General features: G+C 40.8%; 51 protein-coding genes, 7 tRNA genes and 1 riboswitch (1 of these 59 running past the window's edge). Of the genes, 49 read left to right on the top strand and 9 right to left on the bottom strand.

All coding sequences use genetic code 11. The features are described from left to right. From NCY30_RS15180 to NCY30_RS03285, 15 genes are all read left to right on the top strand, one after another. On the top strand, positions 1-610 hold the 3' portion of the coding sequence (locus tag NCY30_RS15180; protein WP_331476448.1) for a glucose PTS transporter subunit IIA. 527 nt of this gene lie to the left of the window's left edge; the window shows 610 of its 1137 coding nt (coding positions 528-1137); the start codon falls outside the window, past its left edge; its stop codon occupies positions 608-610. 66 nt (positions 611-676) lie between these two features. Then, complete coding sequence (locus NCY30_RS03350; protein ID WP_250818457.1) at positions 677-2110, top strand: 6-phospho-beta-glucosidase; 1434 nt, start codon at positions 677-679, stop codon at positions 2108-2110. 402 nt (positions 2111-2512) lie between these two features. Next, a complete protein-coding gene (locus NCY30_RS03345) occupies positions 2513-3676 on the top strand; it encodes a sugar ABC transporter substrate-binding protein (protein WP_055282250.1) in 1164 nt (387 codons plus the stop codon). A 101-nt stretch (positions 3677-3777) separates the two neighbouring features. After that, positions 3778-4728 carry an ABC transporter permease gene (locus tag NCY30_RS03340; RefSeq protein WP_022415810.1) on the top strand — a complete coding sequence of 317 codons (951 nt, stop codon included), beginning with the start codon at positions 3778-3780 and terminating at the stop codon, positions 4726-4728. A 19-nt stretch (positions 4729-4747) separates the two neighbouring features. Beyond that, positions 4748-6247 (top strand): sugar ABC transporter ATP-binding protein, encoded by a 1500-nt coding sequence (locus NCY30_RS03335; protein WP_006427865.1) that lies wholly within the window; start codon positions 4748-4750, stop codon positions 6245-6247. A gap of 10 nt (positions 6248-6257) precedes the next feature. Next, entirely contained in the window at positions 6258-7229 is a 972-nt protein-coding gene (locus NCY30_RS03330) for an ABC transporter permease (protein WP_081021001.1), read from the top strand. 72 nt (positions 7230-7301) lie between these two features. Beyond that, the gene (locus tag NCY30_RS03325; RefSeq protein WP_130097028.1) at positions 7302-8402 is read left to right on the top strand and encodes a GntR family transcriptional regulator; all 1101 of its coding nucleotides are present in this window, start codon (positions 7302-7304) and stop codon (positions 8400-8402) included. A gap of 229 nt (positions 8403-8631) precedes the next feature. After that, positions 8632-10824 (top strand): PTS transporter subunit IIABC, encoded by a 2193-nt coding sequence (locus NCY30_RS03320; protein WP_250818456.1) that lies wholly within the window; start codon positions 8632-8634, stop codon positions 10822-10824. Between the two features lie 34 nt (positions 10825-10858). Continuing rightward, entirely contained in the window at positions 10859-11701 is an 843-nt protein-coding gene (locus NCY30_RS03315; RefSeq protein ID WP_250818464.1) for a PRD domain-containing protein, read from the top strand. Between the two features lie 156 nt (positions 11702-11857). After that, positions 11858-11929 (top strand) — tRNA-Glu (locus NCY30_RS03310). Positions 11930-11951: 22 nt separating this feature from the next. Then, positions 11952-12024: transfer RNA gene (locus tag NCY30_RS03305), tRNA-Thr, on the top strand. 26 nt (positions 12025-12050) lie between these two features. Then, a tRNA-Ile gene (locus tag NCY30_RS03300) sits at positions 12051-12124 on the top strand. Between the two features lie 5 nt (positions 12125-12129). Continuing rightward, positions 12130-12203: transfer RNA gene (locus tag NCY30_RS03295), tRNA-Asp, on the top strand. Positions 12204-12247: 44 nt separating this feature from the next. Beyond that, a tRNA-Val gene (locus tag NCY30_RS03290) sits at positions 12248-12320 on the top strand. A 36-nt stretch (positions 12321-12356) separates the two neighbouring features. Next, a tRNA-Leu gene (locus tag NCY30_RS03285) sits at positions 12357-12442 on the top strand. Between the two features lie 83 nt (positions 12443-12525). On the opposite strand, the gene NCY30_RS03280 is transcribed toward NCY30_RS03285, so the two are convergent. From NCY30_RS03280 to NCY30_RS03270, 3 genes are all read right to left on the bottom strand, one after another. Continuing rightward, positions 12526-13782 (bottom strand): tyrosine-type recombinase/integrase, encoded by a 1257-nt coding sequence (locus tag NCY30_RS03280; protein WP_004845968.1) that lies wholly within the window; start codon positions 13780-13782, stop codon positions 12526-12528. After that, positions 13775-14608 (bottom strand): rolling circle replication-associated protein, encoded by an 834-nt coding sequence (locus NCY30_RS03275; RefSeq protein ID WP_173794097.1) that lies wholly within the window; start codon positions 14606-14608, stop codon positions 13775-13777. The genes NCY30_RS03280 and NCY30_RS03275 overlap by 8 nt, the downstream gene beginning before the upstream one ends. A 142-nt stretch (positions 14609-14750) precedes the next feature. Beyond that, positions 14751-15071, bottom strand: a complete 321-nt coding sequence (locus NCY30_RS03270; protein ID WP_118660733.1) for a hypothetical protein — start codon at positions 15069-15071, stop codon at positions 14751-14753. A gap of 159 nt (positions 15072-15230) precedes the next feature. On the opposite strand from NCY30_RS03270, the gene NCY30_RS03265 reads away from it, so the two are divergent. Continuing rightward, positions 15231-15647, top strand: coding sequence for a helix-turn-helix domain-containing protein (locus NCY30_RS03265; protein WP_118660731.1), 417 nt, complete (start codon positions 15231-15233; stop codon positions 15645-15647). 158 nt (positions 15648-15805) lie between these two features. Here the strand turns inward: NCY30_RS03265 and NCY30_RS03260 are convergent, their stop codons facing one another. Further along, the gene (locus NCY30_RS03260) at positions 15806-16123 is read right to left on the bottom strand and encodes a hypothetical protein (protein WP_118660729.1); all 318 of its coding nucleotides are present in this window, start codon (positions 16121-16123) and stop codon (positions 15806-15808) included. A 111-nt stretch (positions 16124-16234) separates the two neighbouring features. Between NCY30_RS03260 and NCY30_RS03255 the strand changes: the two genes are divergently transcribed. The 3 genes from NCY30_RS03255 to NCY30_RS03245 all read left to right on the top strand — a co-directional run bounded on the left by NCY30_RS03255 (position 16235) and on the right by NCY30_RS03245 (position 17879). Next, positions 16235-16450, top strand: a complete 216-nt coding sequence (locus tag NCY30_RS03255; protein WP_025656187.1) for a helix-turn-helix domain-containing protein — start codon at positions 16235-16237, stop codon at positions 16448-16450. Between the two features lie 124 nt (positions 16451-16574). Further along, positions 16575-16892: a hypothetical protein gene (locus NCY30_RS03250; RefSeq protein WP_081733101.1), complete on the top strand. Its 318-nt coding sequence runs from the start codon at positions 16575-16577 to the stop codon at positions 16890-16892. A gap of 369 nt (positions 16893-17261) precedes the next feature. Further along, positions 17262-17879, top strand: coding sequence for a hypothetical protein (locus NCY30_RS03245; RefSeq protein ID WP_006427855.1), 618 nt, complete (start codon positions 17262-17264; stop codon positions 17877-17879). Positions 17880-18000: 121 nt separating this feature from the next. Here NCY30_RS03245 and NCY30_RS03240 read toward each other — a convergent pair whose 3' ends face one another. Further along, positions 18001-19110 carry a methionine synthase gene (locus tag NCY30_RS03240; RefSeq protein WP_250818455.1) on the bottom strand — a complete coding sequence of 370 codons (1110 nt, stop codon included), beginning with the start codon at positions 19108-19110 and terminating at the stop codon, positions 18001-18003. Positions 19111-19363: 253 nt separating this feature from the next. Here NCY30_RS03240 and NCY30_RS03235 point away from each other — a divergent pair, with 253 nt between their 5' ends. The 3 genes from NCY30_RS03235 (at position 19364) to NCY30_RS03225 (ending at position 21915) form a co-directional block, all read left to right on the top strand. Next, positions 19364-19930: a chromate transporter gene (locus tag NCY30_RS03235; RefSeq protein ID WP_250818454.1), complete on the top strand. Its 567-nt coding sequence runs from the start codon at positions 19364-19366 to the stop codon at positions 19928-19930. Next, positions 19927-20484 (top strand): chromate transporter, encoded by a 558-nt coding sequence (locus NCY30_RS03230; protein WP_237998293.1) that lies wholly within the window; start codon positions 19927-19929, stop codon positions 20482-20484. The genes NCY30_RS03235 and NCY30_RS03230 overlap by 4 nt, the downstream gene beginning before the upstream one ends. A gap of 69 nt (positions 20485-20553) precedes the next feature. Continuing rightward, positions 20554-21915, top strand: coding sequence for an MATE family efflux transporter (locus NCY30_RS03225; RefSeq protein WP_250818453.1), 1362 nt, complete (start codon positions 20554-20556; stop codon positions 21913-21915). A gap of 132 nt (positions 21916-22047) precedes the next feature. Here the strand turns inward: NCY30_RS03225 and NCY30_RS03220 are convergent, their stop codons facing one another. Beyond that, on the bottom strand, positions 22048-22905 hold the full coding sequence (locus tag NCY30_RS03220) for a MurR/RpiR family transcriptional regulator (RefSeq protein ID WP_022415208.1): 858 nt from the start codon (positions 22903-22905) through the stop codon (positions 22048-22050). A 350-nt stretch (positions 22906-23255) separates the two neighbouring features. Between NCY30_RS03220 and NCY30_RS03215 the strand changes: the two genes are divergently transcribed. The 5 genes from NCY30_RS03215 (at position 23256) to NCY30_RS03195 (ending at position 29085) form a co-directional block, all read left to right on the top strand. Continuing rightward, positions 23256-24653, top strand: a complete 1398-nt coding sequence (locus NCY30_RS03215) for an alanine/glycine:cation symporter family protein (RefSeq protein WP_022415209.1) — start codon at positions 23256-23258, stop codon at positions 24651-24653. 175 nt (positions 24654-24828) lie between these two features. After that, positions 24829-25944 carry an alanine dehydrogenase gene (gene ald, locus NCY30_RS03210; RefSeq protein WP_022415210.1) on the top strand — a complete coding sequence of 372 codons (1116 nt, stop codon included), beginning with the start codon at positions 24829-24831 and terminating at the stop codon, positions 25942-25944. A 79-nt stretch (positions 25945-26023) separates the two neighbouring features. After that, positions 26024-26446, top strand: a complete 423-nt coding sequence (locus NCY30_RS03205; RefSeq protein WP_243121263.1) for a 4Fe-4S binding protein — start codon at positions 26024-26026, stop codon at positions 26444-26446. A 126-nt stretch (positions 26447-26572) separates the two neighbouring features. Next, entirely contained in the window at positions 26573-28012 is a 1440-nt protein-coding gene (locus NCY30_RS03200; protein ID WP_055194948.1) for a carbon starvation CstA family protein, read from the top strand. Between the two features lie 68 nt (positions 28013-28080). Then, positions 28081-29085 carry an ATPase P gene (locus NCY30_RS03195; RefSeq protein ID WP_139009850.1) on the top strand — a complete coding sequence of 335 codons (1005 nt, stop codon included), beginning with the start codon at positions 28081-28083 and terminating at the stop codon, positions 29083-29085. A 159-nt stretch (positions 29086-29244) separates the two neighbouring features. Here NCY30_RS03195 and NCY30_RS03190 read toward each other — a convergent pair whose 3' ends face one another. Then, complete coding sequence (locus tag NCY30_RS03190; RefSeq protein WP_006427836.1) at positions 29245-29571, bottom strand: hypothetical protein; 327 nt, start codon at positions 29569-29571, stop codon at positions 29245-29247. A 247-nt stretch (positions 29572-29818) separates the two neighbouring features. Between NCY30_RS03190 and NCY30_RS03185 the strand changes: the two genes are divergently transcribed. The 10 genes from NCY30_RS03185 to NCY30_RS03140 all read left to right on the top strand — a co-directional run bounded on the left by NCY30_RS03185 (position 29819) and on the right by NCY30_RS03140 (position 37605). Continuing rightward, positions 29819-31345: a Y-family DNA polymerase gene (locus NCY30_RS03185; RefSeq protein ID WP_139009849.1), complete on the top strand. Its 1527-nt coding sequence runs from the start codon at positions 29819-29821 to the stop codon at positions 31343-31345. Next, on the top strand, positions 31342-31596 hold the full coding sequence (locus NCY30_RS03180) for a hypothetical protein (protein WP_055303453.1): 255 nt from the start codon (positions 31342-31344) through the stop codon (positions 31594-31596). The genes NCY30_RS03185 and NCY30_RS03180 overlap by 4 nt, the downstream gene beginning before the upstream one ends. Positions 31597-31717: 121 nt before the next feature. After that, positions 31718-32086: a hypothetical protein gene (locus tag NCY30_RS03175; RefSeq protein WP_055181641.1), complete on the top strand. Its 369-nt coding sequence runs from the start codon at positions 31718-31720 to the stop codon at positions 32084-32086. Then, on the top strand, positions 32076-33161 hold the full coding sequence (locus NCY30_RS15050; RefSeq protein ID WP_284709552.1) for a MerR family transcriptional regulator: 1086 nt from the start codon (positions 32076-32078) through the stop codon (positions 33159-33161). Before NCY30_RS03175 ends, NCY30_RS15050 begins: the two co-directional genes overlap by 11 nt. A 5-nt stretch (positions 33162-33166) precedes the next feature. After that, the gene (locus tag NCY30_RS03165) at positions 33167-33409 is read left to right on the top strand and encodes an RDAC family protein (RefSeq protein WP_006427831.1); all 243 of its coding nucleotides are present in this window, start codon (positions 33167-33169) and stop codon (positions 33407-33409) included. A gap of 214 nt (positions 33410-33623) precedes the next feature. Beyond that, positions 33624-34562: a hypothetical protein gene (locus tag NCY30_RS03160; RefSeq protein WP_006427830.1), complete on the top strand. Its 939-nt coding sequence runs from the start codon at positions 33624-33626 to the stop codon at positions 34560-34562. 143 nt (positions 34563-34705) lie between these two features. Then, entirely contained in the window at positions 34706-36109 is a 1404-nt protein-coding gene (locus NCY30_RS03155; RefSeq protein WP_022415221.1) for a uracil-xanthine permease family protein, read from the top strand. A gap of 282 nt (positions 36110-36391) precedes the next feature. Next, positions 36392-36619: a helix-turn-helix domain-containing protein gene (locus NCY30_RS03150; RefSeq protein WP_006427828.1), complete on the top strand. Its 228-nt coding sequence runs from the start codon at positions 36392-36394 to the stop codon at positions 36617-36619. A gap of 1 nt (position 36620) precedes the next feature. Further along, positions 36621-37208, top strand: a complete 588-nt coding sequence (locus NCY30_RS03145; RefSeq protein ID WP_022415222.1) for a DUF2975 domain-containing protein — start codon at positions 36621-36623, stop codon at positions 37206-37208. Further along, the gene (locus NCY30_RS03140; RefSeq protein WP_006427826.1) at positions 37195-37605 is read left to right on the top strand and encodes a hypothetical protein; all 411 of its coding nucleotides are present in this window, start codon (positions 37195-37197) and stop codon (positions 37603-37605) included. The genes NCY30_RS03145 and NCY30_RS03140 overlap by 14 nt, the downstream gene beginning before the upstream one ends. A gap of 4 nt (positions 37606-37609) precedes the next feature. On the opposite strand, the gene NCY30_RS03135 is transcribed toward NCY30_RS03140, so the two are convergent. Next, positions 37610-38512, bottom strand: a complete 903-nt coding sequence (locus NCY30_RS03135; RefSeq protein WP_006427825.1) for a LysR family transcriptional regulator — start codon at positions 38510-38512, stop codon at positions 37610-37612. A 160-nt stretch (positions 38513-38672) separates the two neighbouring features. On the opposite strand from NCY30_RS03135, the gene NCY30_RS03130 reads away from it, so the two are divergent. The 5 genes from NCY30_RS03130 to NCY30_RS03110 all read left to right on the top strand — a co-directional run bounded on the left by NCY30_RS03130 (position 38673) and on the right by NCY30_RS03110 (position 47054). Further along, positions 38673-40544, top strand: a complete 1872-nt coding sequence (locus NCY30_RS03130) for an ABC transporter ATP-binding protein (RefSeq protein WP_250818452.1) — start codon at positions 38673-38675, stop codon at positions 40542-40544. After that, positions 40544-42250, top strand: coding sequence for an ABC transporter ATP-binding protein (locus NCY30_RS03125; RefSeq protein ID WP_250818451.1), 1707 nt, complete (start codon positions 40544-40546; stop codon positions 42248-42250). The genes NCY30_RS03130 and NCY30_RS03125 overlap by 1 nt, the downstream gene beginning before the upstream one ends. Before the next feature lie 144 nt (positions 42251-42394). After that, positions 42395-43444 carry a LacI family DNA-binding transcriptional regulator gene (locus NCY30_RS03120; RefSeq protein ID WP_055214990.1) on the top strand — a complete coding sequence of 350 codons (1050 nt, stop codon included), beginning with the start codon at positions 42395-42397 and terminating at the stop codon, positions 43442-43444. Positions 43445-43646: 202 nt separating this feature from the next. Beyond that, a complete protein-coding gene (locus tag NCY30_RS03115; protein WP_250818450.1) occupies positions 43647-45578 on the top strand; it encodes a PTS beta-glucoside transporter subunit IIBCA in 1932 nt (643 codons plus the stop codon). Positions 45579-45623: 45 nt separating this feature from the next. Next, on the top strand, positions 45624-47054 hold the full coding sequence (locus tag NCY30_RS03110) for a glycoside hydrolase family 32 protein (RefSeq protein WP_022415227.1): 1431 nt from the start codon (positions 45624-45626) through the stop codon (positions 47052-47054). Positions 47055-47196: 142 nt separating this feature from the next. Here NCY30_RS03110 and NCY30_RS03105 read toward each other — a convergent pair whose 3' ends face one another. Continuing rightward, positions 47197-48051 (bottom strand): pyridoxamine kinase, encoded by an 855-nt coding sequence (locus NCY30_RS03105; protein ID WP_237998305.1) that lies wholly within the window; start codon positions 48049-48051, stop codon positions 47197-47199. 221 nt (positions 48052-48272) lie between these two features. On the opposite strand from NCY30_RS03105, the gene NCY30_RS03100 reads away from it, so the two are divergent. From NCY30_RS03100 to NCY30_RS03070, 7 genes are all read left to right on the top strand, one after another. Further along, positions 48273-48346: transfer RNA gene (locus tag NCY30_RS03100), tRNA-Arg, on the top strand. A gap of 130 nt (positions 48347-48476) precedes the next feature. Continuing rightward, a riboswitch (cobalamin riboswitch) is annotated at positions 48477-48690 on the top strand. 196 nt (positions 48691-48886) lie between these two features. Continuing rightward, positions 48887-50092 (top strand): sirohydrochlorin cobaltochelatase, encoded by a 1206-nt coding sequence (locus NCY30_RS03095; protein ID WP_055303465.1) that lies wholly within the window; start codon positions 48887-48889, stop codon positions 50090-50092. Between the two features lie 24 nt (positions 50093-50116). Continuing rightward, positions 50117-50671, top strand: coding sequence for a hypothetical protein (locus tag NCY30_RS03090; RefSeq protein WP_250818449.1), 555 nt, complete (start codon positions 50117-50119; stop codon positions 50669-50671). 210 nt (positions 50672-50881) lie between these two features. Next, on the top strand, positions 50882-52129 hold the full coding sequence (locus tag NCY30_RS03085) for a 6-phosphofructokinase (RefSeq protein ID WP_044920153.1): 1248 nt from the start codon (positions 50882-50884) through the stop codon (positions 52127-52129). 368 nt (positions 52130-52497) lie between these two features. Next, a complete protein-coding gene (locus NCY30_RS03080; RefSeq protein ID WP_055194863.1) occupies positions 52498-54039 on the top strand; it encodes a hypothetical protein in 1542 nt (513 codons plus the stop codon). Next, positions 54024-56123 (top strand): Ig-like domain repeat protein, encoded by a 2100-nt coding sequence (locus NCY30_RS03075; protein WP_055181655.1) that lies wholly within the window; start codon positions 54024-54026, stop codon positions 56121-56123. Before NCY30_RS03080 ends, NCY30_RS03075 begins: the two co-directional genes overlap by 16 nt. Positions 56124-56469: 346 nt before the next feature. Continuing rightward, positions 56470-57486 (top strand): glycosyltransferase family 2 protein, encoded by a 1017-nt coding sequence (locus NCY30_RS03070; protein ID WP_250818448.1) that lies wholly within the window; start codon positions 56470-56472, stop codon positions 57484-57486. Positions 57487-57671: the final 185 nt, after the last annotated feature.

Genomic DNA, 57671 nt, shown 5'->3' with positions numbered 1-57671 from the left:
ACTTCCAGGACTGCTTACGATTGTCAATGCAATCAGTAAAGATGCACCGATGTCGTTCATTGGTGAAGCACTGGCATGTGTGATTGCTTCTGTGATCACGATTGTGGCAATTCAGATTGTTGGATTCGATGATCCGGTGGATAAAGCAGAAGAAAAAGAAGAAAAAGAAATCGAAAGCCCACTGGCAGGAACAGTCATTCCGTTGAGCGAAGTACACGATGAGGTATTCGCAAGTGAGATGATGGGAAAAGGATGTGCGGTCATTCCGGAAGAGGGAAAGGTTTACGCACCGTTTGATGGTAAAGTTGTCGGATTGTTAGACAGCCATCATGCAGTTGGAATGGAAAGTACAGACGGAGTAGAAGTTCTGATCCATGTCGGTATGGATACTGTAAAACTGAATGGAAGATGCTTTACCATTCATGTAGAAGAAGGTGAGCAGGTGAAAAAAGGACAGCTTCTTCTGGAATTTGACATTCCGGGAATCAAAGAAGCCGGATATGAAGTGACTACACCGATTATTATTACAAACAGTGACGAATTCAATGATGTAGAGACGAAGGCAGAAGGAAAGGTAACTGTCGGAACGAAGCTTCTTGAATTATCTTAAAAATATAGAAAAAAGAGTGCGGAAATCTTTTCAAAGATTTCCGCATAAAGTGCAGGAGGAAGAATTATGGCATTATCAGATACATTTTTATGGGGCGGTGCGGTAGCTGCCAACCAGTTAGAAGGCGGATGGAACGAAGGCGGAAAAGGTCGGAGTGTCATTGATGTTATGACTGGCGGAAGCGCAACAAAGATGCGTGAGATTACAGACGGAGTAGTAGAAGGAAAGTATTATCCGAACCATGAGGCGGTAGATTTCTATCATGAATACAAAGGGGACATTGCCCTGATGGCAGAGATGGGATTCAAGTGTTTCAGGACAAGTATTGCATGGACGCGTATTTTCCCAAACGGTGACGAAACTGAGCCGAATGAAGAAGGTCTTAAATTTTATGATGATATGTTCGATGAATTATTAAAATATGGTATCGAACCGGTCATCACATTAAGCCACTTTGAGATGCCGTATCATCTGGCAAAGGAATATGGCGGATGGATCAACCGTAAGGTGATAGATTTCTTTGTACGTTATGCAGTAACCGTTATGGAACGTTATAAAGATAAGGTAAAATACTGGATGACATTCAATGAGATCAATAACCAGAGCAATACATCGGCAGACATCTTTGGATGGACGGATTCAGGAGTCCGTTTCTCGGAATATGATAATAAGAAGAAAGCCATGTATCAGGCAGCACATCACGAACTGGTGGCAAGTGCACTGGTGGTGAAGAAAGGCCATGAGATCAATCCGGACTTCCAGATCGGATGTATGTGTTCATTCGTACCGTTTTATCCTTATTCCTGCAACCCGGATGATGTTATGATCGCAACAGAGTGTATGCATGAAAGATATTATTTTTCAGATGTACATATCCGCGGTCATTATTCCGCATTTGCAAAGAAAGAATGGGAAAGAGAAGATACAAAACCAGTGATGGAGCCGGGAGATGAAGAGATTCTGGCAGAAGGTAAATGTGACTACCTGGGATTTAGCTATTATATGACCAATGCAGTAAAAGCGGATGTCAAGAAGGATACAGCAGAATCGCTGGACGGAAGTTCTCCAAATTCAATTGCTAATCCATATGTAAAGGCAAGTGACTGGGGCTGGCAGATCGATCCGGTGGGGCTGCGTTATGCACTGGTTACTTTATATGAACGTTATGAAGTACCTCTATTTATAGTAGAAAATGGCTTCGGAGCAATTGATATCCTGAAAGAAGATCATACTTGTGATGACGATTACCGTATTGCATATCTGAAAGAACATATTACAGAGATGAAGAAAGCAGTAGAGATAGATGGTGTGGATCTGATGGGATATACTCCATGGGGATGTATCGATCTGGTATCATTTACAACAGGTGAATTAAAGAAGCGTTACGGGTTCATCTATGTTGATAAAAATGATGACGGAACCGGAAGTGGAAAGAGATATAAGAAGAAATCCTTTGGCTGGTATCAGAATGTGATTCGGACAAATGGAGAAGAACTGTAATTGCTTCTAATTTAATAGTGCAGGAATCCCAAACAGGCTGATATTTTATATTAACATGTATAAAATATCAGCCTGTTTGCTATTTATAAGATTAAATACAACTTAGGTTGCTGTTTTGTAAAAATAATACAAGTGAGTACAAAATAAAAGTTGTATTGTACTATAAAGAAAGTACGAAAGAAATGAAGAAAAATGCACAAAAAATTCATTCTTTGTTCATAATTATTGAAACCAAGACTGTCAAAACGCACAAAAAACGGTTTTGACAGATGAAAACACCATGAAAAGCGCTATGAGACAGTACAACTTTGTTGAAAAAAATGGTTGTATTTTATTGCAAAACGATACCAGTTAAGTATATAATCTAATCATCAAATAAATACAGAAAACGGAGGAAACATTATGAAGAGAGTTCTCAAAAAAGTAACAGCAGCTCTTTTGGCAGCAACAATGGTAGTTGGACTTGCTGCATGCGGAAACGGTGGAAGTTCTGATGACAAGAGCAGCAAGAGCAGTAAATCAGGAAAGGTTAAAATCGGAGTTTCTATCTGGTCTTCAACAGACGTTCTTGGATCACAGTGTAAGAAGATGCTGGATGCAGCAGCTAAAGCACTGGATGTAGAAGTACAGTATGTTGACCAGGGACATGTATCTGAGAAAGTTACAGCTTCTGTAGAGCAGTTAGCAGCAGCAGGATGCCAGGGAATCATCATCTGTAACTCATCTGATACAGAGATGACATCAGCAATCAAGACATGTAATGATAATAAAGTATATCTTGCACAGTTCTTCCGTGTAATCAGCAAAAAAGACAGTGCAGATATCTACAAAGCAGCAAAAGATTCCGCTTACTACATCGGAGCAGTTCATGAAGATGAACCTGAAAACGGTGCAGAACTTGTTAAGATTCTTCTTGACAAAGGTGATCGTAACATCGGTCTGATCGGCTGGGAGCAGGGAGATGCTACTTGGCTCGGAAGATGGGAAGGTTACAAAGCCGGAGTTGAAAAATGGAACAAAGAAAACCCAGACGACAAAGCAAAAATTTCTGAGCCACAGTACGCTGGTACAACTTCAGAAGGTGGATCAAAAGCTGCTGAAGCTTTAATGGCAGCAGATCCTAAGCTTGATGCATTGATCCCAGCTGGTGGTGGTGGAGATCCACTTCAGGGAGCAATCGCAGCAGTTGAACGAGCAGGAAAGACTCAGGACATCGATATCGTTTCTACAGACTTCCTTCCAGACCTTGGAGAAAGACTTCAGAACGGATCAATGGCCGGTGAATCCGGTGGACATTTCTGTGACCCACTGATCGCATTCATGATGGTTTACAATGCAGTAAAAGGTAACTACAAAGACTTCGCTGGTAAATTCGAAGATGTTCCATTCCCATACTTGTATGTATCATCAGCAGAAGACTATGCAGCATACGAGAAATATTTCGTAGATCAGCTTCCATACACAGACGATGAATTAGTAGCTATGTCTAAAGAAAGTATGAAAGAGCTGAAAGCTACTGCAGCAAGCGTATCTATCGCTGATGCAGAGAGCCGTGCCGCTAAATAAGACGGACACAAGATAACAGAAAATAATTTGGGGAGGGTGACGTCGCAAGAAAGGCGATGCCACCTTCTCTTTTAAAAAGATAATAAGAAGAGGTAGATAATATGGGCACTACTAAAAAACTCTCAGGAAAGACAATGGGGTATGTAATCCTGATCGGTCTTGTGATTGTTTCCTGGGTAATCTTTAAAATATTGACACCACATAACTTCGGCTCATTTTCCAATATGCTCAATTACTTTCAGGCCAGTCTGATTGCCACTGTAGGTGCGGTTGGTTTCTATTTCGTAATGGTAATGGGAATGTTCGATTTCTCTATTGGTGCAAACATCATGCTTTCCGCAATCGTTGGTTGCGTATTGGCAACAAAATTTAATTTAGGATATTTCGGACTGATCGTCGGAGGTATTCTTACAGGTACAATCGTTGGTTTATTAAACGGAATTTTCTATGTGAAATTAAGAATTCCATCTATGATCGTTACAACAGGTTTGGCACTTATCTATGAGTCGCTGGCAAACTACATGGCAGGTGGTGTAGAACAGACACTTCCGGCACACTTAAGAGCATTCGGACGTATGCCATGGGATATCATCCTTGCATTGGTAGCATGCGTTGTTGCTTACATATTCTTAAACTACACTAAAATCGGAACTTATACTTATGCGATCGGAAGTGACGAGTTCGTTGCTAAGAACATGGGTATTAATGTTAATAAATACAAGGTACTTGCATTCATCTTAAGTGGTGCGTTCCTTGGAGTAATGGCAATTCTGACAATCAGTTATGGTTCTTCAATGGTAGCGGTTACCGGTATGGCATCTATGAGCCGAAACTTCGTACCGACAATGGGATGCTTCTTCGGTCTGGCATTTAAGAAATATGGTATGCCGCTGCAGGCTATTATCATCGGTGAATTCGTAATCAATATTATTTTCTTCGGTTTCATCGCACTTGGTGCTCCTACAGCGATCCAGGACGTTATTACAGGATTTGCACTGCTGATTATCGTTACTCTGACAACAAAGGTTACAAAAGGCGAGATTGTCAAGTAATAGAAGGAGGAAGACAGCAATGAGTGAAGTGAGATTACAGGTAAAACATGTTTCTAAAAACTTCGGTATCACGAAGGCGTTGAAAGATGTGTCATTTAATATCAATAAAGGTGAGGTTCACGCACTGATCGGTGAAAATGGATCCGGTAAATCAACAATGACAAATATGTTGACAGGAATCTATACACTGGAAAGTGGACAGTTCATTCTGGATGGAAAAGAAGTTCATCCGAAGAACCAGGTAGAAGCAAATGAAGAAGGTATTTCTATCATCGTACAGGAACTTGGAACTCTTTCCGGACTGACGGTAGCAGAGAATATCTTCCTTGGACATGAAGATCAGTTCGTTCATCTGGGGATCAAGAATACCGCAGCAATGAACAAAAAAGCAAATGAGCTTTTACAATCCTATGGATTTGATAAGATCAAAGCAGGAGATATGATTGATGATTATAATTTCGAAGACCGTAAACTGGTTGAGATCGTAAAAGCTACATATTTTAATCCTAAGATCGTCGTTGTCGATGAGACGACAACTGCTCTTTCGCAGGAAGGACGTGAAGAACTGTATAAACAGATGAATCGTGTTCGTGACAATGGAAATACGGTTATCTTTATTTCCCATGACCTTCCGGAAATTCTCGACAAATCCGATACAATCACAATCCTCCGGGATGGTGTATATATCGATACGGTCAAGAGTGCAGATGTGAACGAAGATGATCTGAAGAAGCTGATGGTTGGACGTGAGGTAACAGGTGATTACTATCGTTCAGACTATGGTGAAAAAGTATCAGATGAAGTTGTATTATCCGTAAAGAATGTTACAGTTCCAGGACTGATCGAAGATATCAGCTTTGATTTACACAAAGGAGAGATCCTTGGATTCGGTGGTCTGTCAGAATCAGGTATGCATGAGATCGGTAAAGCAATCTTCGGTGCATCTTATGACAGAGAAGGTGAAGTTGTTCTGGCTGACGGAACACACATCAACGATATTCCTACAGCAATTAAGCACAGCATTGCTTATACATCCAAAGACCGTGACAATGAGTCGGTTGTGCTGAATCAGAGTATCGGTGACAATATCTGCTTACCATCATTAGATGAACTTGCTAATAAAGCACATATATTAAGCGATAAGAAACGTAGAGAGTTTGCCGATAAATATGCAAAACAGATGTCTGTAAAGATGAATGATGTAAACCAGTTCGTTTCAAATCTGTCCGGTGGTAACAAACAGAAAGTTGTTCTTGCAAGATGGATCGGAAAAGATTCTGATATCGTTGTTCTGGACAGTCCTACCCGAGGAATCGATATTAAGGTAAAACAGGACATCTATCAGTTGATGAACCAGATGAGAAAGAACGGTAAATCCATCATCATGATCTCAGAAGAGTTGATGGAGCTGATTGGTATGAGTGATCGTATCATTATTATGAAAGATGGAAAAATCAGTGGAGAACTTGAACGTAATCAGAACCTGGATGAAAATGGTCTGATTTCGATGATGGTATAAGGAGGCAACTATGGGAAGTCAAGTAAGTGCAAAAACAAACGATAAGGAGCAGCAGCTTAAGAAAGCGTCTAAGATGGCGATGGTTCGTGCGCTCCTGCCAATCGTAGGATTGGTTGTTATTTTCCTGCTGTTCAATGTCCTGACAGATTTCCGTATGATGGGAAATATGTCACTGGCATTCTCGCAGGTATATGTTACAATGATTGCAGCTATGGGCGTATTCTTCATTATGACGATGGGCGGCCTGGACTTTTCTCAGGGATCTATCCTTGGAATTGCTTCAATCGTTGTATGTATTCTTTCAAAACATGGAATTGCAATTGCAATTCTTGGTGGTATTGCATCAGGTGCGATCATCGGTGCGATCAACGGATTCTTCTATGTATACCGTAAGATCAAATCATTCATTGTTACAATTTGTACCATGTTCTTATTCCGTGGATTTATCAAATATATGACAACGAATGCACCTGTATCAGGTTCTGCAACATTGATCAATTATGACAGTACAGGATTCAAAGTGGCTTGTACAGTAGTTGTTCTGGTTATTGGATTTATCGCATTCCGTTATACAAAATTCGGAACATATTTAAAAGCGATCGGAGCCGGTGAAAAAGCAGCAATGTTCTCAGGAATCCGCACAGACAGAATGAAATTCCTCATGTATGTACTGGCAGGTGCACTGACAGGATTTGCAGCGTTTATCAACGTTATCAAGGTCGGATCTGTTACATCTTCCGGTGGTAACCAGTTAGAGACACAGATTCTGATCGCACTGGTATTAGGTGGTATGCCGATTTCCGGTGGAGCAAAAGTAAGATTTGAAAATATCGTTGTCGGATCTCTTCTTTACGTTGTACTGAACAGTGGACTGACAATGATGGGATTCTCAACACAGATGATGCAGCTGATCCAGGGAGTTGTATTCCTGATCTTCGTAGCAGTATTCGCAGACCGTGAATCACTTACGGTTATCAAATAATAAAATTATTTATTCATTACGGGCAAAGGCATTCTTTGATGTTTTTGCCCGTAATTGGTATATGGAGAGGTTATGAAGAACACGAATCAGGAAGGCTTAAAATATCAAAAATTATATAACTGGGCACATACCTTGATCACGAGTGGAGTGATCAAGAATATGGATAAGTTTCCTTCAGAGACGAGTCTGCAGAAGAAATTTGGCTATTCCAGACAGACCGTAAGGACAGCACTGCAGCAGCTGGAAGAAGAAGGTCTGATCACCCGTGTGAGGGGAAGTGGAACGTATGTGTCTTATGAGGGACAGTTGATTGATGACAACCGTCCGCAGGTAGGGTTACTTTTGAGCTATTATTCCGAATATCTCTTTCCAGAGGTATATGACGGAATAGAATCATCCCTGAGCGAAAAAGGATATCGGATTGGTGTAGCGATTACAAAGAATCGTCTGAATGATGAGGCAGCGTATCTGGAAGGAATGCTTAAGAACAATGTATCAGGACTGATCATAGAAGGGTCACGCTCTGCATTTCCGAACCCGAATATCCGTCTGTATGAAGAGATTAAGAAAAGAAATATCCCTACAATTTTTATTCATAACCATTATGAAAATATGGCATTTGACAGTGTGGAAATGTCCGATACACGGGCAGCGTATGAACTTACCAGGATATTGATCGAACATGGACACCGGAAAATTGGAGGAATCCTGAAATATGATGACATGCAGGGGATTGCACGTTATAAGGGATTTATACAGTGTATGTCCGATTATGGCATCAAATACGATGACGACTGTATCCGCTGGTATTCCACAAGAGAAATGGAAGATAAGTTCAGTAAAAAAGGACTTGCACATATTTACCGTCATACCAGGGAGTGTACAGCACTTCTGATCTACAATGACGAAGTCGCATGGGTGTATCTGGAGTTCCTGGAAGAAAGGGGAATACATGTTCCGGAAGATCTGTCTGTTGTATCCTTTGATGATGCGGAATTACAGGATACGACAGATATAAAATTGCTCTCTGCCATACATCCGAAAAATAAGCTGGGGCGGATTACGGGAAATCATCTGCTGCGTATGATGGATGATGAGAACTGGCAGACAAAGAATTATGCATATCGCTTTCCAGCAAAATTAAATGACGGAAATTCGGTGAGAAAGTTATAAAAAAATAAATGAGTGGATTGACAGAATATGTGAATGGTGATATTATATTAATATAGTATGTTACTTGTTAGTGAACGAGGCATTAACTATGTATAAATTAGTAGTATTTATGCAGAGTTAGTGCCTCTTTTTTGTATTTATAATGATGTGAAAATCATCATCACGTATAGCATCTTCAAAAGAGCCTACACTATGCATAGATACCTGTACAAAGAAAAGGAGAAAAACTATGAAAGACAAAATCTTTGGCGTATTGCAAAGAGTAGGGCGAAGCTTCATGCTCCCGATCGCAATCCTTCCGGTAGCAGGATTGCTCCTTGGCCTTGGTAGTTCTTTTACCAATGCCACAACGATCGCAACTTATGGACTGCAGGGAATCTTAGGAGAAGGAACACTTCTTCATTCGCTGCTGATCATCATGAACAAAGTCGGAAGTGCAATTTTCGACAACCTTCCGCTTATCTTTGCCGTTGGCGTAGCCATCGGTATGGCAAAGAAGGAGAAAGAAGTTGCAGCGTTATCTGCACTGATCGCATACTTTGTTATGCACATTTCTATTAACAGTATGCTTGAAATCAGTGGTAAGATCGCGGCAGACGGAACCATTTCCAAGAATGTGCTTGAAGGAACGATTGCTTCGGTATGTGGAATTAATACACTGCAGATGGGTGTGTTTGGCGGTATCATTGTAGGTCTTGGTGTTGCGGCACTTCACAACCGTTTCCACAAGATCGTACTGCCGAATGCGTTATCATTCTTCGGCGGTTCCAGATTCGTACCGATCATTTCAACGATTACTTATATGTTCGTCGGAATCGCAATGTATTTCGTATGGCCAATCGTGCAGAACGGTATCTATGCACTGGGTGGTCTGGTAACAGGAACGGGTTACTTTGGAACACTGATCTTCGGTATTGTAAAACGTGCACTGATCCCATTCGGTCTGCACCATGTATTCTATCTTCCATTCTGGCAGACAGCTGTCGGCGGAACGATGGAAGTCGGCGGAAAGCTGATCCAGGGAGGTCAGAATATCTTCTTCGCACAGCTTGCTGATTCTGCACATATTACGCATTTCAGCGCAGATGCAACGAGATATTTCTCAGGTGAGTTCATCTTCATGATCTTCGGACTTCCGGGAGCGGCACTTGCAATGTACCGTACAGCAAAACCAGAGAAGAAAAAAGCAGCAGGCGGACTTCTTCTTTCCGCAGCACTGACATGTATGTTAACAGGTATCACAGAGCCTCTGGAGTTCTCTTTCCTGTTCGTAGCACCGGTTCTTTTTGCAGTGCAGGTGGTACTGGCAGGTAGTGCATACATGATCGCACATATCCTGAATATTGCGGTAGGACTTACATTCTCCGGTGGATTCTTAGATTTTCTGTTATTCGGTATCCTTCAGGGAAATGCGAAGACAAGCTGGATCAGAATCATTCCGGTAGGAATTATCTATTTCTTCCTGTATTACTTTATCTTCTCATTCCTGATCAAGAAGTTAGATCTCAAGACACCGGGACGTGAAGATAATGACGAAGAGACAAAGCTTTATACAAAAGCAGATGTAAATGCGAGAAAAGCAGGAAATACGGAAGCTGGTGCAACAGCTGGTTCGGAAGATTCACTGAGTGCGGAGATCACAAGAGGACTTGGAGGATCTGCGAACATTGAAGATGTAGACTGCTGTGCGACAAGACTTCGTTGTACGGTAAGCAATCCGGATCTGGTAAATGATGGAATCTTAAAGGCAACCGGAGCATCGGGCGTGGTACACCGTGGACAGGGCGTACAGGTCATTTACGGGCCGAGTGTGACAGTTATTAAGGCGAACCTGGAAGATTATCTGGAACATGCGCCAAAAGAGCTGTATGAGCCACAGAAGGATACAGAAAGTACTGGTCAGAATGCATCAGAAGATGCTACAATAGAAGACAAGGCAGGAGAAAAGAAAGTAGTAGATACAATCGTGATCTCAAGTCCAATCACAGGACTTGCGGCAGATCTTTCCACAACGCCGGATGAAGCATTTGCCGGACGTATGATGGGAGACGGTGCTGTTGTGACACCGGAAGATGCGATCGTAAGAGCACCGGAAGACGGAGAAGTATGCTTCGTATTCGATACCAAGCATGCAATCGGATTCATGACAGAATCCGGAGTAAGCCTTCTGATCCATGTTGGCATTGATACGGTAAAACTGGACGGAAAAGGATTCGAGTGCTTCGTTGAGAACGGACAGGCAGTGAAGAAGGGTGATCCGATGCTGAAGTTGGATCTGGATTATCTGAGAGAGAATGCACCGTCTGTAGCATCACCGGTTCTCTGCACAGAGCTGGAAGACAACCAGAAGATCCGTCTTCTGAATGAAGGTGAGATCAAGGCAGGAGATGAGCTTTTCGCGATTGATATCTATGAAGCGTAAAAGAATCTAATGTGGAAATGCGAGTGGGGATATGATGTACAGGATAGAAAAAGTTTTAAATCATAATACTGTAATGGCCATCCATCAGGATGATCACAAAGAAGTCCTGATCATGGGAAAGGGAGTCGGATTCGGCAGGAAAGTTGCAGAAAGAATCGAAGTAAGACTAGAAGACCGTTTATATTCTCTCCAAAAATATAAAGAACGGGGCGGGGCAAAAGAAATCGTAAAGTCCATCGCACCGGAATTCTTAGAAGTAACGAATGCCGTGCTCGACGAGGCGGAAAAGATATTCGGGAAGATTGACCGTATGGTATTGTTCCCGCTTGCAGACCATATTGCATTTGCAGTAAAACGTATTCAGAATCATGAGCAGATCAGTAATCCGCTCACAGAGGATATCCGTGTATTATTTCACATGGAATTCAAAGCGGCAGAAAGTATCCGCCCGCTTCTTCAAAAGCAGTTTGACATTGATATAGAAGATGATGAGGTTGGATATGTGGCTCTTCACATTCATTCGGCGATAGAGGATGAGAAAGTATCGCAGGCGATGCAGATGGCAAGATCTGTCAGAGAGTGTATCAGCATGGTAGAAGAAGCAATCGGAAAGCCGATCGATATCGCATCGTTATCCTATAACCGTCTGATGAACCATATCCGTTATATGGTAGCAAGAGCCTTAAGCGGTGAGAAGCTGAAGGTGAATATGAATGATTACATGGAAGTGAAATTTCCAGAATCGTTTGGAATGGCACAGGCAGTCTGTGATCAGGTAGGTGAGAGCCTTGGTGTGAAATTAGAAGAAGTCGAGACAGGATATTTGGCGATGCATATTGAAAGAGTCGCTAATGACGAGCGCGAAATAGAAGAATAGAGCACTTCTGAAAATGGCAGAAAATACGCAAAAATAAGTTTTTTTGAAAAAAATAAAAAAAATTCAAAAAAACACTTGCAAAAGGTATTGTGTTATGATAATATAAATCTCGGTCACGCAAGAGAAATAAAAAACACAAAACAGTGACTGAGATATGGCTCCATGGTCAAGCGGTTAAGACATCGCCCTTTCACGGCGGTAACACGGGTTCGATTCCCGTTGGAGTCACTGCCTAAGCAATTAGGTAAATGCCGATGTGGCTCAATTGGCAGAGCAGCTGATTTGTAATCAGCAGGTTATCGGTTCGAGTCCGATCATCGGCTTAGTCCTTACGGGACTTAAAGATTTTGGACCTTTAGCTCAGTTGGTTAGAGCAATCGGCTCATAACCGATCGGTCCTGGGTTCGAGTCCCCGAAGGTCCATGAATGGCCCAGTGGCTCAGTTGGTTAGAGCGCCGCCCTGTCACGGCGGAGGTCGAGAGTTCGAGTCTCTTCTGGGTCGCTTGCTTGTCACTTTTAGTGAGCAGGCGATAAACAATTACATATGGGATCATAGCTCAGCTGGGAGAGCATCTGCCTTACAAGCAGAGGGTCATAGGTTCGAGCCCTATTGGTCCCATTTCGTGATAGTAAGTTATCACGATTCATCTTGTATGCCGCAGTGGCGGAACTGGCAGACGCACAGGACTTAAAATCCTGCGGGACTAACCTCTCGTACCGGTTCGATTCCGGTCTGCGGCATTAGTTAAAAATGGGAGAAACGTTGAATTTACAGCGTTTCTCTTATTTTTTTGTTTTAAAATGTTTGAACACCTTTGAACACTTTATGATGAAATACCAAGATTCTGAAAAGCAAGCCTGTCATTCTTCCTCTTATTGACATTCCGCAAGTAATGCAATGTTGTAGCTGTCTCACTATGTCCCATTAAATAACTAAGGGTTGTAAGATTATTTCCGTCAAAAGCTGTTGAAGCATTGTAAAAGCGGATTTTATGACTGGAATGATAAGGAACACCGGCTTCTTTGCAATATTTCTTCAAACGGCGATTAAAGCTGTCTGTTGTCATAATCTCGCCGTTGGGTTCAAAGACATATATTCCATTTGGATTTAATTCCTTTGCTTTGTGAAGAATTTTAAGTGCTTCGTCTGTAAGGAACTGTTTACGGAATCCATGAGAAGTATTTCCTTTCATTTGATTTACTACTTTTACTTTTCGGCTTGAGAATGTTAAATCATCATTCAATGTACGTTCACAGGTCGCCTGTCTGTGAAGATATACAAGCCTGTTATTGTAGTCAATATCTTCCCAACGGATAGCTTTTGTTTCTCCAACACGGATAAACAGATAGAAAGATAACTGTATTGCAAGAGAATATGGCTCTATGATACACCGAAGATAATTTAATAACTTATGCGTATCATCACGGGAAAATACATTGTCACTTTGTACTTCTACTGGCTTATAGGTAAACTGTTTGAAATTCACATCAGAGACAGGATTATGTGATATAATTTCTTCTTCGATCGCATAACTCATGATTCCATTCAAAACAGAACGGGCATTACTGACTCGCTTGTGCGTGAACTGTCGGTCTTTTGTAGCTTCTCTGAAAAAGCGGATAAGCGTGATTGGTTTGATTTCGCCTATCTTCATTTTAACAAGTTCTGTATCTTTGAAAAATCTATTCCATTCAGATACATATTCTTGAATTGTTTTTGCTTTTACGGAAGTATAATCTCTTTTATACAAAAGCCATTCAGCATATAATTCTTCTAGTGTGACATTCTGACGGTTTTCAGCTTTCTGCTTTTCGATATAAAATCTGATGATTTCTTTTTCAAGGTTCTCTTTACTCTTCCTCTTAACAGGACGGCGTTTGTTAGGTTTGGTTTCATCGGGTAAATAAGTACGCCAGCTTTTTTCTGATTCCGAGTAATAAATTTCATATTTGTGATTCTTCAAGATTTTTTTATTTGCCATAATTTTAAAATCTTTGAAGACTTCATCTGTGGTCATGTTAGCACAGGTGGCTAACGTATTCAATAATGTTATATCTGAAAACGTAACGGGATTATCCATAAGATTCCCCCTTTACGCAAGGATTTTCTTTTTTAATTTTGATGTAGATAACACTGCTGTCCTTTAAGCATGAACCAGTAGATAAGAAAGCGTTGGTATCGTAAATTTGCCTTGTGTATTCTTTCTGAAAGACGATATTTTCTTTTTGTAAGTCATGTAAAATGTCTTCGGTCAGCATGACTTTTGTTTCGTGTGGAACTTTCAGATTTTGAGATTTAAAAAAGGCTTTTTTCTTATGTTCTTTCAAATCAAGGTCTTTTCCAAAATACTTGCTAAGATAACGACCTCTGTTTTCTTTGCTGTCTACATCAATGCGATTGATTTTAATAAATCCATGTGACCATAAATTCTGTAATTTTTCTTTTGCTATATACGGAAAATCAAAGAAAATAACATGATAATGGATTGCTCCACGCTTCTGTTTCTCCCACGTTGCAAGGTATTTTAATAACTGGGTTTTGGTATGGTACAAATAATAATTTAATCGCTGGATAAAATACTTAAATTCTCGGTTAGTTATCAGGATTTCCTGAATGTTTTCTTTAAATGTCAGCGTTACAAATTTTGTTTTGTTATCAAAGTTGCAGTCAACAATACGGGCAATATCCCAACGAGCCTGTTCGTAATGCTTCTGCTTGCGTTTTAAACTGTCATATTGCTTATGAGCTGACATTTCATCAAATTTTTTTCGGTTACTTGTGTCTGTTAAATCTGCCTTTTCTTTCGAGTGAATAAAAATAGGGTTTTCGTAAATATATACTTCTTTTGTAGTAGGAGTTTCAATGATTTTCGTATTGTATGCAAAACACTCTTTTGTTTTGCTCACGAATCTCACCTCATATCCCAATTTTTGTAATGAATGTTCCGATTGTTTTCGGAAGATGTTGTTTTATATATCAAGTATAGAGGTCAGCCAGTTCAGCACCTATGACGTTGTCCGGCACTGACTGGCTGACATAGTAGGGAAATTATTTCATTCCCACTTTTCTGATATTAGAAGCTTCTGCTTTGACAGAAAGACGTCCATTATAGAGACTAGCCCAAGTATGTAATCCATCAAATGAGACTGGAATCTGCCCTTTTTGTTCAAGTTCTTCGTTGGTAACAATCGCTGTGTTAGCTTTAATGCCTACTTTGACTTTTTCAAACTTTAATTTTGGGAGAAGAACTGTATAGTAGAATCCTAATTTTTCTTTTGTAGAAAAGTCTACCCAGTCAGAAACTTCTACTAACTGAAAGTCCTCTTGCAGTTTGTCTGGATTTAAAATAAAGTCATTTCCTCTAATCATCGTTTCACCTCCTTATATATATCTGATTATCAGATATTAAGATAACCTTATGATAAAACAAGCGTAGCAGAATGTCAATAGAAAATATCTGAATATCCGATAAAAAGATTGACAGAGAAAATTTGATGAAATATAATGTGCTTATAAAGGAGGTTCGCTATGAATAAAATAAAAGAATTGCGGAAAGAAAAGAATATAACCGTTGCGGAACTTGCAAAAGAATTAGGCATTTCACAAAGTATGCTTACGAACTATGAAAATGGAAACGGAACGCCGAGAGATGAATCTATATGGGAAAAATTATCACAGATATTCGGCGTGAGTAAAAGCCACGTTATGGGATTAACTACGGACATTGAAACAGCAAATAAGACAAAAAAGTTGAAAGTGGTTGTGGATACATCTCAGCCGATCTCAATACAACCGAAGAATCAGACAGACCTTGATGTATTGATAAAACTGGATTTGATAGACAGTGAAGACATGGAAGAAGTGTCAGCATTTCTTGATAAACTGTTAGCACAGGAGAAATATGAGGGACGGAGAGAATCAAACGTTAAATATGTTGTTGAGTAGAAAATGCTTCCCAGCCGTCCACTTGCCCAGTCGACCCGCCGCCCTGTTAGGAACCGTCGCACTGGGCATCCTTGCGGAACGTTAGTTTGCGAAAATACGAACAAAAGAATATAAGGAGAGGGAATAGCCGATACTACTTCAAAAGCAGTAATAGAGTGCTATTCTTTTTTATTATATTCAATGGTTGTAGTTCGGAATGGCTTGCTATTATTGTGCAAGTAATAAGTTGGATAATAGAGCTTGATTTCCAAGGTGGTAGGTGTACCGTTAATTTTGTTATGTTCGTTTTCAATGTCTTTGATTACTCCATCAATTCCCCAACATTTGTAAACAATTACAGTCAATTCAGTATCTCTGGTATCTGCACTGCTAAGGGACATGCTGTTAGTAATATGATAGTCCGGCAGTCTGAGATAATTATAGAGAACGGTCAGTAAACAGAGCATTGTGATTGTTGCTATGATTTTCTTTTTCATGTACATACCTCTTTTGTGTTATTAACAAAGGACTGACTATATAGTACCTCACTATATAGTGAATTACTACATAAAGATTTAATAAATATACTTTATGTAGAGGTGCGGAACATGAATTATGGACATTTAGAATTAAGAATAGAAGAACTGTTACAAGAAAAAGGTATCAGTAAGAATACGATTTGTAAGGAACTTGACATACCGAGGTCAAATTTCAATAGATATTGCAGAAATGAATTTCAAAGACTGGACGCAAATTTAATCTGTAAACTATGCAACTATTTTGAATGTGAAATTGGTGAGTTAATTCGATATGTAAAAGAATAAAGTGATAAATGGGTATGCGGAAATAAAAAATATTCGCATACCTTTTTAATTGAATATTTTATAAAATGGAATTATACTGTGTATAACATGAAACAGACAAATCGGAATTTGAAAGGATGATGATATGATGGATAAATTAAAAAAGAACATGGTTTTCTACCTACTGTTGCTGATAGATTTTTATATCGTTCCTTGGTTTATAAAAAACACAGGAAGTGCAATGATTGTTATGTTAGTAATTATTCCTCTAATATGTTTAATAACCTCTGTTTTTTATGGGATTAGGAATGGTTTTAACTTCTGGTATATTTTGATTGTAGCAATAATGTTTGCGCCATCTATATTTATATTTTATAACTCAAGTGCATGGGTTTATGTAGTTGGATATGCTGTTATTGCATTATTGGGAAATTTAATAGCATTGCCATTAGGAAAAAGATAACTTCAAGTTTGTATGCGACAAACGTTTGAACACTTTTTGAACACCGCAACCGTGATGAAGTCTTCAAAGCCCCTTTCTATCAGTATTTGAGATTAAGTAAAACGGTTCGATTCCGGTCTGCGGCATTAAGTAAAAATGGGAGAAACGTTGAAATTACAGCGTTTCTCTTATTTTTGTTTCAAAAAGCTTGAACACATTTGATCACTTTATGATAAAATACCAAGATTCCGATTTTCTATTAAATTTTCTTGAAAAATATTGACCTTCAAGTTACTTGATCGTTTACATTATAAGCAAGAAAAAGAAGTTTCTCGCAATGAAAGCGAGGCAAGTGTAAAGATTAAGTAGAAGAAAGGCGGGCGTAAGAGTATGAAAGAGAAAATGAGAAAAGTAAGATATCCAATGTTGATTGTGTGGGGAATATTTATGGGAGCTGCAGGAACAGCAGGAGTAAAATCATCGTGGCATGTAATACCTGGCTGGTTGATAGGTGTTATTGTCATATTGGGAATCATGGTGATGTTAACCTGGATGATTTCAGGGAAAAATGATAAGTCAATAAAAACACCTGAGAAGGAAACGGAAAAATTAACATCAAAGTACAATTCAGAAATTTCCGTTATTTCAAAAGCAGTAGAAGAGCCTGTGGAGTTGGAATTTTGGGGAAAACGAAATGGTATTGATCAATTTAGAGTAAAAAGTATCGCTGGACGGAATATTGTGAGTGATCATGTTCTGTTGATTAGTTTTGATGGTTCAGAAGTCAGGGATGTGGCATTAGATGCAGTTGTAACAGGGAAAGAACATTCGGAGTATTTTGGAAAGATTGAAATGCTTTATTGTAAGAGACAGCAGGAACATTGTGGGACGGAGAAACTTAAAACGGAAAAAATTGATAAAGTGATACTGAGTAAGGAACAATGGGAAAAAGAAACAGGAAAAATAAAATTATTGGAATTATGGAATTGTATTCCATTTGAAAAATAGTATGAAATACGGGAATATAGAAGGCAGTTATGAATAGCTGCCTTCTTACTATGTAAAGAAGCACTGATTTTGATTGCCATGCATTTGAAAGAAGCTGCCACTGGCAGCTTCTCTTGCGTTTTTACAGAAAATCCTGACAAGATACCAGAAGATCAATCTTCTTCCACTGTGTCTCTTCATCAATACAGTTGCCCTCTTCAACGGAAGCAAAGCCACATTGCGGAGAAAGTGCGATCTTCTCTCCGACTACGGAGCGGGCTTCGGCATAACGTTTTTTAAGAAAATCATGATCTTCCAGAATCGGGTTCTTGGTAGAGATTAATCCTGCGACAAAGATAGCATCCTTATCTTTCAGGACAGACCATGGAGCAAAGGAACCGGAACGGGCATCGTCGTATTCCACGAAGAATGCGTCATACGGAATTTCAGCGATTACCGGGGCAACGGAATCGTAAAATCCATGGAACAGAGGATTTCCCTTGAAGTTTCCTTTACAGAAATGTGTTGCAATAAAGAAATCTTCCGGTTTGTGTTCCAGAGCTTTTGTTGATACAAGCTGGAACCAGTTCAGAATCTGTCCTTTTGTATATCCAAGAGCAGTTATCTTTTTCTGGAAGTTCTCATCGATGAGATAAGTCCATGATGTATCATCAATCTGAAGATAACGGCAGCCATGGTCGTAGAAATCTAAAATTGCATCCTGATAGGCTTTTGCAATATCATCGATCAGTGCATGGATGTCTGTCCCGTAATAAGGTGTCTCTTTATTACCAAGCTGAAGGAAGTGATCAATCAGGATCATATTCGGGCCGGAAATACATTTTTTAGCCGTAATACCGTCATATTTTTGTGTCAGAGAATGAAGATAGTCCCACGCACAAAGCTCCGGATGTGCCTTGTTCTTATCATAGAAGAATTTACCGGTAACGGTTCCAAGCTCAATTTCATTACTGGTTCCATTGATTTCTTTTGTGAAATGAATGGTATCGAATCCATCAAATTCTTTGAGCCAGTCCAAATGCCACCACCTGCGGCGGAATTCTCCGTCTGTTACATATTTCAAACCGTGTGCTACTTCCTTTTCTACCAGTGATGCGATTGCAAGATCTTCGGCTTGTGTTAATTCTTCTTTTGTAATCTTACCGTCTTTATAAGCTTTACGTGCTTCTTTAATTTCTGCAGGTCGTAAAAAAGAACCTACAATGTCATAAGTTAATGTGTCTTTTATCATATGAAAACCTCCGATTTTTTGATTATTTGTCTTTGCTTAGTTGATGATTTTATTATGCCAGATGTAATAGTTTTTTGCATAATACTTAAAATTGTGGGTTTGATATAGTTTTAAACTATAACATATGAAAAAGAAGATCAAAATTGCTGTTTGTGGATATTTAAAAATTTTTTATTATCTTAAAAAGTGTATAATATAAATATGACATGTGTTACATTAGAGTTGAAATCACAGGAGAAAAAGGAAATCGAATATGAACAGCAGAAAAAAAGTCTTATGGAAGATATTCATTTCAACATTATATTTAAGTGCATTTACATTCGGCGGTGGCTACGTGATCGTGAGTTTGATGAAGAAGAAATTCGTAGATGAACTTCACTGGATCGAAGAGAAAGAAATGCTGGATCTGGTTGCAATCGCACAGTCTTCACCCGGGGCGATTGCGATAAATGGAGCGATTGTCGTAGGATATAAGCTTGCGGGGATTACCGGTGTACTGGTATCGATCATTGGAACAATTATTCCGCCATTTGTTATTATATCGTTGCTTTCTGTCTGCTATAATACATTTCGCAGTAATGAGCTGGTAAGTCAGATGCTGGAAGGCATGCAGGCGGGAGTCGGAGCGGTGATTGCATCGGTGACGTATGAGATGGGAACAGGTGTAGTGAAGGAAAAAGACGGAATCTCGCTGCTGATCATGGCAGGTGCATTTGTGGCATCCTGTGTATTTGAGGTAAATGTTGTGTATATTGTGATCATATGTGGATTGTTGGGTGTCTTACGCACATGTATGAGCAGGAAAGGAGCAGGCAAATGATATATCTGCAGCTTTTCTTAAGTTTTTTACAGGTTGGGATGTTCAGCTTTGGTGGTGGCTATGCGGCGATGCCCCTGATACAGGGACAGGTTGTGACGGGACATCATTGGCTTAGTATGTCAGAATTTACGGATCTTATTACAATCTCTCAGATGACACCGGGACCGATCGCAGTGAATTCAGCAACCTTTGTCGGAATCAAGATTGCAGGGATACCGGGTGCTCTGGCGGCAACATTTGGATGCATTCTGCCCTCGTGTATTATCGTAACTGTCATTGCAAAACTCTATTTAAAATATCGCAGCATGGAGGTACTGCAAGGTGTGCTGGGGTCTTTAAGACCTGCAGTTGTGGCGATGATCGCGGCGGCAGGAATCTCAATCCTGATCACGGCATTCTGGGGAAGCAGGGATCTGATCATAGTTACAGGGACGAAGTGGAGTCTGGTACTGATTTTTGCAGTCTGCATGATATTACTTCGAAAAGTGAAAATGAATCCAATATGGGTGATGATACTGGCCGGAGTGATGAAAGTGGGAATATCACTCATTTAAAGGTGGATGAAAGGGAAAAATACGCCGGAAAAAACAAAAAATGTGGAAAAAGCAAGAGAGGAACAAAAAATGGGGGAAAAAACGATTGAAAAAAATGCGATCACGGAAGGTGTTATCTGGAAACAGTTGTTGATATTCTTTTTTCCAATCATGCTGGGAACATTGATCCAGCAATTATATACAACGGTAGATACGATCATAGTGGGACGTTTTGTGGGAAAAGCGGCACTTGCCAGTGTCGGCGGACCGGCAGCAGTATTATCAACGATCGTGGTTACATTCTTTAATGGTCTGGCGAATGGAGCCGCGGTTATCATCGCACAATATTATGGTGCAAAGGACAGAAAGAGTCTGCATGTGGGACTACATACGGCATATTTGTTCTCTATTGTGATCAGTCTGATCGTATCGCTGGTTGGTACAGTGTTGACACCGTGGCTGCTTACAATTATGAATACACCGCAGGATATGATGGCAGATTCCACAATCTATCTCAGAATTTATTTTATGGGAATTCTGTTCACACTGGTCTACAATATGGGAGCAGCAATCATGAGAGCGGTCGGTGATTCCAGAAGACCACTTTTGTATCTGCTGGTCTGTTGTGTGATGAACATCATCCTGGATATCGTTATGGTGGTAGGAATGAAGATGGGAATTGCCGGAGCTGCACTTGCAACTGTGATTTCGCAGTGTGTCAGTGCAATTCTGGTTACATGGTCGCTGACCAGGGCATATGATGCTATGAAATTAAAGTTCCGAGAGCTTCGGATGGATGCCAGAGTATTGAAAAAAGAATTGAAGATCGGTGTTCCGGGAGCGCTTCAGGCATGTGCATACGGTGTGACGAATGTGGTGATCCAGGCATCGGTCAACAGCTTTGGTACGGATACCGCTGCTGGATGGGCAGCTTATGGAAAGCTTGACTTGATCTTCTGGACGGTATCGAGTGCGCTTGGAGCAGCAGTGACGACATTTGCCGGACAGAATTACGGAGCAGGAAAGATGGACAGGGTATATAAGAGCATCCGGGTGAATGTGGTGATCTCTTATATATTTACGGGAGCGATTATTGTAATACTTTTTGTATTCTGCGAGCCATTATATCATATGTTCACGGCAGATCCGAAAGTTATTGAGATCGGAGTATATATGTTGCGTTTCCTGATACCGAGTTATCTGTTAAGTGTACTACTTGAAAATCTGTCGGGAGGCCTGCGCGGGCTGGGAGATGTATTCTGGCCGACGATATTTACGTTTGGAGGATTGTTCTTTGTAAGACTTCCGTGGATCATGATTCTTACGAAGATCCATCATGAGGTGGAAGTTCTGCTGATCAGCTATCCGCTTGCATGGGGAGGGACACTGTTGTGTCTGATCCCGTATTATTTCTGGCGAAAGAAAAAGAGAATGAAACTGGCAGGAAGATAGAGACAAAAAAGAGCTTGTGAAAAAACAGATAAATGTTTTATCACAGGCTCTTTTTATCGCCATGCGTTCGTAAGGAGCTGCCAGTGGAAGGTCCTGTAGATTGCCATATGTCCGGAAAAAGCTGCCGGTATATTAGTAATTTCCAAGTTTATTCAGATATTTATCAATGATATTCAGCCTTTTTTCAATCCCTTTTGCTCTGTGGCTGATGATTTCAAGCAGAGCCTCTGTTACAAACTGTGGTCCGATCATAGAATTGAAAAATGTATTACTGTCTACAGGTACTGTAAGAAGTATGTCGGCATATTTCGCAAGAAGAGAACTTGGTTTGTCCGTAATGACTATAATAGAGGCACCGGCGTCATGTGCCATCTCTGCAGTTACTTCATCCTGCGAAGAATAACGAGGAAAACTGAACAGTACCAGACAATCTGTATGTGAGATGTTACACATATGGTCGATCGGACTCATAGAAGTGGTGGTTGTCATAGTCACATGCGGAACCATCTGCTTCAGATACAGGAGAAAGAAATCCGCAAGACAGATATTGCCTCTTGTTGCTGCAATATATTTGTGCTTGCTGGAGACAATGAGATCAGCAGCCTGCTCAAATGTCTCGATAGAATTCTGAATAAAGATTTCTTCCAGGTTATGTGCGGCATTCTTAAAATGCCGGTTGATATAATCAGAAGAGGTGTCTAATTTGGCCTGCTTTGCGATACGCTGGGATGGGACCGTAATACTGCTGGAAATGCTGAGTACCTTATCCTGATAATCTTTACGCAATGCTTTCTGAAAATCCATAAAGCCGTCAAATCCGATCGTACGGCTGAAACGGATCACGGAAGATTCACTTACCCCAAGTTTTAATGCGATCTCCGTTGATGTCATAAAACAGGCTTCCGAAGCATTATCCAGAACATATTCTGCAATGATCTTTTGTGTCTTGGTAAGATGTGCAGAATGAAGCAATTCCTTCATATCTTTCATAATATAGTTCCTCCGAAAGTAATATTGATAATTAGATTTAAACATGAATCTGCAAAAGTTGCAAGACAGAGAACGTGGAAAAGGGAAAAATCACTCGGAAATGCGAAAAAAAGAGGCAAAAACTTATAGATAATGATAATTTTTTGTCGTTATTTATATATCATGTAAATGAAGCATGCTCCAATCTTTTTGAGTCTAAATCGTCAAAAACATAAAAAATATTGTGCATAATGCATAAAAAGATATGTGAAAATAATAACATATATGTAAAATGTGCAAAAATAATTATATACAAAAAAACAAAGGTATGCTATTATCAAGGCATCGAACGACGAAAGAGAGGAAAAGAAATGTTACAAACAATTGAAAACGTGAATGCGGCCGTTAACAATTTCGTCTGGGGGGTTCCGGCAATGGTCTGTATCATCGGTGTAGGGCTTGTACTTTCAGCTCGTACAGGATTTATACAGTTCCGAAAATTTGGGTATGCCATTAAGAATTCTATCGGACGTATCTTCACAAAGTCAGAAGCGAAAGAAGGTAGTATCACTCCATTCCAGGCAGTGTGTACGGCGCTTGCGGCAACGGTAGGAACGGGAAATATTGCCGGAGTTGCCGGTGCGATTGCAATCGGAGGAGCAGGAGCAGTGTTCTGGATGTGGGTGTCCGCATTGCTTGGAATGTGTACGAAGTTCTCAGAAGTTACACTTGCGGTTCATTACAGAGAGAAGAATGCAGAGGGAGATTATGTTGGGGGCCCGATGTATTATATCAAGAACGGTCTTGGCAAGAAATGGTACTGGATGGCTTCGGTCTATGCGATCCTTGGAAGTTTGACAGTACTCGGAACAGGAAATGCAACACAGGTAAATACCATTACGACATCCATCGATTCAGCACTTATAAGCTACAATGTGATTGATGACGCACAGATAAGTATGGTGAATCTGGTGATCGGAATTGTGATTGCAGCACTGGTAGCGGTTGTTTTACTTGGTGGAGTAAAACGTATCGGTACCGTAACAGAGAAGCTGGTTCCATTCATGGCAGTATTCTATATCATCCTTGCAATCGGAGTAGTTGTACTGAATGCAGACAAAGTTCCACATGTATTTGAGATGATCTTTGTAGGAGCATTTAACCCGTCCGCATTTACCGGCGGTGTGGTTGGAAGCATGTTTATGACTATGAGACGTGGTGTTTCCAGAGGTATCTTCTCGAATGAGGCCGGAATTGGTACCGGATCGATCGCACATGCATGTGCAGATACAGATGAACCTGTAAAACAGGGAATGTTCGGAATCTTTGAAGTATTTGCTGACACGATCGTGATCTGTACACTGACAGCACTGGTTATCCTTTGTGGAGGCGAAGGAATCCAGTACGGCGTGGCAGCAGGTGCGGAGCTTACCATCTCAGGATTCGTAACAACGTATGGAAGCTGGGTGACGATCTTTACTGCAATTGCAATGTGCTGTTTCGCATTCTCAACGATTCTTGGATGGGGACTTTACGGAGCAAGATGTGTCGAGTTTGTATTTACAACAAAGGTTGTGAAACCATTTATGATCGTGTATGCGTTGGTCGCAATCCTTGGTGCAACAGTGGATCTTGGTATCATCTGGGGAATTGCAGATACCTGTAATGGTCTGATGTCTATCCCTAACTTGATCGCATTATTCCTGTTGTCAGGAACAGTGGCAAAACTGGTAAAAGATTACTTTGCAAAACAAGAGAAAAAGAATTAGAAAGACAAAAAAATAACTTACTAGTGAAAAAAATAACTTTTATTGCATTGATAATTGTGTTGTGTTAGTATGAGTTCAGGAAGAGATGAAGAATATTCTTCAACAAAATGGAATTAAGAAAAATAATCTTCATTCAGAAAAGTAAACGGATTAAAATTTTAGGAGGTTTTTCAAAATGAAAGTAGGATGTGTAAAAGAGATTAAAAACAACGAGTTCCGTGTAGGTATGACACCTGATAACGTTAAGAGTTATGTAAATGCAGGACACGATGTTTATATCGAAAAAGGTGCTGGCGAAGGTTCAGGATTCTTAGATGCCGAATATGAGGCAGCTGGGGCTAAGATGATTGATACAGCAAAAGAAGTGTGGGATACAGTTGAGATGATGATCAAAGTAAAAGAGCCGCTTCCGGAAGAATATCCATTATTCCACGAAGGATTGATCCTTTATACATATCTCCACCTTGCAGCTGATAAGCCGCAGACAGACGCGCTCCTTGGAGCAAAGGTAAAAGGTGTTGCTTATGAGACTCTGATCGAAAGAAACGGAAGCATTCCTCTGCTTGCTCCAATGAGTCAGATCGCAGGACGTCTGAGTATTCAGGAAGGTGCAAAATACCTTGAAAAGAGATTCGGTGGAGAAGGCGTTCTCTTAGCAGGAGTTCCTGGAACACCAAAGGCTAACATCGTAATCCTCGGCGGCGGATCTGTAGGAACAAACGCTTGCAAGATCGCAGTTGGAATGGGAGCTAACGTAACAATCATGGATATCAACCTTCAGAGACTTGCTTATCTGGATGATATCTTCGGAGCACGTATTCAGACACTTGTTTCTAACGATGCAAATATTGAAAAAGCTGTAAAAGAAGCAGACCTCGTAATCGGATGCGTTCTGATTCCAGGAAAATCAGCTCCTAAGATCTTCAAGAAAAAATATCTGAAAGAGATGAAACCAGGCGCTGTATTTGTAGACGTTGCCGTTGACCAGGGCGGATGTGGTGAGACAACAAAGGTTACATACCATGATGATCCAATCTTTATTGAAGACGGTGTTGTTCATTACTGTGTAGGCAATATGCCGGGAGCAGTTCCAAGAACATCTACAATCGCACTTACAAATGCAACATTATCCTATGGACTGCAGATTGCAGGAAAGGGACTGGAGCAGGCTTGCAAAGATAACGAAGTTATCTACTCTGCAATCAATACATATGATGGAAAATTAACATGTAAGAACGTAGCAGACAGCTTTGACTGTTATGAATACACAGATATCAAATCTGTTTGTTAATCAAATCGTTATTATACATTATAATAAGAAGAAACTAAAACTAAATCGTCATGCGTTCGAAAGAAGCTGATTAATTCCTATGAGTGGAAAAATGCCGGTATCTTGGGGGGTACCGGCATTCTGTGAATATATCTGTCCGGTCGGAACACTGGAGGGAGGAATCCCGCTCCTTTCCACACATCCGGAACTGCGCCGTGTGATCGGGACATTATTTTCCGTGAAAATGGTAATCCTGGTGATCACACTGGTGGGATGTTTGAGTATCTGCAGGTTTTTCTGCAAAGTGATGTGTCCGCTGGGAGCAATCTATGGACTTTTGAATAAAGTCAGCCTTTTTCATATGGATGTGAATATGGGAAAATGTATACATTGTGGTAAATGTACGCATGTCTGCCCGATGGATGTGGATCCGGTAAAGACACCGGATTCTGCGGAATGTATCCGTTGTGGAAAATGTGTGAGTGCGTGTCCGAAAAAGGCGTTGAAACTTGGAATGAGATAAAAACATTCGTCAAATTGTACAAAATAGATGAAAAAATCAAAAAATACTTGAAAAAAATACATAAAATCCTATAATGAAGGTAGGTTAAGGAAATGTTAAGAAATGAAAGACATTGGAGGTGTTGGTATGATTAGTTTTATCATTTGCTTGGCGCTACTTATAGGAGGGTATTTTGTCTATGGTAAAGTGGTTGAGAACACTTTTGCACCGGATGACAGAGAGACACCGGCGGTTCGGATCAATGACGGTGTCGATTATGTGGTAATGCCACAGTGGAAATTGTTCCTGGTACAGCTGCTGAATATTGCTGGTCTGGGACCAATCTTCGGAGCTATGCAGGGAGCATTGTGGGGACCGGTTGTATTCCTGTGGATTACATTCGGTACGATTTTTGCAGGTGGTGTACATGACTATTTTTCAGGTATGCTTTCTGAAAGAAATGACGGAGCATCTATTTCCGAAGTGTGCGGAATTTATCTTGGAAATGTAATGAAGAATGTGATGCGTGTATTCAGCGTTGTACTTCTGGTCATGGTTGGTACGGTATTTGCAGTAGGACCGGCGGGGCTGATCGTTACATTGCTTGGCAATAAAGGCGTGACGGGAGCCTTGGCTAACCCGGAAGTATGGCTTTGGATCATCCTTGCATATTACTTTGTTGCAACATTTATTTCAATCGATAAGATCATCGGACGTATCTATCCATTGTTCGGTATCTGTCTGATCGTTATGGCAGTCGGTGTTATCTTTGGTATCTTTATGAATCCGAATTATACGATTCCTGAGATCTGGACGCATTTTACCAATATGCATCCGGCGGGAAAGCCAATCTGGAGCTTCATGTTCATTACCGTAGCATGTGGAGCTATTTCTGGATTCCATTCTACACAGTCACCACTGATGGCACGTTGTATGAAGTCTGAGAAACAGGGACATTTCGTATTCTATGGTGCGATGGTTGCAGAAGGTGTGATCGCACTGATCTGGGCAGCAGCAGGATGTTCTATTTATAAAATCACAGGTGGTCTGAGTACAGGTCTGAATGATATTCTTGCAAATGGTCAGTCATCAGCAATCTATGATGTATGTATTAAGACTATGGGCGGTGTCGGGGTTGCACTTGCAATGATCGGAGTTATCGTATGCCCGATCACTTCCGGAGATACTGCATTCCGTAGTGCCCGTCTGGTACTGGCAGACTGGTTCAAAGTTGATCAGAATAAGATGCAGAAACGTCTGATGTTATGTGTTCCGCTTCTGGCAGTCGGAGCATTTGTCGGACATCTGGATTATGCAATCGTATGGAGATACTTCAGCTGGACAAACCAGACACTTGCTATGATCGTTCTGTGGACAGCAAGTATGTATCTGTTCCGCGAGAAGAAGAATTACTGGATCACAGCGGTACCGGCAACATTCATGAGTGCAGTTTCCATGACATATTTCTTCTGTGCAGAAGAGTGTCTGGGACTTTCTACGAAGGTTGCTTATCCGGTAGGAATTATTCTGGCAGCAGCATTCCTTGGAATCTTTATCCATGCTACAAAGAAACCAATGAAAGCATAGTTGTAAGACAGCGTAATTTGAATACATAAAAAGGCAGAATGAATTGACAGAAATGAGATGATGAAAAGATGAAACCACGAAGACTGGGTAATGTATCGATTCCGGATGAAGAATTGATAAAAGACAGAAAAGAATGTAAGAAGATCGGACCTTGTGGCATTGGAAAAAAGGCGGTGTATCTTAGCAGTTTCTATATTGACAGAAGGTATTACATACCGATCAGTTCTGTAAAAAGGATCTTCAAAAGAATCGCCATGAGTAAGGGTGGATTTACAGGAAAAGGAGTATTCGGTACATTATCCTATCTTGTGGTCGTATATGAGGACGGAAAAGAAAAGCAATGCAATTTCAAACATGAAGAAGATGTGGACAGATTTCTTGCGTACATAGAAGAAGAATATCCGGATATTCCGGTACACAGTCTTGAGGCTGAGAGAAAGCTGGCAGAGAAGGAAAGATGGCTGGCAGAAAAGCAAAGAGAAAGAAATGTATCGGAAGAAACAAAAAGATGTCTCGTGAAGCTGGAGCAGGCAGAACAGTATCTGAAAAAGCAATCGGATATCTATATGGACTTGAGTCAGTCGGCGAAGAAAAAGCGTACTTATGACAGAAGTAACCCGGCGTATAAATGGGTAGCTCTTGCAATCGTACTGATGGGCGGTGCGGCGTTCGTCTATGGTATCTATGCATTGACGACCCATGCAGGATTTGGAATGTATTTCCTTTTGTTTGGTCTGGCTGCAATCTTCTTATTTGCCGGAGCGAATGTACTTCCGACTTCGAAGAATAATAAGAATTATATTGAGAAGCGGCTGACGGAATCGATCAGTCAGATGGAAGAGTATATCAGAGTGTATCCGGATTTTCCGGTACCGGCTCACTATGCACATCCGATTGTGCTAAAGAGAATGCAGGAAATTATGAAAGAAGGGCGTGCGAGAAATATTCCGGAAGCATTGCAGGTTTTGAAAAAAGATCTGAAAGCGTTGAATTCCAGCGTAGTCGTCGAGAAAGAAGAGTATGACGAAGTGGTAGCGATCAAACCGATGTTTCTGGTGATGGATTATAAATAATTTGGCAGATAGAAAATGCGGTCGGCATATATTCTGAGATTATGAGTAAGAATATATTGCCGGCCGTATTTTTGACATATCAAAGTATACAAGAGAAGATACCAGCGGGAGGTTCTTTGTAGCGCTATGTGTTTGAAAGAAGCCACCGGTGGCGGGTACTTAGATTTTAAGCTTCAATATATATGCTAAAACCAGGAATAGTATTGCGATACATTTCACACCAATAGACACTCCGACATACCCCGGCAGCAAATATCCTTTTTGCTTTTTGCCTAATATTAAAGAAATGATATCGATTATAAAAAAGACGATTAGAACAATTGCAGCACCGAAGATCAGTAGCATAGCATCACCATTATTATGTGTCAGTGCAGTTACGACTCCAACATTTGTAATTGACATCCAGCTGTAGATTATGTATATCATGCAAATTAAGTTAAAAATAATATCAAAGACAACTTTTTCGTTTCTTGTTCCGTTCTTCATTTTAATGTCCCCTTTCTTTAAGAGAATTTGGTAATAGCCGGCATTCTTATCAATTTTTTGTTTCTTCTCTTTTGTTGTCTATAATATAAACCATCAAGTAACTTGAAGGTCAATAGTTTTAGAAAAAATAATTTGTAACTGCTTCTGTATTGTGGAAAAATCAGAATATTGGTATAATGAGAACATACATTCGAAGTAGAAAAACTTTGTGAATGAATTTGTGAGTAAAGGAAGGAGGAGAACAGGCATGGCAGACAAAGGACGGAGAAGCTATATCGCAATCGACCTGAAATCATTTTACGCATCGGTAGAATGCAAAGAAAGAGAACTGGATCCGATGACGACCAATCTGGTAGTAGCGGACAAAAGCCGTACGGAAAAGACTATCTGTCTGGCAGTGTCTCCTTCCTTGAAATCCTACGGGATACCGGGCCGTGCCAGACTCTTCGAGGTCGTGCAGAAGGTAAAAGAAGTGAATAAAAGACGGATCTGCATGGCACCCGGAAAGAAGTTTGCAGGAACTTCCGTAGATAATGAAGAAATAAAACTACATCCGGAATTGGAACTGGATTATATTACGGCGGTTCCGAGAATGGCATTATATATGAAATGCAGTACGGAGATCTACAACATTTATCTGAAATACGTTGCACCGGAGGATATCCATGTCTATTCCATTGACGAGGTATTCATGGATGTGACCGATTACCTGAATACTTACCGGATGACGGCAAGAGAGCTGGCTGGAAAGATTATTCGGGAGATCCAGCAGGAGACGTCGATTGCGGCAACGGCCGGAATCGGAACGAATCTGTACCTGTGTAAAGTTGCCATGGATATTGTGGCGAAGCATATCGAGCCGGATCAGAATGGGGTGAGGATCGCAGAACTTACAGAAATTTCTTATAGGAAGCTTTTGTGGGCGCACCAGCCGATCACGGATTTCTGGCGTGTGGGCCCGGGGTATGCGAAGAAGCTTGCGGAAGTCGGATTATTTACCATGGGAGATGTGGCAAGATGTTCTCTTGGTAAGCCGGGGGAATATTATAATGAAGATTTGCTGTACCGGCTATTTGGGGTGAATGCAGAACTTCTGATTGACCATGCATGGGGATGGGAGCCATGCACGATCGCAGATGTGAAGGCGTATAAGCCCGAAAATAACAGTATGGGTGCGGGACAGGTACTGCATTGTCCATATAATTTCGAGCAGACGAAGATCGTGGTAAAGGAAATGATCGATCAGCTGGCATTGGATCTGGTAGATAAACGTCTCGTAACGGATCAGATCGTTCTGACGATTGGATACGACATCAAGAATCTGGAACAAGGAACGAAGAAAAATGTAGGGGAGATCACGACAGACTGGTACGGCAGGAAGCTGCCGAAACATGCACACGGAACCGCTAATCTGAAGCAGCATACTTCTTCATCGAGGCTGATGACACAGGCAGGTGTAAAGCTGTATCATGAAATTGTGAATCCGGATCTTCTGATCCGCCGGATTACGATGGCAGCGAATCATGTGATCAGTGAGAAAGAGGTCCAGGAAGAACAGCAGTATGAACAGATGAATCTTTTTACAGATTTTGGAATTGCAAAGAAGGAAAAGGAAGAGAAGAATGAGAAGCTGGAACGGGAAAAGAAGATGCAGAAGGCGATGCTGGATATCAAGAAAAAATATGGGAAGAATGCAATCTTAAAAGGAATGAATCTGCAGGAGGATGGAACTGCGATGGAACGGAACCGGCAGATCGGAGGACATAAAGCGTGAGGAAAGAAAATGTTTCGAAAGAAAATGTTACACAGGTTTCGGGGAAATTACAGAAATCGGTGATCGAAGTGCAGCAAAAGTATGGAGATATTCTGAACCTTCCGCATCATGTATCGGAGACACATCCGCCGATGCCGATAGCAGACCGAGCGGCTCAGTTTGCACCATTTGCGGCACTGACCGGCTATAAAGAAGCAATAGAAGAGACAGAGCGGCTGGCAGAGAAAAAAATCGAGCGGGAATACGAGTAAAGGCAAAAAATGGAAGAAAAATATGGTGAATCTCTTGACCTTCAAGCGGCTTGAAGGAATATAATCATCTTAACAAAGAGGGAGAAGGATGTAGATATTCGGAATGAGGGAAGGTGACAGTATGGAAAAAAGTGAAGAAAGAAACAAAATCATTTCTAAACTTCAGACAGTAATAAAAGAACAGATTGAATTAAAAGAAATCGAAATACCGGGAACCATTACATTTCAGGTTATGTCTGTGGATGGTGGGAATGTATCGGTGGGAGCCGGTGAAGTGCTTCTGCTTCGTTACAGTGCGACTCATCTGGAATACAGTCATGAGTTGGAAGACGAGAACCAGAAGTTTCATATGGCAGTTCATATCATTTATTGTAAAGAGCAGAAAGGTTTATTTGGTAAAGTAAAATACAAGACGATAAAACACCGCAAAGAGATCATTACAGAGGCAGACTGGAAGAATGGAAAGAAGGTGTCACTTTATGAAGATTAAAGATGTAGAAAAACAGGTTGGGATTTCCAAGGCGAATATAAGATTTTATGAAGAAGAAGGACTGATCCATCCGGCACGTAATCAGGAAAATAATTACCGGGAGTATTCAGAAACAGATGTAGAACAGCTTCAGGAAATTAAAAAGCTGTGTCTGATCGGTATTCCGGTACAGGAGATCAAAGATATCTATGAAAATAGATTGACTTTACAGGAAGCATTATCTCACAGATTAGATGAGATCGAAAAAGAAGAACGAACATTAAAAGAGACAAAATTGACCTGTCAGAAGGCATTGAAAAGTAAGCTTGACATTACATCGATCGATCAGCTTGAGATTGAGGAAGAAAAAGAAGAGTGGCAGGTACGTCTGGCAATTCTTTTGAAAGAGGATATTGTACAGAAGAAATTAAGCAGGGATGAGATGAACAATGAGATTGCATGCTTTTTTATTGCAGGAACGATCTTAAGTGTGATATCTATATGGCTGCTTCCGAAGGATTATATCGGAACACATCTTTATGTCGGGCTGATTTCACTTGCAGCTGTGGTAGGTCTGCTGATCATAGGAACATGTTCGGCGAATATGAAAGTGCATCTGACATTGTTGCTTCTGGGGGCAGTTGTACAGCCTGTCGGATTTTTTACAATCGGAACATTGATGGGAAGAGGATATATTGTGTGTCGTGATACAGCGGTATTGAAGCAGTATGTAATCTACCTGTATGGCGGGGCATTTATTCTTGCAATTATATTGTGGATGGGCTCAAAGCTGAACCGCTATATTCTGAACAAACTCTGGATCAGTATGCTTGCAAGCCTGATCATGGCAGGAGTGATAGCACAGATGCTGAATCAGAAGTATGGACACTTGATGGCAACAGGCGAACTTATCGTGGGATTTTTGTGTGCTGTTATTTATCTTGCTGCTGTATCCGGAACATGGACACTGGCGAATGCAGACTGGGGAAAATATAACCGGTATCATGCAGTGTATACGTCGAACAAGATGATCAATGTATTCGCAACGATATTCAATGCAGCCGGATACTATAGTGAAAAGAACTGGAGGAGATAGCAGATATGAATTATATTACATTTAATGAAATTATTGAAGTGAACGGATTGCTGGAGGAGAAAGGACTGAATTTTAAAGTCCACTTAAGAGATGCCTGTGGGAAGCAGTCATGCTGGATCGAACCGTTGGGAAATTGTGCATGCGAAGGACGGTATGAGGAGATGTATCAGGTTGTGGAGGAGTATTTTAGAAGGAAAGGGCAGAAGATTACGTTTGATGAGACGAAGTTGAATTTTTTTGCTGTTTAATTTATCTGAAAAAATATATTGAATAATATTTACTTGTATGTTAATCTATATAAAAGCATACTTCAAAAGAAATCTAAGGTATATTGAATCATATACCATCTACATTCTAATTACATTTCAGAAATCTATGCTTTTTATACCAATCAATTGTAAAAAGCAGGAGAGGACTGAACGTGTAAGTAAGATATCCTCCTGCACATAGGAGGAATTAAATATGGCGAGAAGAAAGAGTCAGAAGAGACGCAACAAAAAGTATCAGGTAAACAACCGTCAGTTAAAGGCAAAACGGCCATACAAAGATACGATTTTTCGAATGTTGTATCATGATAAAGAAAATCTGCTATCATTGTATAATGCAGTGAATGGTCGGAATTATACTAATGCAGAAGATTTGCAGATTGTCACATTAAAAAATGCAATTTATATGGGAATGAAAAATGATCTGGCATTTATTATGGATATGAATTTATATTTGTATGAGCACCAGTCGACGTATAACCCGAATATTCCGCTTAGAAATTTATTCTATATTGCGGATGAATATCAAAGATTAGTAGTTCAGAAATCTTTATATTCAACGGTAATACAAAAGATACCGACACCAAGATTTATTGTGTTTTATAATGGGACGAAAAAGGTAGACGATTATAATGAATTCCGATTATCTTCAGCTTATGAGAACCCGACGGATAATCCGGATCTGGAATTAAGGGTGACTATGTTGAATGTAAATGATGGTCATAATCTAGAACTGATGGAACACTGCAGAACATTAAAGGAATATGCTAAATATGTTGCGAGGGTAAGAAAATATGTGACGCAGAATATTCCTCTGGAAGAAGCAGTTACGCGAGCGGTAGATGAATGCATAGAGGAAGGAATTCTGGCAGAATTTTTGATGAAGAATAAGGCTGAGGTGATCAAAGTGAGCATCTATGAGTATGATAAAGAATTTGAAGAGAAAAAATTACGGAAAGCGGAGTATGAGGCTGGGGTAGAAGCTGGAATTGAACTTGGAGAACGGAGTCTTCTGGAAAATCAGATTAGAAAGAAGTTGAAAAAAGGAAAGCCTATAGAACAAATTGCGGATGAATTGGAGGAAGCGGTAACTACAATTCAACGAATTATAGAAGAAACAAAAAAAGAAAATTGAGCAAAATCAGGAAGGCTGTTGCAGATGCAATAGTCTTCTTTTAAAAGTAATAAATGGATTTATTACTTCCACGGTTGCTTTCTCGTAAAATATAAGTTAAATTTATAATAAATAAAATTTTACAGAGAGAATGAGGAAATGTCATGGAAAGCAACAAAGAAGAACAGATAACGACGGTCAGTGAAGAGAATATTTATAAGCTGAACGGCAGGGTTCCACTTAGAAAAGCCATTCCGTTTGGCTTACAGCATGTACTGGCGATGTTCGTATCGAATCTGGCTCCGGTACTGATCGTGTGTAGTGCGGCAGTACTTAGAAGTAATGGGGCGCATTTAAGTTCGGCGGAGATTACACAGTTATTGCAGTGTGCGATGTTTGTAGCCGGAATCGGAACCTGTTTACAGTTATATCCGATTGGAGTGATCGGATCAGGACTTCCGATTATTATGGGAGTCAGTTTTACGTTTCTTGGAAGTCTGTTGGTAATTGCAACGAATCCGAATCTTGGATATGAAGGTATGGTTGGTGCAGTTATTCTGGGTGGTATTTTTGAAGGTTTTGTTGGACTGAGTGCCAAGTACTGGAGAAAATATCTGACTCCGGTTGTATCGGCTTGTGTAGTTATCGCGATTGGATTATCACTTCTGCCGGTAGGTATGGATTCCTGGGGCGGCGGAAGTGGAGTGAAAGACTTCGGTTCCTGGTATCATCTGGTCGTTGGAGCATTTACATTGATCGTATGTCTGGTATCCAGAGAAGTACTGAAAGGCGTATATAAGAATTTAAATGTGCTGGTCGGACTGGTATTTGGCTATGCACTTGCAATTATATTTACTGTAGCGGGAATCGCACCGATGGTTGACTTTTCCGGTATTCATAAGACGATTCAGGAGGTTGGTGTGTTCAGTATCCCGAAGCTTGTGTTCCTGACCAGTCATAAGCCGGTATTCAATCTGGGAGCATTTTTTACGATCGCAATCGTATTCCTGGTATCGGCAGCAGAGACGACAGGTGCAACGACGGCAGTCTGTACGGGAGCACTTGGACGTGATCTTAAGATGAAAGAACTTCGCGGTTCACTGGCAGTTGATGGATTTTCAAGTGCAATCTCCGGATGTTTCGGATGTCTGCCGCTGACATCATTCAGTCAGAATATCGGACTTGTGACGATGACACAGGTGATCAACCGTTTTACGATTCTGATGGGAGCACTGATTCTGATACTTGCATCTTTATTCCCGCCGCTTGGAGCATTCTTCAATTCACTTCCACAGGCGGTGCTTGGCGGATGTACAGTTATGATGTTTGGATCGATCATGTATGAAGGAATCAAGATGCTGAAAGAATGTAAATTCGATGACAGAACAATGATTATCGTGTCACTGTCATTTAGTATCGGAGTTGGTCTGACACAGACATCCGGGAACTTCTTTGCAGCATTTCCAAGTGCGGTAGGAGATGTGTTTAATGGAAATGCAGTGGCAGGAGTGTTTGTGGTATCGTTACTTTTGAGTCTGTTTTTGCCGAAGAAGACGAAAGTGGAGTAAGCGAGAATATAAAACAGCATAGTGAATCATAGAAGAAAAGATTATCTGGAGAAAGGGAACTATCCGGATAATCTTTTTTTGGGGCCATGCGTTTATAAGTAGTTGCCGAAAGAAGATTCTTTAGAGTTAAAAATATAAGAAAAGTTGGAAAAATCACATAATTACGAAAAAAACGGTTGGAATATTGCGTGGTAAAAATTATTGACAAACGATAATTCCTTGCTATAATAAAATTATAAATTATCGAAAAACAATAATTTTCAAACACAGAAAGGAGGAAATATGGGAATTCGTATATGCTTGGATGAAGTCCTGAAAAAGAAGGGAATGACTTCAAAAGAATTATGCAGACAAGTCGGTATTACCGAGGCCAATCTGTCGGTACTCCGAAGCGGAAAAGCCAAAGGTATCCGTTTGCATACGATGAATCGTATCTGTTATTTCCTTCAATGTGATGTAGGTGATATTTTAAAATTTGATGGAAATCTGGATGAAGAGGAGGGTGAATAATATGAAGATGAAAAGTTTTGAAAAATTCCGGAAACCACTGACCAGTCTGATGAGATTTCTGGAAATCTTACATTGGTTCGATGGTATCGTATTACTTTGGGCGGGATCGGCTATACCTATGCACAGCGTGCACATTAACGGGGCTATATTCGGCATCAAACAGGATACCATGATGAATGCCTACGGGATGTTCTTTACACTGATTGATGCAAAGGGAAATATGCGGATGCATCTGGTATCCGTGTGGCTTCTGCTGTTGGGAGCAACATCTATATTACTGGCCCTGATTTTTCGCAACGTTCATAAAATACTGAAGTCATTGGAAGGCACAAAGGAACAACCAGAAATGGGCACACCGTTTACAGCAGAAAATGTAGAAAGAGTAAAGAAAATAGGAATTTACAGTATAGTAATGCCGACGATTCAGAATGTGGTCGTTTATATTTGCGGAGTATTGATTAAAATGAATGGACTGAAAGATATCAATTTTGAAGTGAGAGGATTCATTTTTGGAATTATTGTTTTATGTTTAGCCTATGTATTCTCTTATGGAGTAAATCTGCAGGAAGAAGTAGATGGGTTTATCTAAGATTTCTATTTGGAGAGGAGAGATGGATATGCAGAAAAGTATCAAATCATTGAAAAGAAATGGCATATTGTTATTGGCGTATGATTTATTGGTGTTATGTATTGTATTTGTAAAAAATGGAATGATAAATATGTCAGCGGAAGCGGCCACTTCTCTAATTGTATCTATTGGTTTTGGAATATTCATCAATTTACTCTGGATCGTGGATTCCAAAACTTGGATTACTGATTACGGAAAAAGGAAATGTATCTGGTCCTATTGGTGTGGCGAAATTGTACTTCTGCTGTTAGTAGTTGCTTTGGAAAATATGAATCAACTGGTTGCAACATCTGCCATATTAGGAATGATGGCGGTATATCTTATAATTGGTATATGGTGGGTGAGCCGCAAGCTCTAATGTGCTAATGCTCACCACACACATCCAGAAATTCCTGCACCAGCGGCACCGGTTTCTTTCCCTTCGCCCAGATCAGAAGTATCTTAGTTATAAGATCAGGCTCATCCAATTCTTGTATACAAAGTCCGTCACACAAGCTGGCCATGGACTGCGGAAAGATGGCAGTTGCAAGATCTTCTTTCGCCCACAGCATGGCACCTCTGGGATCATCGCAGACACAGAAGATGTCCGGATTCATATTCTGGGCATGAAAGGTATTCATGATGAGTTCTTCGTATCTCCGGTATAAGATCAGCGGTCTATGTAAAAGATCGGAGAGCTTTAAGGAAGAAACCGCATTGTGTTTCGAAGAATTATGCGGTGTATCTGTGGTAACGTCAGCGGTCTTTGAAACCATATTTTTGGGTGCTGATACTGCAATCATCGGCTCAGAACACAATTCCATATAAGACACTTCGTCAAGACGCAGTGGTGTTCTGGCAACGGAGATATCGATGATCCCGTCCAGAAGATACTGATAAAGCGAATAAGTGATCCCGTCGTGGACTTCAAAGTTCACGTCGGGATTTTTTTTCGAAAACTGGGAAATATAAGGCATGATGGTATCTACAGTTGTGGGAGTCAGACCGATACGCAGGATCCGTTTTTTCCCGGTTTTCGAGACCTCGAGCTCGGTAGATCTGGCGTATTCCAGCAGATTACCGGATCGGTCGTAGAGAAGCTTTCCGGCTTCAGTAAGAGTAACGCCCTTGCTGGTGCGGTCGAAAAGTTTTACATTTAATTCATTTTCCAGCTGACGGATCTGGTAGCTGAGCGGAGGCTGGGACATATTTAAGTGTCTTGCAGCTTCGTTGATGCTGCCGGTGGATGCGATCTCGCGGAAATATTCTAACTGTCTGAGTTCCATGTTGGATTACCTGCCTTATATATTTTTTGTATTGCAAAGCTATAAAAACAATATTATTCATATCAATGATAACGGACTATAATAAAACAGTCAAGGGATATTATAATAAGTAGATAACGATGACTTATTAGTTATCGGAAAAAGGAATGGAGTGAAAGAAATGAAGCGTCTTGAGAAGTTTCTGAGACCTTACCGCAGAGAGAGTATTTTGGCACCGCTATTCAAATTATTAGAAGTCGTGTTCGACCTTATGGTTCCGGTTGTGGTAGCTCAGATTATTGATGTGGGCGTTGCGAAGAATGATTATGGATATATTGTGGAAATGTTTTTCGTGTTACTGCTCATGGCAGCAGTCGGACTGTTGTGCAGTTTTACCGCACAGTTCTTTGCCGCAAAGGCAAGTGTTGGATTTGCGACCAGCGTCAGACAGGCAATGTTCGACCATATCCAGGGATTGTCATTTACAGAACTGGATACGCTCGGAACAGACACACTGATCACGAGACTGACGGACGATGTGAACCAGGTGCAGAACGGAATTAACATGGGACTGCGTCTGTTACTTAGAAGTCCGTTTGTCGTAATCGGTGCGATGGTGATGGCATTTACCATCAATGTGCGCTGTGCACTGATCTTTGTAGTGACAGTACCGATCCTGTTTGTCGTTGTATTTTCGATTATGCTGATCAGTATTCCGCTGTTCAAGAAAGTACAGGCAGGTCTGGACCGTGTGACAGGACTTACGAGAGAGAATCTGACAGGTGTCCGTGTCATCCGTGCATTCTGCAGGGAAGAACAGTCGGTGGAAGAATTCGAAGAAGGAAACAGAGAACTTACAAGATTGAATGAGTTCGTAGGAAGAATTTCTGCCCTTTTGAATCCGCTCACGTATGTATTGATTAACGGAGCAACTGTGTTACTGATCGCGCGTGCCGGAGTGCAGGTCAATATCGGGAATCTGCAGCAGGGACAGGTAGTAGCGCTGTATAACTATATGGCACAGATTATCGTAGAACTGATCAAGCTGGCATCCCTGATCATTACGTTGAACAAATCAATGGCTTGCGCAGACCGTGTGGCCGGTATTCTGGATGTGAAGTCCAGCATGGAATACAAAGTGGCGGCTGAGCAGATGAAGAATGAACAGATAAATGCTGATCAAAGAAAATATGAGACAGATGGCGAGAATGATCAGGCCGACAGTAATCTGGCAGTTGAATTCAACCACGTCACCTTCACATACGAAGGTGCCGGAGCATCCAGCTTATCGGACATCACCTTCCGTGCGAAGAAAGGACAGACGATCGGAATCATCGGAGGAACCGGAAGTGGTAAGAGTACACTGGTCAGCCTGATCCCGAGATTCTATGATCCACAGGAAGGAACGGTAAAAGTAAATGGTATCAATGCAAAGGGCTATCCGCAGGGAGAACTTTGCAGTGAGATCGGAGTGGTACAGCAACGTTCCATCCTGTTCAAAGGAAGTATCCGCGACAATCTGAAGTGGGGCAATGATCAGGCTTCAGATGAAGATCTGTGGAAAGCAATCACAATCGCTCAGGCAAAAGATGTTGTAGAAGCTAAGCCTGGAAAGCTTGATTTTGAAGTAGAACAGAACGGACGTAACCTGTCCGGCGGACAGAAGCAGCGTCTGACGATCGCACGTGCACTGGTCAGCAAGCCTGAGATATTGATTCTGGATGACAGCTTAAGTGCGCTGGATTTTGCGACAGACGCAGCGCTTCGTAAAGCAATCGGTGAACTGGAAGGCAATGTGACAACCTTCCTGGTATCTCAGAGAATTTCCGGTATCCGTCAGGCAGACAAGATCCTGGTTATGGAGGACGGTGAGCTGGCAGGACAGGGAACCCATGAAGAACTGATGGAGACTTGCGAGACCTATCAGGAGATCTATTATTCACAGTTCCCGGAAGAACGTCCGGCTGCAGTTAAATCTTCAAAGGAAACCGGAAAAGATTTGGACAAAGCGGATAAAATGACAGAGAAAGCAGAGAAAGGAGCGGCAGAGTAATGAAGAAATTATTAAAGCTCATAGGAAAGTATAAGATTTTCCTTGCATTCAGTGTAATCTTTGCTGCAATCTCTGTAGTATTGCAGTTATATGTGCCGGTTTTATTCGGTGATGCAATTGATGAAGTTGTATCGGCACATCAGGTGAACTTTGATATGATGTGGTATTATCTGAAGCAGATTCTGATTTTTATCGTGATATCAGCATTTGCTACGTGGTTCATGAATCTGTTGAACAACCGGATGACTTACCGGATCGTGCAGGATATCCGTTCACAGGCAATCCGTCATATCCAGGTACTGCCGTTGTCTTATCTGGATCAGCACAGCACCGGAGATATTGTAAGCCGTGTCATTGCAGATACAGATATCTTATCCGATGGTCTGTTGTTGGGATTTACACAGTTATTTTCAGGAATCGTGACGATCGTTGTGACACTGATTTTCATGTTCTCTAAGAATGTGTGGGTAACACTGCTGGTGATTGTACTGACACCATTTAGTTTCGTAGTAGCGAAATTCGTTTCTTCCAGATCTTATACGATGTTCCGGAAGCAGAGCGAGACCCGAGGACGCCAGACTGCACTGATCGAAGAAATGATCGGCGGACAGAAGGTAGTCAAAGTATTCGGTTACGAGAAAGAATCATCCAGAAGATTTGATGAGATCAATAAAGAACTGCAGACATATAGCCAGAAAGCGGTATTTTACAGCAGTTTAACGAACCCATCTACACGATTTGTCAACAATATCATTTACGCCGGAGTGGCTTTACTTGGGGCATTTCTGATACCGGGCGGCACGCTGACGGTCGGAGGACTTTCTGTATTGTTAGCGTATGCGAACCAGTATATGAAGCCGTTCAACGATATCAGTTCGGTAGTCACAGAGATGCAGAATGCGCTGGCATGTGCGGACCGTATCTTTGATCTGTTAGAGCAGAAAGAAGAGACATTGGATGCGGAAGGCGCATTTGCTGCAGTTGATGGCAATGTTACAATCGACGATGTGGAATTTAGTTATGATAAAGAAAAAGAACTGATCGAGAACTTCAATCTGGATGTAAAACCGGGTATGCGTATTGCAATCGTTGGTCCGACAGGATGCGGTAAGACGACATTTATCAACCTGCTGATGCGCTTCTATGATGTAGATGAAGGAAAGATCCTGGTGGATGGAAAGGACATCCGGGAGGTATCCAGACATGCCCTTAGAAGCAGCTTTGGTATGGTGTTGCAGGATACCTGGATCAAGAGCGGAACCGTAAGAGACAACATCTGCTTTGGAAAACCGGATGCAACCGATGAAGAGATCATTCGTGCAGCGAAGGAAGCAAGAAGCTGGGAATTCATCCGGAGACTTCCAAAAGGTCTGGACACGGTGCTTCACGAAGACAGTATCAGCCAGGGTCAGAAGCAGCTTCTGTGTATCACAAGAGTCATGCTCTGTCTGCCGCCGATGTTGATCCTGGATGAGGCGACATCAAGTATCGATACCCGTACCGAACTGCAGGTACAGGAAGCATTCGATAAGCTGATGAAAGGAAGAACAAGCTTTATCGTGGCACACAGACTTTCGACGATACGGAATGCTTCGTTAATCTTAGTTATGAAAGACGGTAAGATCATCGAGCAGGGCAATCATGAAGAATTGCTGAAAAAAGGTGGATTTTACCATAAGTTATACCATAGTCAGTTTGAAGGTTAATACGCAATCTGGCAAAAAGCTCGCTTAGGCGGGCTTTTTCAGTTATAATACAGATAAATACTAATCAGTAAGAATGGAGAAAATCTGTAGAAGGAATGTGCTATAATATTCTGCAGTGAAGAAGAACAGAGGGAGTAACAGTATATGACGATCAAAGAAATTGCCAAACTGGCAGGAGTATCCAGCGCAGCGGTGTCGAGATACCTGAACGGCGGATACGTCAGTGACGAGAAGAAAGAACAGATTAAGAAAGTAATTGATGAGACCGGCTATCAGCCATCGGCGCAGGCGCGTATGCTTAGAACCAAGAAAGCGTGTCTGATCGGGGTGGTTGTACCAAAGATTAATTCAGAATCCATCAGCCGGATCACGGCAGGAATCGAAAAGGTTCTTTCGGAGCGGAATTACCAGATGCTGCTTGCCGGAACGGATAATACACCGGCGAAGGAAATAGAGTATATGCGTCTGTTCGAGAATTATCCGGTAGACGGGATTATTCTTGTGGGAACGATGATCACGGCGGAACACCGGAGATTTCTGAAAGAATCGAAAGTACCGGTGGTTGTGATTGGTCAGCATACGAAATATGCGAACTGTATTTATCATGATGATTACGGCGCAGGGGAGGCCATGGGATGTGCGGTTGCGGCAAAGAGCCGGAAAGAGATTGCATATATCGGAGTATCAAGAGAAGATAAAGCAGCTGGAGCGGCCAGAGAAGATGGATTCCGGGAAGGTCTGAAAAGGTCGGGAAAAGAATTAAAAGACGGATATTATAAGGTGGCGGAGTTCACGACAGAATCCGGATATGAAAAGGTTCTGGAATTATTGAATGAAAAACATGACATCGATATCATATCATGCGCCACTGATACAATCGCAGCCGGGGCAATCGAAGCGATTCATACTTATGCCGGAAGTCAGATTCCGAAGAATGTAGAAGACACAGGATCCAGATTCCGTTATATATTAGAAAATACATCGATTCAGGTTACCGGATTTGGCGATAATCAGCTTTTAAAGGCGGTAACAGGTGGAATACCAACAGTGCATTTTGGCTATAAGACCAGTGGAATCCGGGGCGCAGAACTCCTGTTGGATGTAATAGAAAGGGATGAAAGCATTCCGGTAGAGATCAAACTTGGATTCCGGCTCGCTAACATTGATGATCCGGAAGAAAATATAGAAGACTAAGAGATGCCGGAGCAGAAAATCAGTGTGTAAAATGTGTAAATAGATTCCGAATCAGTCAAAAACAACAGAATTCGTGCAAACCGCACAAAATCGAATAGCAAATATCAGTAAAAATGCCATCTTTACAAATGGCATTTTTTTCTTATTATAAAATTACAAGATGTGAAAACGATTACACATAGAATGAGGAAGGAGAGTTAATATGGATTACAGAAAGACCGCACAGGACATCCTGGATCATGTCGGCGGAAGTAAGAACATTGCATCTGCAGCACATTGTGCAACGAGACTTCGTCTTGTCATTGCAGATAATAAGAAAGTAAGTAAAGAAGCACTTGAAAATATTGACGGGGTAAAAGGGGTCTTCGAGGCATCGGGACAGCTTCAGATTATCCTCGGAACAGGTACAGTAAATAAAGTATTTGCCGAGTTCATCGACATCGCAGGTATCACGGCAAGCTCGAAAGCAGAGGCAAAAGAGGCAGCTGCAGAGAAGCAGAACTGGTTCATGCGTGCGATCAAGCTGCTTGGTGATATCTTCGTACCGATCATTCCGGCCATCGTAGCCAGCGGTTTCTTAATGGGAATCATGAACTCACTTGATTTTATGAATAGCAACGGATTCCTCCATATTAATACACACAGTTCGATTTATGTATTTGCGAATCTGTTCAGTAACATTGCTTACACATTCCTGCAGATCCTGATCGCATTCTCAGCTGCAAAAGCATTCGGTGCGAACCAGTATCTTGGTGCAGTTATCGGTATGATCATGATCCATCCGTCACTGCAGAATGCTTATACTGTAGCAACAGAGGGTGTACAGCAGACACAGAGCGTATTCTTCGGACTGTTCAAGATTGACATGGTCGGATATCAGGGACACGTCATTCCGGTTATCATCGCCGTATGGATTCTGGCAGTGATCGAGAAGAAGTTACATAAGATCGTTCCGGAAGTTCTTGACTTGTTCGTAACACCTCTGGTCAGCGTATTTGTAACAGGTTACCTTACATTATCAATTGTAGGACCGATCTTCGTATGGGCTGAAAATGCAATTCTCGGAGCAATCCAGTGGATGCTAACGCTTCCTCTCGGAATCGGAAGTCTGATCATGGGAGGTTTATATGCACCAACCGTAGTAACCGGTATTCATCAGATGTATACAGCTATTGATATCGGACAGCTTGCAAAATACGGTGTTACATACTGGCTTCCACTTGCAAGTGCAGCCAACGTAGCACAGGGAGCTGCAGCACTTGCAGTAGGTATTAAGTCTAAAGATAAGAAGATCAAATCTCTGGCACTTCCATCATCACTCAGTGCATTTATGGGAATTACAGAGCCTGCAATCTTCGGTGTAAACTTAAGATTCTTCAAACCATTCATCGCCGGATGTATCGGTGGAGGATGTGGGGCATTATATGCATCACTGGTACATCTTGGAGCGAAAGGAACTGGTGTAACAGGTATCTTCGGTATCCTGCTCTGCCTGAACCAGCCGCTTCAGTACCTGATCGAGATGGTGATCGCAGTCGGTGTTGCATTCGTGATCTCATTCCTGATCTATAAGGATGCAGAACCAAAGGCAGCAACCGCAGATGCAGCAGAGACAGCAGCAGTAGAAAATATGGAAACAACAGACGCAGTAGCAACAGCAGACACAACTGCAGAGACAGCAGAAGAGACATTAACAAGCCCGGTAAATGGAACACAGATTCCGTTAGCAGAAGTAGCAGATGAGACATTCGCATCAGAGATGCTCGGAGCTACCGTTGCAGTAGAGCCTGCAGACGGAAAAATCGTAGCGCCATGCGACGGAGAAGTATCGAATATCTTCGAGACAGGTCATGCCGTATGTATCACAACAGAATCGGGTGGCGAACTTCTGATCCATATCGGTATTGATACTGTAAAAATGGATGGAAAAGGATTTACAAAGAAAGTTTCTGATGGCGACAAAGTACATGCAGGAGATATTCTGGTAGAAGCGGACCTTGAGGAAATTAAGAATGCAGGATATCAGACGACAACAATGATGATTCTGACAAATACAGATGAATTCGGAAATGTAACAAAGGCAGAACCTGCTGAAGTTAAGACAACAAGTAAAGTTATGACACTTACAAAATAATGTGTATAGAAATAATGCTTATAGATAGATGGAGACGATTGATTTATGAACGCATTAACAAGAGATCTTGTAAAATTAGTAGAGACAGCAGAACAAAGCCAGAAAACCAGAGAAGAGTTATCCGTATCAGATAGAAAATTTCGTGAAAAACTACACCTGATGCCGCCGGTCGGCTGGCTGAATGATCCAAATGGACTCTGCCAGTTCCAGGGTATCTATCACGCGTTTTTCCAGTATTCGCCGTTTAATGCAGAAGGCGGTGTGAAGATGTGGGGTCACTATACCAGCAAGGATATGATTAAGTGGGAATATCAGGGTACCGCACTTTATCCAGATCAGCCATTTGACTGTCACGGAGTATATTCCGGATCCGCATTTATTGAAGATGGAAAAATGTATCTGTACTATACAGGAAATGTCAAATTAGAAGACGGGGAATATGATTACATCCGCACCGGACGTGAGGGCAATACCGTTCTGGTTATAACGGAAGACGGCAAGACGTTCGGAAAGAAAAAAGAACTGATGAGAAATTCAGATTATCCGGACGATCTGACCTGTCATGTAAGAGATCCAAAGGTATGGAAAGAAAATGGTACTTATTATATGGTACAGGGTGCAAGAACGAACAAAGATGTAGGTCAGGTACTTGTATTTGAATCTGAAGATAAAGTAAACTGGAAGTTCAGAAACCGGGTGGAATCCGAAAAGCCATTCGGGTATATGTGGGAATGCCCGGATTATTTCAAAATCGGAGATAAGAAACTTCTTTCCACGTCTGTTCAGGGACTGGAAGGTGGTATCTGGGAGGATCGTAATGTATATCAGTCCGGATACTTTGAGATAGAAGGAGATATTCTTGGAGAATACAAGTTGTCAGAGTATCATTTGTGGGATTATGGGTTTGATTATTATGCCCCGCAGAGTTTTGAGACGGAAGACGGAAGAAGGATCCACATCAGCTGGATGGGAATGCCGGACTGCGAAGAATACAGCAATCCGACCATTCAGACAGGATGGCAGCATTGCTTTACATTTCCAAGAGAAATCTTTGAAAAAGACGGCAAGATCTGTCAACGTCCGATAAGAGAACTAGAAGAGAAGAAACATCTGGTAAGTGATGTGAAAGGTATGCTGGCAGGAGAGGGATATCCGGTATATGAAATGACGATTTCGGATATTACAAAGAACCGCTTTAAAGTTATCCTTTCAGAGAAGCTGATCCTGGATTATGCTGACGGAAAATTCCGGATGCATTTTACAGATCAGGATAAAACTTCGGTATCTTCCGGAAGAAGCATGAGATATGTAGAAGTGGAAGAAGTGGAGAATCTGAAGATTCTGGCCGATACATCCTCTGTTGAAGTATTTGTAAATGATGGGGAATATGTATTTTCGACAAGATATTATCCGGAAGTTTATAAATTACAGGCAGAAGCTGTGGGAGCACAGATTACGTTGTCAGAAATTATGTAACGAAATATCAATCTGAGATACCAATAATATAGAAAGAAGATCACCATATATCAAAAGAAAGAGTTTCAGTAGAGAAATTTTCAAAAGATATATGGTGATTTTTAATACCAATGTATGCAATAGAAGCTGCCAGTGGTAGGTTCTATGTATGCAAGAGATACAAATATTTTTCAAAATTAACGCCTTCGTTTACCGGAACATGTTCTTCTACAGAATCAATTAATGATTTTTCAAGAAAAGAACCTGCGGTCTGCATCATTTCCGTAAGGGAAATATCTCTGGCAAGTCCGCCTGTGATGCAGGAAGCAAAGAGATCACCCGTACCGGAATAACTTCCGTTGCAACAGGGATATGCCGAAAGAAAATGTGAAGAGCCATCTAGCAGGAGATTTCCAATCTTATGAACTCCGTCATCTGCAGTAAAATGAATACCAGTGATGAGGACCTTTTTTTCATGATCCTTTGTCAAAGTCTGCCCTGCATCCTTAAGTCGTGAAATGAGCTGCTGTATAGACAGAGACGGATCCTGCAGGCTGTTATAATCTATATCCGTCAGCAGACAGAATTCGGTAAGGTTAGGAGTGATAACATCTGCACGTGCGGCAAGTTCTTTCATAGCAGTCAGAAGCCCGGAAGTATACATATCATAGGTAACGCCATCGTCTCCCATTACAGGATCGACCAGAAGAAAGGTGTCTGCTGTCTGGAAAGTATCCAGAAAGTGCATGATCTGTTCAATCTGGCAGACACTGGCAACATAACCGGTATAGATTCCGGAAAAAGAAGTGCCTAGTTTCTTCCATTCCTGGCGGAAATAATCCATCTTATCGGTAAAATCATAACAGTAGTAGCTGGGGTATTCTGTTTGTGAACTTAAAATGGCGGTAGGGAGTGGACAGGCCTGGATTCCCATCGCAGATAATACGGAGATGGCAGCAGTCAGGGAACAGCGTCCAAGTCCGGACAGATCATTGATTACAGCAACTTTTTTTGTCATAAAGAAATCCTCATTTTCTAATGTATTGTAAATATGTAATAATTATACCATTATAAAAAGAAGAAAGAAACGGCCAGAGAAAAGGAAGACTTGCAGGCCACCAGAGTTTAAAAAAATAATTTAAAAAAATTTAAAAAAGTTGTTGACAGATAGAAAACGTTGCGCTATAATTAATTTCGTTGCTGAGGTACATAAATAACTGAGGCAAGCAAATATAATATGTGCGCGTAGCTCAGCTGGATAGAGCGTCTGGCTACGGACCAGAAGGTCGGGAGTTCGAATCTTCTCGCGCACGTACGAGAGACCCTTGTTTGACATTAAGTCGGACGAGGGTTTTTTGCTGTTCCGAAGCGGATGTTTCAATTCAGATGACCGGGACAGTATTGACATAATTTGGGCAACTGTGTTAAGGTTACATAGTAAATTTAATCAAGATTGTGTGAGGTGTCAGTCAGAAGGATTCAGAATAATTTGTGGAAAGAAGGATCTGACTGGTGAAAAGGGAAACAGGTGAGAATCCTGTACGAACTCGTCACCGTGTTTTGCAAGCAGAAGCTACAGATCCACTGGGAGAACCGGGAAGGGAGCAGATGTGTCAGAGCAATAAGCCGGGAGACCTGCCTTTCGCAGTACAGGAACGAAAAAGTTCAGGCCACGAGGAATTGGCAGTACGAAATGGATCACAGAACTGTATGTGGTATAATACAGTTGTATTTTCGTTGTCTTCGTTTTCTGACGGAGGCTTTTTTTGGCTATATATTCGGAAGGAGCTGACGGAGGCCGAGTTTTTTTGTATCTCGTGCATTGACAATCGGAAAATCAGGAGGTAAAAGAAATGAAAAAGAAACTGGTAGTTGTATTATTATCAGCAGCTATGTGTGTAGCAGCACTTGGCGGATGTGGTTCCAAAGCAGGTAGCAGTTCAGACAGCAGCAAGAAGACTGCAGAGAATTCATCAAAAGAGGACGATCAGAAAGCCGCAGATGAAGTAGCAAAGAAGATTGATGCCATTTATGTGCAGGAAAGAAACGACAAGACAGATGAGCAGTGTAAAGAAGCGAAAGAAGCGTGGGACAAATTGACAGATGCACAGAAAGAACTTGTGGAAGGTGAAAATGCTGATCCGGATTATTTCGGAAGAGATACAGGGGATGCTTCCCAGGATGATCCGTTAAATGAAGATAACATCGGGGAGAAGGAACTCTTGGTAGTAAGTTTCGGAACATCTTTTAATGCAAGCCGTGCAGCCGATATCAGCGGAGTTGAAAAAGCACTTCAGGCAGCTAATCCGGACTGGTCCGTAAGAAGAGCATTTACAGCACAGATCATCATTAATCATGTACAGGCAAGAGATGGTGAGAAGATTGATAACATGGATCAGGCTTTAGAGCGTGCAGTAAAGAATGGTGTAAAGAAACTGGTTGTACAGCCTACACATCTGATGCACGGTGCAGAGTATGATGAGTTAACAGAAACAGTAAATAGTTACAAAGATAAATTCGAATCTGTTAAAATCGCAGAACCACTTCTCGGAGAAGTTGGAGCGGACGCAACAGCAATCAATGAAGACAAGGCTGCAGTAGCTAAGGCAATCACTGCAGAAGCAGTAAAGACAGCAGAATATGACAGCCTTGATGCAGCAGCAGAGGATGGCACAGCATTTGTATTCATGGGACATGGAACATCTCATACAGCAAAGATCAGCTATTCTCAGATGCAGGCACAGATGGAACAGCTTGGATATAAGAATGTATTCATCGGAACAGTAGAAGGTGAGCCGGAAGATACTTCCTGCGAATCCGTTATCGCAAAAGTAAAAGATGCCGGATATAAGAATGTAATCCTTCGTCCACTTATGGTTGTTGCCGGAGATCATGCTAATAATGATATGGCCGGAGATGATGATGATTCATGGAAGAGTCAGTTTGAGGCATCTAAGAACTTTGACAGTGTAAAGACACAGATTGCAGGTCTTGGAGAGATCGATGCAATCCAGCAGTTATATGTTGCTCATACAAAAGCAGCTATGGATGCACAGTAAGAAAGATAATTAAGGGAGATAACAATGTTGAGAAAGAGATTGATGGCAGTTGTACTGTCTGCAGTAATGACAGCTGCAATATTCACAGGATGTGCAAGTAAGGATGACAGCAGCAAATCAGACAACAAATCAGCCAAGACAGAACAGCAGAAGTCTGATGCAAAAGAAGAAAAATCAAAAGATTCAAAGTCCGAAGCAGCAAAGGCGCCGATCGAGGATGGGACCTATACTGCAGAATTTAAGACGGACAGTACGATGTTTCATGTAAATGAAGCAAATGAAGGAAAAGGTACACTGACTGTAGAAGATGGAAAGATGACGATACATATCAGTCTCGTATCAAAAAATATCGTGAATCTCTTCCCTGGTACAGCAAAAGAGGCTCAGAAAAAAGGTGCAAAATTTTTAAAACCAACCACGGACAAAGTTACATACAGCGATGGAACGACAGAAGAAGTCTATGGATTTGATGTTCCGGTTCCGGCGTTAGATGAAGAATTTGATCTGGCGTTGATCGGAACAAAGGGCAAATGGTATGATCACAAGGTAAGTGTATCAAACCCGGTAAAAGCTGAATAAAATGTATGAATAAAAACTCTTATTTCCCATATATTGTATAGACTACAAAAAGGTGGGGAATAAGAGTTTTTTTTGTATCATACAATGCAAAGATACATAAAAATAGTAAAAATGCATAAAAAAAATAAGAATTACTGGACTTTTATGTTAAAACGCACTAATATTGAATTAACGGTAAAACGGAATAAAAAACAGGAAGGAAATAAGCGAATGAAAGGAAATGTAATTGTAGGACAATCTGGGGGACCAACTGCAGCGATCAATGCCAGTCTTGCCGGTGTATACCGGACAGCGAAAGACCGTGGAGCCAATAAAGTATATGGAATGCTTCACGGAATCCAGGGATTATTAAAAGAAAAATATATTGATCTGTCAGATCATATCAAGACCGAACTGGATGCGGAATTATTAAAAAGAACACCGGCCGCATTTTTGGGATCCTGCCGTTATAAGCTTCCGGAGATCCATGAGAACAGAGAAGTGTATGATAAGATATTTGAGATCTTGGACAAACTGGATATCGAAGTATTTATCTATATCGGTGGAAATGATTCTATGGATACAATCAAGAAATTATCGGATTATGCCATTATATTCGGTCATGCAATCCGCTTCATTGGATGTCCGAAGACGATTGATAATGACCTTGCACTTACCGATCATACACCAGGATATGGAAGTGCGGCAAAATATATCGGAACATCTATGAAAGAGATTATCCGTGACAGCTTCTGCCTGGAATATGAAAAAGGCGTGGTATCTATCGTCGAAATAATGGGAAGAAATGCCGGATGGCTGACCGGAGCGGCTGCATTGTCAAAGGGAGAAGACTGCGAAGGACCGGATCTTATCTATCTGCCGGAACTTCCATTTGATCTTCAGTTATTTGGAGAAAAGATCAAACAATTATTACAGGAGAAAACATCTATTGTTGTTGCAGTATCAGAAGGAATCCGTACAGAAGATGGAACTTATGTATGTGAACTTGGCAACAGTATTGACTTTGTAGATGCATTTGGACATAAGCAGTTATCCGGAACAGCATCTTACCTTGCAAGTTATATTGCAGGGGAGATTGGATGTAAGACACGTGCGATTGAATTAAGTACATTACAAAGAGCCGCATCTCACGCGGCCTCAAGAGTTGATATACTGGAAGCATATCAGGTTGGAGGAGCAGCGGTAAAGGCAGCAGACGAAGGAGATACCGGAAAGATGGTAGTCTTAAAACGTCTGTCGGATGATCCATATCAGTGCGGAACAGAAGTAAAGGATGTACACAAGATTGCCAATGATGAGAAGCTTGTACCAAGAAACTGGGTAAACGAAGAAGGTACTTATGTAACAAATGAGTTTATTTCTTATGTGCGTCCATTGATTCAGGGGGATGTATCACCGGTTATGGTAGATGGAATCCCAAGACATCTGTATACACCAAAAGAATTAAGCCACAGATAAAAAATAGATAAGATTTGAAGGTTGGAAAGATAGTGCCGTATTGCGAGCGTATAACAAGATACATGTCTTGCAATATGGCACTTTTTGTATACCAAAGCAGCATGTAAGAGAAGTTGCCGGCAGCAAGTTCTGTAGATACAAAAATATGTAAGAGAAGTTGTCTGTGGCAGGTCCTTTAAAGTGCTGTGCCAGAAAATATATAAAAACAATAAAAAAGGGTTGAAATTTTGAAATGAATCAGGTAAGATATCTTTAATCTATATTTTCAAGATAGATTCTTTTAATTAATCTATATAGTCTGTAGGACTTCGTGAGGCCTCACCAAATTTACCATGTAAGAAAAAATGAAAGAAGAACAGGGGTGATATATGTTGCAACAAAAAGAAAGTTATGATGTGTTGCGGCTGATTGAGCATGGACAATTATGCTATATCAGTTCCGAAAATGTGCAGGGGAAAACCCTGGACAGATACTTAAAATATCATCCGGTAATAAAAAAACGGGAGATATTTTTATTATTAAAAGAGATAGCAGGACAACTGGCGTCATTTCACAGGTGCAGGGGAAATCCTTGTTATCAATATGTAAATCCATATAGTATTGTCAGGTCTGAAGATGGAAGAATTTATTTTCTGGATATGCAGTCGGAAGCAAACAGAAGCAAGATGATATTTATGCAAAGAAGAGATATCCGTGAATATTTTCTTCCGCCGGACGAAAAGTATTATCAACATGCCAGTAAGGAACTGGATATGTATGGGCTGGGAAAAACATTTCAATATATTCTGGCATCTGTGGAGGCAGAACCACGTTTTAACAGACGAGAAGAATATCGTCTTCAGAGAATTATTTCAAAAGCAATGGGGATAAGATCAACCCATTATCTAAATGTATCAGAAATCCAAAAACAAATCCCAAGGTATGAAGAAAAAGACAGAGATAAAATTTTGAATAATAAGGGGAAAAGAAGAAAAAAAGTGTGTATAACAGTAGTTTTGTCTATTGTTTTCGGGGGATATTTGTTCATAAATGCATGGGAAAATGCTGAAAAAGCAAACCAGAGAGAGATGAAAAGAACGGAATCTTCCAAATCAGAAGAGAAAAAAAGTGAAAAATCGGATGACCGGATAAAAAAGAAAATATATGAAAGAGATGAAGAGTATCTGGAATTGGCACTGGCATATTTCCTGAATGTGGGAGATATGAAAAAAAGTCTGAAATGTCTGAATCAAATGGAGAATCAGACGCTGGCAGTTAATCTGAAAAGGCTTATCAAAGCGTATGAAAAACAAAAAGTGCCGGAAGAGGCAGAAAAATTTGCCGCAAGTCTTGCTTACCTGGAGAATGAATGGAAAGAAAGAAGTATGCAGTCGGAAGAGAAGAAAAAACAGGCAATACAGTGCCTGATAAGAGGATATGGATTACTGGATGATAAAGAAAGTTCAGAAAAAGTGTTGAATCTGGTAGAAGAAGGATTAAAGACAGATTATCTGAATGATTCTGCGAAGAGAGAACTATTGCAGTATCAGGCGTCTGCATTGGAAAAAGAAGAAAAGAAAGAGGAGGCAGCAAACATATATGCAGAGATATTGGAGGATGAGACGGAACCGGGTAAGAGAGAAGAGCTGTATAAAAAGATGGTACAGTTGTATGAAACTGCAGGAAGACGGGATATGGCAAGCGATACATGCATTCAGGGGATAAAAGAGCTTGGAGAATCAGAAGAGTTGAAATTAACACACATAAGACTGATATGTGCAGATCCGGCTGTCAATAGAGATACGTGTGCACTCAAGATTAAAGAATATGTAACAGAAGATACTGAACTTTTGGAAAATGCAGAATTTAAGAAATTACAAAAAGAATATGGAATTAAGGCAGAAGGAGGAAATATATGGGTAGGAAGATAAAAAAAGTAATAATGATAGCAGCGTTTGGTATGGTGACCGGAGGACAGATTGCTGATCTGTTACCGGAAGGAAATGTGATGCAGGTAGAAGCGGGAAGTCGAAAGCAGATTATAAAAGTAAAAAATAAAGGAAAAGACAGTAAGAAAGAATTTGACAAGGACAAAGACAACGCCAAAGATAATGAAAAGGATCTGGTAGAAGAGGGAGAAAAAGAGGACAGAAAAGATTCGGAGGAAGATAGAGAGAAAGACGATAAGAAAGATGACGGGAAAGCTCCGGAGAAGGGTGATGAAAAAGATGACGGGAAAGACTCGGAGAAGGATGACGAGAAAGAGGATGGAAAAGATCCGGAGAAGGATGACGAGAAAGAGGATGGGAAAGACTCGGAGAAAGATGACGAGAAAGATGACGGGAAAGACTTAGAGAAAGACGATGAAAAAGAGAATGGAAAAGATCCGGAGGAAGAAGAGATAAAAATGTATCATGCGGAATATGAGGATCCGGATGGTCAGAATGGCTATTATATCAGTGCTCCGACCGGAAAGATCACACATCTGAGTAAGAATGGCGTGACCAGATACCTTTTTGAGAATGGAAATGGGGAAAGGCAGGAAGGTACGCTGGAAAAATTAAATGAATCCTGCTGGTTGAAACAATTGAATTTTGCAGATGGAAGGAATGAACTGGAAGTATGGATGGAAGATGAAGAACATCATCAGATTGAAAATTCAGAAAGCAGAAAGGCATTCTGGATAGACAGTGTAAGACCGGTGATCGGTCTGGAAGTGTCCGGAGGAGCAGATATTTGGCACAAAGAGGTAGCAGAGGTAGTGGTAGAAGCTTCTGACGGGAGCAATGGAAGCCAGATCGCGGAAATTGTCTGTAAAACAGGAGAAAAAATAGTTGGGAAAATCAGTAAAGGAGCAGAAAAATTTGTCATTACAGAAAGTTCACAGAATGGGGAAAGTACCCCGGTAACAATTATTGCTACAGACTATGCGGGAAATCAGACGGTGGTAACGGATCGGGTTTTTGTTGACAGAGATGCACCGAAAGCATTGATACAAGGAGTGGAGGATTATACGATTACCAGTAAACCTGTACAAGTCAGCTATCTGGCAGAAGAAGAGAATGTAATTCAGACGGTGCGGGCAAATATTTTAAAAGAAGATATCGATGGGAAAAAGGAAGAAACAGAAATCACAGAATGGAAAACAAAAAGCAGGAATGAGTCTGGTGATACAAAAAAAGAAAGTGTGCAGACACTTGCAGAGGACGGGCTGTATAAACTCCGAATGAATGTAACAGATATGGCAGGGAATGTCAGTCATGCCGAGAGACAGCTGATTATAGATAAAGAAAATCCCGTTATTGCACATGTAGATGAGTTGGATGGAAAGTATTTAAAGAAGTTTAGCTGGAATTATTCTATCGAGGAATCGATTAAGGATTTTACGAATTATACATATGTAATGAAAGTGGACGATGCATTTTACCGGCCAGGAGAAAAGATTGAAAAAGAAGGGGTACATGTACTGACAATTGAAGCTTTTGATTCAGCAGGAAATAAAGGAGAAGCAAAAGCAAGATTTACCATCGATCATACACCGCCGGTGATCGAGTTTGAGGAGATAGAAGATGGAGAAAAATATGAAAAAGAAAAAACATTTTATGTCAGAACAGAGAATCTGGAAGATCAGATTGAATACATTAAAATTAATGGAAAGAAACAAAACAGGAAAAAACAGAAGAAGGAATATGAAATTCAGCTAAATGAGGCAAAAAATTATGAAATAGAGGTAAAAGCAAAAGATTTTGCGGGAAATGAAAAAGTTTCACAGATAGGATTTGAAATATACGAGGAAAAGAGTTTGTGGCAGAAAATTGTGGAACCGGTCAGAAAATATATTTTTTATGGAAATGAAAAGGTAATACAGGATGAAAAAATGGTCAAGGAAGATAAAAAGGAAGGAAAAAAGAAGAACATAATTTTATGGGAGAGAGCTGTTTTATTTGGCGCATTGATTGTTGTAGGAATATGGAAACGGGAAAAAGTGAAAGAAATCTGGAAAAATCTTTCATAAAAGGGAGGATGCCGGGTAACTACTTTCGCAGTTCCCGGCATGTATTATGAAAAAGTTTATTCCAAATAGTATTTACATACTAGATAACGTCTTTTGTATATCAAAGGATATGAGAGAAATTCTAAATCGCCATGTGTTCGGAAGTAGCTACCAAGTTCTCTGTATTTCTTTGATAATTATAGTATAAGAAAGACCTATGAAGAAAGAATGTTAAAGTAATGAAAGAATTTTGAAGGATAAATGAACAAATTGTGAACACAGGATTTTACAAAGATTTTGTTGGAAAATAGCGAAAAATAGATTATACTAATAGAAGTCAAATTGTAGAAAGAGGAGAAAATGAAGAATGAAATATATTTCTTTTGCCATTCCGTGTTATAATTCACAGGATTATATGGCCCATGCGATAGAAAGTATTCTTCCGGGTGGAGAAGATATTGAAATAATTATCGTAAATGACGGATCAAAGGACAGAACATCAGAGATTGCTCATGAATATATGGAAAAATCCCCTACTATTATTAAAGTAGTAGACAAGGAAAATGGTGGACATGGAGATGCTGTAAACTCAGGGCTGATGCATGCAACCGGTAAATATTTTAAGGTTGTAGACAGTGATGACTGGGTGGACGAAGATGCACTTCATAAAATATTAGATGTTTTACGCCATATGGAAGAAGATGGAATGGAACTGGATATGTTGATCGCTAACTATGTGTATGAAAAAGTTGGTGCAACACATAAGAAGGTGATTCATTATCGTAACGTATTGCCACAGGATGAGATTTTCCGTTGGGATGATATGGGACATTTCCGTCTGGATCAGTATATTCTGATGCACTCGGTTATTTACCGTACAGACATGTTAAAACTGATCCAACTTCATCTGCCAAAGCATACATTCTATGTGGACAATATTTATGTATATTACCCACTCCCGCATGTACGCAAAATTTACTATATGGATGTAGACTTCTATAGATATTTTATTGGAAGAGAAGATCAGTCGGTTAATGAGAAAGTAATGATCAAAAGGCTGGATCAGCAGATTTTTGTCACAAAGACGATGATTGATATGTATCAGCTTAAAGATATTGGAAGTAAGAAATTAAGACAGTACATGCTTAATTATCTTGCAATCATGATGACAGTTTCTTCTATTCTTTGCATCCGTTCCAAGGATAAAGAAAATCTGGAAAAGAAAAAGGAATTATGGCAGTATCTGAAGAAAAAAGATATGCGAAGCTTTATCAGAATCCGTTACGGTATTCTCGGACAGACAATGAACATTCCGGGAAAATCAGGACGTAAGATATCGTCATTGGTTTATATTGTTGCGCGGAGATTGATTGGATTTAATTAATTTCTATTTAATGCATTAAGCGGTTGATACCCGGCCGGAAGAAAAGGAAGAGAGTCCCGCTGCGTGCTGATTCAATCATGGAGTATTTCTAAAGCATAAAAATTGTCCTAAAAGCAGCAGTCAAAAAAACATAACTCGCAAGCTCAGACAATGATTTTTTGACTGCTAACGGCCAATTTTGATGC

This window comes from Dorea sp. MB18-49, assembly GCF_023669465.1.
GTDB classification, from domain to species: Bacteria; Bacillota; Clostridia; order Lachnospirales; family Lachnospiraceae; genus Dorea_A; species Dorea_A longicatena.
The sequence above is the reverse complement of the archived record's forward strand: the minus strand, read 5'-3'. Positions and strand labels throughout refer to the sequence as shown.

What these genes read in the sequence shown, in the direction of transcription:
- NCY30_RS03335 (WP_006427865.1), top strand. Translation starts at nt 4,748, where the DNA reads ATGAGTGAAGTGAGATTACAGGTAAAACATGTTTCTAAAAACTTCGGT.
- NCY30_RS03260 (WP_118660729.1), bottom strand. Translation starts at nt 16,123, where the DNA reads ATGAAAAAGAAAATCATAGCAACAATCACAATGCTCTGTTTACTGACC.
- NCY30_RS03200 (WP_055194948.1), top strand. Translation starts at nt 26,573, where the DNA reads ATGATTAGTTTTATCATTTGCTTGGCGCTACTTATAGGAGGGTATTTT.
- NCY30_RS03215 (WP_022415209.1), top strand. Translation starts at nt 23,256, where the DNA reads ATGTTACAAACAATTGAAAACGTGAATGCGGCCGTTAACAATTTCGTC.
- NCY30_RS03230 (WP_237998293.1), top strand. Translation starts at nt 19,927, where the DNA reads ATGATATATCTGCAGCTTTTCTTAAGTTTTTTACAGGTTGGGATGTTC.
- NCY30_RS03155 (WP_022415221.1), top strand. Translation starts at nt 34,706, where the DNA reads ATGGAAAGCAACAAAGAAGAACAGATAACGACGGTCAGTGAAGAGAAT.
- NCY30_RS03145 (WP_022415222.1), top strand. Translation starts at nt 36,621, where the DNA reads ATGAAGATGAAAAGTTTTGAAAAATTCCGGAAACCACTGACCAGTCTG.
- NCY30_RS03135 (WP_006427825.1), bottom strand. Translation starts at nt 38,512, where the DNA reads ATGGAACTCAGACAGTTAGAATATTTCCGCGAGATCGCATCCACCGGC.
- NCY30_RS03075 (WP_055181655.1), top strand. Translation starts at nt 54,024, where the DNA reads ATGGGTAGGAAGATAAAAAAAGTAATAATGATAGCAGCGTTTGGTATG.
- NCY30_RS03125 (WP_250818451.1), top strand. Translation starts at nt 40,544, where the DNA reads ATGAAGAAATTATTAAAGCTCATAGGAAAGTATAAGATTTTCCTTGCA.
- NCY30_RS03330 (WP_081021001.1), top strand. Translation starts at nt 6,258, where the DNA reads ATGGGAAGTCAAGTAAGTGCAAAAACAAACGATAAGGAGCAGCAGCTT.
- NCY30_RS03270 (WP_118660733.1), bottom strand. Translation starts at nt 15,071, where the DNA reads ATGATTAGAGGAAATGACTTTATTTTAAATCCAGACAAACTGCAAGAG.
- NCY30_RS03140 (WP_006427826.1), top strand. Translation starts at nt 37,195, where the DNA reads ATGGGTTTATCTAAGATTTCTATTTGGAGAGGAGAGATGGATATGCAG.
- NCY30_RS03165 (WP_006427831.1), top strand. Translation starts at nt 33,167, where the DNA reads ATGAATTATATTACATTTAATGAAATTATTGAAGTGAACGGATTGCTG.
- NCY30_RS03320 (WP_250818456.1), top strand. Translation starts at nt 8,632, where the DNA reads ATGAAAGACAAAATCTTTGGCGTATTGCAAAGAGTAGGGCGAAGCTTC.
- NCY30_RS03120 (WP_055214990.1), top strand. Translation starts at nt 42,395, where the DNA reads ATGACGATCAAAGAAATTGCCAAACTGGCAGGAGTATCCAGCGCAGCG.
- NCY30_RS03315 (WP_250818464.1), top strand. Translation starts at nt 10,859, where the DNA reads ATGTACAGGATAGAAAAAGTTTTAAATCATAATACTGTAATGGCCATC.
- NCY30_RS03080 (WP_055194863.1), top strand. Translation starts at nt 52,498, where the DNA reads ATGTTGCAACAAAAAGAAAGTTATGATGTGTTGCGGCTGATTGAGCAT.
- NCY30_RS03225 (WP_250818453.1), top strand. Translation starts at nt 20,554, where the DNA reads ATGGGGGAAAAAACGATTGAAAAAAATGCGATCACGGAAGGTGTTATC.
- NCY30_RS03195 (WP_139009850.1), top strand. Translation starts at nt 28,081, where the DNA reads ATGAAACCACGAAGACTGGGTAATGTATCGATTCCGGATGAAGAATTG.
- NCY30_RS03345 (WP_055282250.1), top strand. Translation starts at nt 2,513, where the DNA reads ATGAAGAGAGTTCTCAAAAAAGTAACAGCAGCTCTTTTGGCAGCAACA.
- NCY30_RS03235 (WP_250818454.1), top strand. Translation starts at nt 19,364, where the DNA reads ATGAACAGCAGAAAAAAAGTCTTATGGAAGATATTCATTTCAACATTA.
- NCY30_RS03185 (WP_139009849.1), top strand. Translation starts at nt 29,819, where the DNA reads ATGGCAGACAAAGGACGGAGAAGCTATATCGCAATCGACCTGAAATCA.
- NCY30_RS03160 (WP_006427830.1), top strand. Translation starts at nt 33,624, where the DNA reads ATGGCGAGAAGAAAGAGTCAGAAGAGACGCAACAAAAAGTATCAGGTA.
- NCY30_RS03350 (WP_250818457.1), top strand. Translation starts at nt 677, where the DNA reads ATGGCATTATCAGATACATTTTTATGGGGCGGTGCGGTAGCTGCCAAC.
- NCY30_RS03085 (WP_044920153.1), top strand. Translation starts at nt 50,882, where the DNA reads ATGAAAGGAAATGTAATTGTAGGACAATCTGGGGGACCAACTGCAGCG.
- NCY30_RS03325 (WP_130097028.1), top strand. Translation starts at nt 7,302, where the DNA reads ATGAAGAACACGAATCAGGAAGGCTTAAAATATCAAAAATTATATAAC.
- NCY30_RS03095 (WP_055303465.1), top strand. Translation starts at nt 48,887, where the DNA reads ATGAAAAAGAAACTGGTAGTTGTATTATTATCAGCAGCTATGTGTGTA.
- ald (WP_022415210.1), top strand. Translation starts at nt 24,829, where the DNA reads ATGAAAGTAGGATGTGTAAAAGAGATTAAAAACAACGAGTTCCGTGTA.
- NCY30_RS03130 (WP_250818452.1), top strand. Translation starts at nt 38,673, where the DNA reads ATGAAGCGTCTTGAGAAGTTTCTGAGACCTTACCGCAGAGAGAGTATT.
- NCY30_RS03175 (WP_055181641.1), top strand. Translation starts at nt 31,718, where the DNA reads ATGGAAAAAAGTGAAGAAAGAAACAAAATCATTTCTAAACTTCAGACA.
- NCY30_RS03070 (WP_250818448.1), top strand. Translation starts at nt 56,470, where the DNA reads ATGAAATATATTTCTTTTGCCATTCCGTGTTATAATTCACAGGATTAT.
- NCY30_RS03110 (WP_022415227.1), top strand. Translation starts at nt 45,624, where the DNA reads ATGAACGCATTAACAAGAGATCTTGTAAAATTAGTAGAGACAGCAGAA.
- NCY30_RS03250 (WP_081733101.1), top strand. Translation starts at nt 16,575, where the DNA reads ATGATGGATAAATTAAAAAAGAACATGGTTTTCTACCTACTGTTGCTG.
- NCY30_RS03280 (WP_004845968.1), bottom strand. Translation starts at nt 13,782, where the DNA reads ATGGATAATCCCGTTACGTTTTCAGATATAACATTATTGAATACGTTA.
- NCY30_RS03190 (WP_006427836.1), bottom strand. Translation starts at nt 29,571, where the DNA reads ATGAAGAACGGAACAAGAAACGAAAAAGTTGTCTTTGATATTATTTTT.
- NCY30_RS03115 (WP_250818450.1), top strand. Translation starts at nt 43,647, where the DNA reads ATGGATTACAGAAAGACCGCACAGGACATCCTGGATCATGTCGGCGGA.
- NCY30_RS03150 (WP_006427828.1), top strand. Translation starts at nt 36,392, where the DNA reads ATGGGAATTCGTATATGCTTGGATGAAGTCCTGAAAAAGAAGGGAATG.
- NCY30_RS03245 (WP_006427855.1), top strand. Translation starts at nt 17,262, where the DNA reads ATGAAAGAGAAAATGAGAAAAGTAAGATATCCAATGTTGATTGTGTGG.
- NCY30_RS03220 (WP_022415208.1), bottom strand. Translation starts at nt 22,905, where the DNA reads ATGAAAGATATGAAGGAATTGCTTCATTCTGCACATCTTACCAAGACA.
- NCY30_RS03205 (WP_243121263.1), top strand. Translation starts at nt 26,024, where the DNA reads ATGAGTGGAAAAATGCCGGTATCTTGGGGGGTACCGGCATTCTGTGAA.
- NCY30_RS15050 (WP_284709552.1), top strand. Translation starts at nt 32,076, where the DNA reads ATGAAGATTAAAGATGTAGAAAAACAGGTTGGGATTTCCAAGGCGAAT.
- NCY30_RS03255 (WP_025656187.1), top strand. Translation starts at nt 16,235, where the DNA reads ATGAATTATGGACATTTAGAATTAAGAATAGAAGAACTGTTACAAGAA.
- NCY30_RS03105 (WP_237998305.1), bottom strand. Translation starts at nt 48,051, where the DNA reads ATGACAAAAAAAGTTGCTGTAATCAATGATCTGTCCGGACTTGGACGC.
- NCY30_RS03090 (WP_250818449.1), top strand. Translation starts at nt 50,117, where the DNA reads ATGTTGAGAAAGAGATTGATGGCAGTTGTACTGTCTGCAGTAATGACA.
- NCY30_RS03240 (WP_250818455.1), bottom strand. Translation starts at nt 19,110, where the DNA reads ATGATAAAAGACACATTAACTTATGACATTGTAGGTTCTTTTTTACGA.
- NCY30_RS03265 (WP_118660731.1), top strand. Translation starts at nt 15,231, where the DNA reads ATGAATAAAATAAAAGAATTGCGGAAAGAAAAGAATATAACCGTTGCG.
- NCY30_RS03340 (WP_022415810.1), top strand. Translation starts at nt 3,778, where the DNA reads ATGGGCACTACTAAAAAACTCTCAGGAAAGACAATGGGGTATGTAATC.